General features: G+C 73.9%; 58 protein-coding genes and 1 pseudogene (2 of these 59 running past the window's edge). 31 read left to right on the top strand and 28 right to left on the bottom strand.

Translation table 11 applies throughout. The features are described 5' to 3' along the window. Positions 1 to 67, bottom strand: the start of a protein-coding gene (gene sigJ, locus DEJ48_RS00545; RefSeq protein ID WP_150213402.1) for an RNA polymerase sigma factor SigJ. 863 nt of this gene lie to the left of the window's left edge; 67 of the gene's 930 nt are visible here — the first part of the coding sequence; its start codon is at positions 65 to 67; its stop codon lies beyond the left edge, outside the window. Positions 68 to 216: 149 nt separating this feature from the next. Between sigJ and wrbA the strand changes: the two genes are divergently transcribed. From wrbA to DEJ48_RS00525, 4 genes are all read left to right on the top strand, one after another. Further along, entirely contained in the window at positions 217 to 840 is a 624-nt protein-coding gene (gene wrbA, locus DEJ48_RS00540) for an NAD(P)H:quinone oxidoreductase (RefSeq protein ID WP_150213400.1), read from the top strand. Positions 841 to 1,069: 229 nt separating this feature from the next. Further along, positions 1,070 to 1,585: an AraC family ligand binding domain-containing protein gene (locus DEJ48_RS00535; protein ID WP_150213398.1), complete on the top strand. Its 516-nt coding sequence runs from the start codon at positions 1,070 to 1,072 to the stop codon at positions 1,583 to 1,585. A gap of 124 nt (positions 1,586 to 1,709) precedes the next feature. Next, positions 1,710 to 2,420, top strand: a complete 711-nt coding sequence (locus tag DEJ48_RS00530; protein WP_150220862.1) for a lipase family alpha/beta hydrolase — start codon at positions 1,710 to 1,712, stop codon at positions 2,418 to 2,420. Between the two features lie 165 nt (positions 2,421 to 2,585). Next, positions 2,586 to 3,131, top strand: a complete 546-nt coding sequence (locus DEJ48_RS00525; protein WP_150213396.1) for a bacterioferritin — start codon at positions 2,586 to 2,588, stop codon at positions 3,129 to 3,131. 91 nt (positions 3,132 to 3,222) lie between these two features. On the opposite strand, the gene DEJ48_RS00520 is transcribed toward DEJ48_RS00525, so the two are convergent. Both DEJ48_RS00520 and DEJ48_RS00515 read right to left on the bottom strand, forming a co-directional pair. After that, a complete protein-coding gene (locus DEJ48_RS00520; protein WP_150213395.1) occupies positions 3,223 to 3,588 on the bottom strand; it encodes a hypothetical protein in 366 nt (121 codons plus the stop codon). 46 nt (positions 3,589 to 3,634) lie between these two features. After that, complete coding sequence (locus tag DEJ48_RS00515) at positions 3,635 to 3,889, bottom strand: hypothetical protein (RefSeq protein WP_190537107.1); 255 nt, start codon at positions 3,887 to 3,889, stop codon at positions 3,635 to 3,637. 222 nt (positions 3,890 to 4,111) lie between these two features. On the opposite strand from DEJ48_RS00515, the gene DEJ48_RS00510 reads away from it, so the two are divergent. Continuing rightward, positions 4,112 to 5,311, top strand: a complete 1,200-nt coding sequence (locus tag DEJ48_RS00510) for a PP2C family protein-serine/threonine phosphatase (RefSeq protein ID WP_150213393.1) — start codon at positions 4,112 to 4,114, stop codon at positions 5,309 to 5,311. A 9-nt stretch (positions 5,312 to 5,320) separates the two neighbouring features. Here the strand turns inward: DEJ48_RS00510 and DEJ48_RS00505 are convergent, their stop codons facing one another. Together DEJ48_RS00505 and DEJ48_RS00500 are read right to left on the bottom strand one after the other, a co-directional pair. Then, the gene (locus DEJ48_RS00505) at positions 5,321 to 5,542 is read right to left on the bottom strand and encodes a hypothetical protein (RefSeq protein WP_150213392.1); all 222 of its coding nucleotides are present in this window, start codon (positions 5,540 to 5,542) and stop codon (positions 5,321 to 5,323) included. A gap of 53 nt (positions 5,543 to 5,595) precedes the next feature. Next, positions 5,596 to 6,492, bottom strand: coding sequence for an SDR family oxidoreductase (locus tag DEJ48_RS00500; protein WP_150213390.1), 897 nt, complete (start codon positions 6,490 to 6,492; stop codon positions 5,596 to 5,598). Here DEJ48_RS00500 and DEJ48_RS00495 point away from each other — a divergent pair. Further along, positions 6,491 to 6,826 carry a hypothetical protein gene (locus tag DEJ48_RS00495; RefSeq protein ID WP_150213388.1) on the top strand — a complete coding sequence of 112 codons (336 nt, stop codon included), beginning with the start codon at positions 6,491 to 6,493 and terminating at the stop codon, positions 6,824 to 6,826. The genes DEJ48_RS00500 and DEJ48_RS00495 overlap by 2 nt on opposite strands. Before the next feature lies 1 nt (position 6,827). On the opposite strand, the gene DEJ48_RS00490 is transcribed toward DEJ48_RS00495, so the two are convergent. After that, a complete protein-coding gene (locus tag DEJ48_RS00490) occupies positions 6,828 to 7,757 on the bottom strand; it encodes a LysR family transcriptional regulator (RefSeq protein ID WP_223832408.1) in 930 nt (309 codons plus the stop codon). 90 nt (positions 7,758 to 7,847) lie between these two features. On the opposite strand from DEJ48_RS00490, the gene DEJ48_RS00485 reads away from it, so the two are divergent. Beyond that, complete coding sequence (locus DEJ48_RS00485) at positions 7,848 to 9,179, top strand: aspartate aminotransferase family protein (RefSeq protein WP_150213384.1); 1,332 nt, start codon at positions 7,848 to 7,850, stop codon at positions 9,177 to 9,179. A gap of 19 nt (positions 9,180 to 9,198) precedes the next feature. Here the strand turns inward: DEJ48_RS00485 and DEJ48_RS00480 are convergent, their stop codons facing one another. After that, complete coding sequence (locus DEJ48_RS00480; protein WP_150213382.1) at positions 9,199 to 10,707, bottom strand: SDR family oxidoreductase; 1,509 nt, start codon at positions 10,705 to 10,707, stop codon at positions 9,199 to 9,201. Between the two features lie 214 nt (positions 10,708 to 10,921). Here DEJ48_RS00480 and DEJ48_RS00475 point away from each other — a divergent pair, with 214 nt between their 5' ends. From DEJ48_RS00475 to DEJ48_RS00460, 4 genes and pseudogenes are all read left to right on the top strand, one after another. Continuing rightward, complete coding sequence (locus tag DEJ48_RS00475; protein WP_150213381.1) at positions 10,922 to 11,386, top strand: SRPBCC family protein; 465 nt, start codon at positions 10,922 to 10,924, stop codon at positions 11,384 to 11,386. After that, the gene (locus DEJ48_RS00470; RefSeq protein ID WP_150213379.1) at positions 11,379 to 13,004 is read left to right on the top strand and encodes a phytoene desaturase family protein; all 1,626 of its coding nucleotides are present in this window, start codon (positions 11,379 to 11,381) and stop codon (positions 13,002 to 13,004) included. Before DEJ48_RS00475 ends, DEJ48_RS00470 begins: the two co-directional genes overlap by 8 nt. Beyond that, positions 13,001 to 13,327 (top strand): annotated as a pseudogene (locus DEJ48_RS00465) (SDR family NAD(P)-dependent oxidoreductase); the annotation flags it as partial. The gene DEJ48_RS00470 and the pseudogene DEJ48_RS00465, both read left to right, overlap by 4 nt. Before the next feature lie 125 nt (positions 13,328 to 13,452). Beyond that, on the top strand, positions 13,453 to 14,484 hold the full coding sequence (locus DEJ48_RS00460; RefSeq protein ID WP_150213375.1) for a PHP domain-containing protein: 1,032 nt from the start codon (positions 13,453 to 13,455) through the stop codon (positions 14,482 to 14,484). Between the two features lie 33 nt (positions 14,485 to 14,517). Here the strand turns inward: DEJ48_RS00460 and DEJ48_RS00455 are convergent, their stop codons facing one another. From DEJ48_RS00455 to DEJ48_RS00435, 5 genes are all read right to left on the bottom strand, one after another. Further along, complete coding sequence (locus tag DEJ48_RS00455) at positions 14,518 to 16,614, bottom strand: xanthine dehydrogenase family protein molybdopterin-binding subunit (protein ID WP_150213373.1); 2,097 nt, start codon at positions 16,612 to 16,614, stop codon at positions 14,518 to 14,520. An 85-nt stretch (positions 16,615 to 16,699) separates the two neighbouring features. After that, complete coding sequence (locus tag DEJ48_RS00450) at positions 16,700 to 17,728, bottom strand: FAD binding domain-containing protein (RefSeq protein ID WP_150213372.1); 1,029 nt, start codon at positions 17,726 to 17,728, stop codon at positions 16,700 to 16,702. Next, positions 17,725 to 18,303, bottom strand: a complete 579-nt coding sequence (locus DEJ48_RS00445) for a (2Fe-2S)-binding protein (RefSeq protein ID WP_150213370.1) — start codon at positions 18,301 to 18,303, stop codon at positions 17,725 to 17,727. Before DEJ48_RS00445 ends, DEJ48_RS00450 begins: the two co-directional genes overlap by 4 nt. Positions 18,304 to 18,474: 171 nt before the next feature. Beyond that, complete coding sequence (locus DEJ48_RS00440; RefSeq protein WP_150213368.1) at positions 18,475 to 18,729, bottom strand: DUF6332 family protein; 255 nt, start codon at positions 18,727 to 18,729, stop codon at positions 18,475 to 18,477. A gap of 536 nt (positions 18,730 to 19,265) precedes the next feature. Then, positions 19,266 to 20,165, bottom strand: coding sequence for a LysR substrate-binding domain-containing protein (locus tag DEJ48_RS00435; RefSeq protein ID WP_150213366.1), 900 nt, complete (start codon positions 20,163 to 20,165; stop codon positions 19,266 to 19,268). An 80-nt stretch (positions 20,166 to 20,245) separates the two neighbouring features. On the opposite strand from DEJ48_RS00435, the gene DEJ48_RS00430 reads away from it, so the two are divergent. Then, a complete protein-coding gene (locus tag DEJ48_RS00430) occupies positions 20,246 to 20,758 on the top strand; it encodes a cupin domain-containing protein (protein ID WP_150213364.1) in 513 nt (170 codons plus the stop codon). A 42-nt stretch (positions 20,759 to 20,800) separates the two neighbouring features. On the opposite strand, the gene DEJ48_RS00425 is transcribed toward DEJ48_RS00430, so the two are convergent. After that, positions 20,801 to 21,778: an ANTAR domain-containing protein gene (locus tag DEJ48_RS00425; RefSeq protein ID WP_223831815.1), complete on the bottom strand. Its 978-nt coding sequence runs from the start codon at positions 21,776 to 21,778 to the stop codon at positions 20,801 to 20,803. A gap of 358 nt (positions 21,779 to 22,136) precedes the next feature. On the opposite strand from DEJ48_RS00425, the gene DEJ48_RS00420 reads away from it, so the two are divergent. Then, the gene (locus DEJ48_RS00420) at positions 22,137 to 22,883 is read left to right on the top strand and encodes a class I SAM-dependent methyltransferase (protein WP_150213362.1); all 747 of its coding nucleotides are present in this window, start codon (positions 22,137 to 22,139) and stop codon (positions 22,881 to 22,883) included. Between the two features lie 76 nt (positions 22,884 to 22,959). Here the strand turns inward: DEJ48_RS00420 and DEJ48_RS00415 are convergent, their stop codons facing one another. The 5 genes from DEJ48_RS00415 to DEJ48_RS00400 form a co-directional block, all read right to left on the bottom strand. Beyond that, complete coding sequence (locus DEJ48_RS00415) at positions 22,960 to 23,601, bottom strand: disulfide bond formation protein B (protein WP_150213360.1); 642 nt, start codon at positions 23,599 to 23,601, stop codon at positions 22,960 to 22,962. After that, positions 23,601 to 23,765 carry a DUF5993 family protein gene (locus DEJ48_RS39545; protein ID WP_190537105.1) on the bottom strand — a complete coding sequence of 55 codons (165 nt, stop codon included), beginning with the start codon at positions 23,763 to 23,765 and terminating at the stop codon, positions 23,601 to 23,603. The genes DEJ48_RS00415 and DEJ48_RS39545 overlap by 1 nt, the downstream gene beginning before the upstream one ends. Before the next feature lie 115 nt (positions 23,766 to 23,880). Next, a complete protein-coding gene (locus DEJ48_RS00410) occupies positions 23,881 to 24,519 on the bottom strand; it encodes a DUF6629 family protein (protein ID WP_150213358.1) in 639 nt (212 codons plus the stop codon). A 152-nt stretch (positions 24,520 to 24,671) separates the two neighbouring features. Next, positions 24,672 to 24,923, bottom strand: a complete 252-nt coding sequence (locus DEJ48_RS00405; RefSeq protein ID WP_150220859.1) for a DUF5133 domain-containing protein — start codon at positions 24,921 to 24,923, stop codon at positions 24,672 to 24,674. A gap of 95 nt (positions 24,924 to 25,018) precedes the next feature. Next, positions 25,019 to 25,768 carry a helix-turn-helix domain-containing protein gene (locus tag DEJ48_RS00400; RefSeq protein ID WP_150213356.1) on the bottom strand — a complete coding sequence of 250 codons (750 nt, stop codon included), beginning with the start codon at positions 25,766 to 25,768 and terminating at the stop codon, positions 25,019 to 25,021. A gap of 282 nt (positions 25,769 to 26,050) precedes the next feature. On the opposite strand from DEJ48_RS00400, the gene DEJ48_RS00395 reads away from it, so the two are divergent. From DEJ48_RS00395 to DEJ48_RS00385, 3 genes are all read left to right on the top strand, one after another. Continuing rightward, on the top strand, positions 26,051 to 26,716 hold the full coding sequence (locus tag DEJ48_RS00395; RefSeq protein WP_150213354.1) for a DUF4097 family beta strand repeat-containing protein: 666 nt from the start codon (positions 26,051 to 26,053) through the stop codon (positions 26,714 to 26,716). A gap of 61 nt (positions 26,717 to 26,777) precedes the next feature. Continuing rightward, entirely contained in the window at positions 26,778 to 27,746 is a 969-nt protein-coding gene (locus DEJ48_RS00390) for an ABC transporter ATP-binding protein (protein WP_150213352.1), read from the top strand. Continuing rightward, positions 27,743 to 28,519: an ABC transporter permease gene (locus DEJ48_RS00385; protein ID WP_150213350.1), complete on the top strand. Its 777-nt coding sequence runs from the start codon at positions 27,743 to 27,745 to the stop codon at positions 28,517 to 28,519. The genes DEJ48_RS00390 and DEJ48_RS00385 overlap by 4 nt, the downstream gene beginning before the upstream one ends. 158 nt (positions 28,520 to 28,677) lie before the next feature. Here DEJ48_RS00385 and DEJ48_RS00380 read toward each other — a convergent pair whose 3' ends face one another. The 4 genes from DEJ48_RS00380 to hemG form a co-directional block, all read right to left on the bottom strand. Then, entirely contained in the window at positions 28,678 to 29,835 is a 1,158-nt protein-coding gene (locus tag DEJ48_RS00380; protein ID WP_150213348.1) for an FAD-dependent oxidoreductase, read from the bottom strand. A gap of 441 nt (positions 29,836 to 30,276) precedes the next feature. Beyond that, positions 30,277 to 30,723: a YdeI/OmpD-associated family protein gene (locus DEJ48_RS00375; RefSeq protein ID WP_150213346.1), complete on the bottom strand. Its 447-nt coding sequence runs from the start codon at positions 30,721 to 30,723 to the stop codon at positions 30,277 to 30,279. Positions 30,724 to 30,844: 121 nt separating this feature from the next. Continuing rightward, positions 30,845 to 31,453 (bottom strand): DsbA family protein, encoded by a 609-nt coding sequence (locus tag DEJ48_RS00370; RefSeq protein WP_150213344.1) that lies wholly within the window; start codon positions 31,451 to 31,453, stop codon positions 30,845 to 30,847. Between the two features lie 41 nt (positions 31,454 to 31,494). Further along, positions 31,495 to 32,958, bottom strand: coding sequence for a protoporphyrinogen oxidase (hemG, locus tag DEJ48_RS00365; RefSeq protein WP_150213342.1), 1,464 nt, complete (start codon positions 32,956 to 32,958; stop codon positions 31,495 to 31,497). A 242-nt stretch (positions 32,959 to 33,200) separates the two neighbouring features. Between hemG and DEJ48_RS00360 the strand changes: the two genes are divergently transcribed. Beyond that, positions 33,201 to 33,977, top strand: coding sequence for an alpha/beta fold hydrolase (locus DEJ48_RS00360; protein ID WP_150213340.1), 777 nt, complete (start codon positions 33,201 to 33,203; stop codon positions 33,975 to 33,977). A 301-nt stretch (positions 33,978 to 34,278) separates the two neighbouring features. On the opposite strand, the gene DEJ48_RS00355 is transcribed toward DEJ48_RS00360, so the two are convergent. The 5 genes from DEJ48_RS00355 to DEJ48_RS00335 all read right to left on the bottom strand — a co-directional run bounded on the left by DEJ48_RS00355 (position 34,279) and on the right by DEJ48_RS00335 (position 39,347). Next, positions 34,279 to 35,145, bottom strand: coding sequence for an NmrA/HSCARG family protein (locus DEJ48_RS00355; protein WP_150213338.1), 867 nt, complete (start codon positions 35,143 to 35,145; stop codon positions 34,279 to 34,281). Between the two features lie 166 nt (positions 35,146 to 35,311). Further along, entirely contained in the window at positions 35,312 to 37,090 is a 1,779-nt protein-coding gene (locus DEJ48_RS00350) for an FAD-dependent monooxygenase (RefSeq protein ID WP_150213336.1), read from the bottom strand. Positions 37,091 to 37,320: 230 nt separating this feature from the next. Next, positions 37,321 to 38,034: a gamma-glutamyl-gamma-aminobutyrate hydrolase family protein gene (locus DEJ48_RS00345; RefSeq protein ID WP_150213334.1), complete on the bottom strand. Its 714-nt coding sequence runs from the start codon at positions 38,032 to 38,034 to the stop codon at positions 37,321 to 37,323. Between the two features lie 115 nt (positions 38,035 to 38,149). After that, positions 38,150 to 38,467: a Rieske (2Fe-2S) protein gene (locus DEJ48_RS00340; protein ID WP_150213332.1), complete on the bottom strand. Its 318-nt coding sequence runs from the start codon at positions 38,465 to 38,467 to the stop codon at positions 38,150 to 38,152. A gap of 151 nt (positions 38,468 to 38,618) precedes the next feature. Further along, on the bottom strand, positions 38,619 to 39,347 hold the full coding sequence (locus DEJ48_RS00335; RefSeq protein ID WP_150213330.1) for an SDR family oxidoreductase: 729 nt from the start codon (positions 39,345 to 39,347) through the stop codon (positions 38,619 to 38,621). 319 nt (positions 39,348 to 39,666) lie between these two features. Here DEJ48_RS00335 and DEJ48_RS00330 point away from each other — a divergent pair, with 319 nt between their 5' ends. The 12 genes from DEJ48_RS00330 to DEJ48_RS00275 all read left to right on the top strand — a co-directional run bounded on the left by DEJ48_RS00330 (position 39,667) and on the right by DEJ48_RS00275 (position 53,054). Further along, entirely contained in the window at positions 39,667 to 40,113 is a 447-nt protein-coding gene (locus DEJ48_RS00330; RefSeq protein ID WP_150181796.1) for a carboxymuconolactone decarboxylase family protein, read from the top strand. 146 nt (positions 40,114 to 40,259) lie between these two features. Then, positions 40,260 to 40,967 (top strand): sulfotransferase family protein, encoded by a 708-nt coding sequence (locus tag DEJ48_RS00325; RefSeq protein ID WP_150213329.1) that lies wholly within the window; start codon positions 40,260 to 40,262, stop codon positions 40,965 to 40,967. Positions 40,968 to 41,264: 297 nt separating this feature from the next. Beyond that, a complete protein-coding gene (locus DEJ48_RS00320) occupies positions 41,265 to 42,803 on the top strand; it encodes an alpha/beta hydrolase (protein WP_150213327.1) in 1,539 nt (512 codons plus the stop codon). Positions 42,804 to 43,025: 222 nt separating this feature from the next. Further along, positions 43,026 to 44,591 carry an FAD-dependent monooxygenase gene (locus tag DEJ48_RS00315; RefSeq protein ID WP_150213325.1) on the top strand — a complete coding sequence of 522 codons (1,566 nt, stop codon included), beginning with the start codon at positions 43,026 to 43,028 and terminating at the stop codon, positions 44,589 to 44,591. Between the two features lie 2 nt (positions 44,592 to 44,593). Continuing rightward, on the top strand, positions 44,594 to 46,096 hold the full coding sequence (locus DEJ48_RS00310) for an FAD-dependent monooxygenase (RefSeq protein WP_150213323.1): 1,503 nt from the start codon (positions 44,594 to 44,596) through the stop codon (positions 46,094 to 46,096). 50 nt (positions 46,097 to 46,146) lie between these two features. Continuing rightward, on the top strand, positions 46,147 to 46,683 hold the full coding sequence (gene cysC / locus DEJ48_RS00305) for an adenylyl-sulfate kinase (RefSeq protein WP_150213321.1): 537 nt from the start codon (positions 46,147 to 46,149) through the stop codon (positions 46,681 to 46,683). Next, positions 46,680 to 47,615 (top strand): sulfate adenylyltransferase subunit CysD, encoded by a 936-nt coding sequence (gene cysD, locus DEJ48_RS00300; RefSeq protein ID WP_150213319.1) that lies wholly within the window; start codon positions 46,680 to 46,682, stop codon positions 47,613 to 47,615. Before cysC ends, cysD begins: the two co-directional genes overlap by 4 nt. After that, a complete protein-coding gene (locus tag DEJ48_RS00295) occupies positions 47,615 to 48,940 on the top strand; it encodes a sulfate adenylyltransferase subunit 1 (RefSeq protein WP_150213317.1) in 1,326 nt (441 codons plus the stop codon). The genes cysD and DEJ48_RS00295 overlap by 1 nt, the downstream gene beginning before the upstream one ends. Then, positions 48,928 to 50,040 (top strand): ABC transporter substrate-binding protein, encoded by a 1,113-nt coding sequence (locus DEJ48_RS00290; protein WP_150213315.1) that lies wholly within the window; start codon positions 48,928 to 48,930, stop codon positions 50,038 to 50,040. Before DEJ48_RS00295 ends, DEJ48_RS00290 begins: the two co-directional genes overlap by 13 nt. A gap of 19 nt (positions 50,041 to 50,059) precedes the next feature. Further along, a complete protein-coding gene (locus tag DEJ48_RS00285) occupies positions 50,060 to 50,848 on the top strand; it encodes an ABC transporter ATP-binding protein (RefSeq protein ID WP_150213314.1) in 789 nt (262 codons plus the stop codon). After that, positions 50,835 to 51,716, top strand: a complete 882-nt coding sequence (locus tag DEJ48_RS00280) for an ABC transporter permease (RefSeq protein ID WP_150213312.1) — start codon at positions 50,835 to 50,837, stop codon at positions 51,714 to 51,716. The genes DEJ48_RS00285 and DEJ48_RS00280 overlap by 14 nt, the downstream gene beginning before the upstream one ends. Before the next feature lie 231 nt (positions 51,717 to 51,947). Further along, positions 51,948 to 53,054 carry a ParB/RepB/Spo0J family partition protein gene (locus DEJ48_RS00275; RefSeq protein ID WP_223831814.1) on the top strand — a complete coding sequence of 369 codons (1,107 nt, stop codon included), beginning with the start codon at positions 51,948 to 51,950 and terminating at the stop codon, positions 53,052 to 53,054. A gap of 10 nt (positions 53,055 to 53,064) precedes the next feature. Here DEJ48_RS00275 and DEJ48_RS00270 read toward each other — a convergent pair whose 3' ends face one another. Then, entirely contained in the window at positions 53,065 to 53,304 is a 240-nt protein-coding gene (locus DEJ48_RS00270; RefSeq protein ID WP_150213308.1) for a DUF6059 family protein, read from the bottom strand. A gap of 273 nt (positions 53,305 to 53,577) precedes the next feature. Here DEJ48_RS00270 and DEJ48_RS40715 point away from each other — a divergent pair, with 273 nt between their 5' ends. Both DEJ48_RS40715 and DEJ48_RS00265 read left to right on the top strand, forming a co-directional pair. Next, positions 53,578 to 53,706: a hypothetical protein gene (locus DEJ48_RS40715; RefSeq protein ID WP_263399426.1), complete on the top strand. Its 129-nt coding sequence runs from the start codon at positions 53,578 to 53,580 to the stop codon at positions 53,704 to 53,706. A gap of 51 nt (positions 53,707 to 53,757) precedes the next feature. Continuing rightward, on the top strand, positions 53,758 to 53,873 hold the beginning of the coding sequence (locus DEJ48_RS00265) for a pyridoxamine 5'-phosphate oxidase family protein (protein ID WP_411757408.1). 301 nt of this gene lie beyond the right edge of the window; 116 of the gene's 417 nt are visible here — the first part of the coding sequence; its start codon is at positions 53,758 to 53,760; its stop codon lies off the right edge, out of view.

Genomic DNA, 53,873 nt, shown 5'->3' with positions numbered 1-53,873 from the left:
GCTCCCGCAGCACGGCGCCCGGCTCCGCGGGAAAGAGGGCGCCCCCTGCATCAGGCTGCATGCTCATGGTGTCGCCAACTCCCTTGGTTTTCGCGTCCGCCCTGCTTGTCACCTCACATTACAAGGGCCTGCGTCGTCGTACCGGAGGAGATCAAGCCCGCCCCGGCCGCCGCCAGTTGGCCCCGGCCGGGCGCCGCATGAGCAAGGGGAACAGTCATGACAACCGTGAACGTGGCGATCGTTTATTACAGTGCGATGGGCAATGTGCATGCGTTGGCGCATGCGGCGGCGGAGGGGGCGGAGAAGGCCGGGGCGCGGGTGCGGGTGCGTCGGGTGGCCGAGACGGCGCCGGCGGCGGCGGTGGCGGCCAATGCGGCCTGGGAGCGCTACCGGGCCGAGCATGCGGAGGTTCCTGAGCCGGTGCATGAGGATCTGGTGTGGGCGGATGCGGTGTTGTGGGGGACGCCGACGCGGTTCGGTAATCCGTCCAGTCAGTTGCGGGCGTTCATCGAGACGACGGGTCCGCTGTGGGCGCAGGGGAAGTTGGCGGGGAAGGTGTATTCGGCGTTCACGTCGAGCAATACGCTGCACGGGGGTCAGGAGTCGACGATTTTGGCGCTGGCCAACACGTTCTATCACTGGGGCGGGGTGATCGTGCCGCCCGGCTACACCGATCCGGTGCAGTTCCAGACCGGCAATCCGTATGGCACCTCGCACGTGGCGGGGGCGCCGGGCAATCAGGTGGCGCCCAGTGAGGTGACGTTGCAGGCCGCCGCCTACCAGGCCCGGCGGGTGGTCGACGTCGCCGCGGCCTTGAAGGCCGGCCGCACCGACACCTGACCCCACCAGCCCCCGGCCCGCCTCACAGACAATCCCTCCGGGGACCTGCTCGTGATATTTCCCCTCGCGTCGAGCGCCCCCGGAGGGATTGCCGCGCCCGCCGCACCCCGCTCGCGGCGGGCACCGGTGCGCACGGCGCCCCGGCTGCGGCACACTGCGCCTGACCCGCACCGGCGCCCGGCCGCGCCGGACAGCGGCCGCACCCGGACGAGTAAAGGCACAGCAACCCATGAGCGAACCCGGCGCGCCCACCCCGCTCTTCCTGAGCCCCCGGCAGACCGGCGCCCCCGGCCGCGGACCCGTCAGCCTGGTGTGGTCGCTGCACGAGCGCGACCGCGACCTGGACGCCGCCGTGGTGCGCCTGGCCCCCGGCACGGACCTGGGCGAGGACGCCGGGGCCGGGCACGGACTCCTGCTCACCGTGCTGGCCGGCGACGGCGAACTGCGCCTGGCGGACACCCGCTTCCCACTCGCCCCCGGCGCCCTGGCCTGGCTGCCCGCCCGCACCGCGCACGCCCTGCGGGCCGGCGCACAGGGCCTGACCTACACCACCGCCCACCGCCGCCCCGCCCCCGCCGGCCCCGGCACGGGCGCGGGGGAGCCGGTCTGCCTGCTGGATTGGGTCTGCCCGCAGTGCGGACGCCTGGCCGCCGGCCGCGAGGACCGCTTCTGCGCCCGCTGCGGGCAGCCGCTGACCGGCACCGGAGACACGGCCGGGACGGGGGAGACGGCCGGCCGCGGGTGAGAGCACGCCGGACTCTTCTCATCTGCCGCGCCCGCCCCCACAATCACCACCGCGTCCGCGCGGTGCGGACGCGGCGCGGGCCCCCTCCCCGTGCCCGGCGCCCGGTGAGGAGACCCCCGTGCCGATGGACCCCAGCGCCCGCCGCGCGGCACGCCTGCTGCTCGGCTGGCTGTGCGCGCTCGCCCTGACGCCGGCCGCGGCGCCCGCCGCCGCGGCCCGCACCCCCGCACCCGCCCCCCGCCCCGTCGTCTTCGTGCACGGCTACAACGCCGACCCCGGCGTATGGGGCGCCCTGCGCGAGGACTTCAAGACCGCCGGATACGGCGAGGACGACCTGTACTCCTTTGGCTACGACACCAGCCGCTCGGTCAACGAGGACCTCGCCGGCCGCCTGGCCGCCTACGTCGCCCAGGTGCGCGCCCGCACCGGCGCCGACCGCGTGGACCTGGTGGCCCACTCCTTCGGCAGCCTGGTCACGCGCTGGTATGTGAAATTCGGCGGCGGCGCGCCCGCCGTCGCCCACTGGGTCTCGCTGGGCGGCCCCAACCACGGCACCACCACCGCCTGGGCGTGCGCCCTGTGGTCGCAGGCCTGCCGCGACATGACCCCCGGCTCCTACGTCACCGACCGACTCGCCCAGGGCGACGAGACCCCCGGCCCGGTGGCGTACGCGACCTGGGCCTCCTCCTGCGACGAGGTCATCAACCCCGACGCCAGCGTCCCGCTGGCCGGGGCGGCCAACCACGCGGCCGGCTGCCTGGCCCACAACGACCTGCTGGGCGACGACACGGTCTCCCAAGGGGTACGGAACTTCCTCACCGCCCCCGGAACCTGAACCCCGCCCCGGAACCCCGCCCCGGTTCCGGAGCCGCACCCCGCAACCGCACCCCGGCCCCGGCCAGCAGGGGATGAATGCGGACAAATGGGTACGGTCAGGGGGTGGCGGGTCACCGGACGCCCTCCGCCCGCCGCCCCGACCACCCAGCAGAGAGCAGCAGCCATGGCCGAGTTCCTGACCGACATCCAGACCATCCGCGAGCGGGCCCGCCGGCAGATCGAGAAGGGCCCGGTCACCGACGCCTACGGCGCGGACCTGCAGCGCGTACTCCTCGTGCTCAACGAGGCCCTCGCCACCGAGATCGTCTGCACCCTGCGCTACAAGCGGCACTACTACACGGTCTCGGGCCTGTACTCCGAGCCGGTGGCCGCGGAGTTCCTGGAACACGCCCAGGAGGAGCAGGAGCACGCCGACAAACTGGCCCAGCGCATCGTCCAGCTGGGCGGCGAACCGGACTTCAACCCCGACACGCTCACCTCCCGCTCCCACGCGGAGTACCACGAGGGCACCGACCTGATCGAAATGATCAAGGAGGACCTGGTCGCCGAACGCGTCGCCGTCGCCGCCTACACCGAGATCGCCCAGTGGCTGGGCGAGGGCGACCCCACCACCCGCCGCGTCTTCGAGGAGCTGCTGGCCCAGGAGGAGGAGCACGCCGACGACCTGCGCGGCCTGCTGGAGCGCATCCCGGGCGACCACCGGGCCTGAGCCCCGCCCGCCCGGGCCCGGGCTCCCGCGGTGTCACCGCACGGGAGCCCGGGCGCGCCGGCCACGCGGGCCGGGGCGGCCCGAGCGCTTGTCAGCGGCTCTCCAGCCGCAGCGACACGTCCTTCTCCTGATCGCCCGAGGCCGAGCCCTGCTCGGTGACGGTGAAGGCCGCCTCGAGGACCGTGACGAGCTGGTCGACGGCCACATAGCCGCCCTGCACACCGGCGGTCACCGCGCCGCGCAGCGACGGCGCGCCGCCGGGCCCGCCGCCCGCCGGCCGGGCGGTGTCGAAAACACCGCTCCACACCGTCGGCCCGCTCGCGTCCGAGGCCGTGGGCCCGCCGTCGCGGTCCGAGGCGTAGACCGCCTTCAGGACGTCGAAGACGCTCCCGGCGTCCTCGGCCGTCCCGCTCAGTTCCACCGTGACCTGCGCCGGCTCTTCTCCCGCACCGCTCACCGTCAATCCCTTTCCCTTGCTGTGCTCACCTGGCCGGACCGGGCCCTCACCCGGAGGGCTCCTGCGGCACCGGCTCCTCGCTCTGGGCGCCGGTCGCCCCGCCGTTGCCGCGCCGGCCGGTGCCGGCCTCGTCGGTCTCGGGCACGTCCTCGCCGCTTTCGGAGTCCTTGCTGTCGGTCCCGGCCGTCTCCTGCGCCGCCTCCCAGGGGTCCTGGCCGCCGTCGGCCTGCTGGTCGGGCGGGTCCCTGGGCACGGGCGCACTGCCGTCCGCACCGGGGGAGGGCGGTATCTGCTCGCTCACGGTGTCTCCCTTCCTTCGCCGGGCCCCGGGCCGCGGGCCGGGTGGGCCCGCTTCCGGAGCTGGGGTGCAGGTACCCGCGCAGGGCAGGACAACTCGTACTGATCACCGTGGACCACCCGCGGCCGATCGGCGACACGGCGGCCGGGCAGGCACGCCGGTGCGGTGTGAGACTGCTCGTGTCACCCAGCCAGTCCGCGCAGCCCCGGGGCGAAGGGAGAGGACGTGCCGACATCGGAGCCGCCCAGCGGACTCGAGGAGTTCCTCGCCGACCCCGACAACGCCGTACTGGACCTGGCCACCGCCGTCGCCCGGTGCGCCACCGCCCTGGGCGTGCCCCAGGCCGTGGTCTACCTCGCCGACCTCCAGCAGCGCCGGCTGATCCCGCTCCACGACGACGCGGCCGCCGCCGACGTGGACGGCTCCCTGGCCGGCTGGGCCTACCGCACACTGGCCCTGCGGGTGGAGGAATCCCCGGCCGGCGGCATGACCGCCTGGCTGCCCCTGCTGGACGGCGCCGAGCGCCTGGGCGTGGTCGCCGTCCACACTCCCTTCCTGGACCCCGCGCTGCTGCGCCGCAGCCGGGCCCTGGCCGCCCTCCTCGCGATGATGATCACCTCCAAGCGGGCCTACAAGGACAACGTCATCCAGCGCACCCGCTCCGAGCCCATGCAGCTGCCCGCCGAGATGCTGCGCGCCTTCCTCCCGCCGCGCACCATCGGCAACACCCACGTGGTCTCCACCGCCGTGCTGGAGCCCGCCTACGAGATCGGCGGCGACGCCTTCGACCACTGCCTCACCCCAACGGCCCTGCACGCCACGATCCTCGACGCGATGGGCCACGACCTGCTCTCCGGCCTGACCACCGCCGTGGCCCTGGCCGCCTGCCGCAACGGCCGGCGCACCGGCGCGGAGCTGCCCGAACTCCTGGAGGCCGTCGACGCGGCCATCGGCCTGTGGCTGCCCGACCAGTTCTGCACCGGCGTCCTGATGCGCCTGGACCTGGCCGGCGGCGTGCTGCGCTGGAGCAACTGCGGACACCCCCCGCCGCTGCTCATCCGCGACAACCGGCTGGTGGAGGGCGCCCTGGAACGCGAGGCCGACCCGCCCATGGGCTTCTCCGCCTTCCTGCGCAGCACCGACCGCCAGGTCCACGAGACCACCCTGGAACCCGGCGACCGCGTGCTGCTCTACACCGACGGCATGACCGAGGCACGGCTGGCCGACGGCACCGAGTTCGGCCTCGAGCGGTTCGCCGACTCCGTCATCCGCGCCTCCACCGGCGGCGAGGTCGCCGCCGAGACGCTGCGCCGGCTCATCCACTCCGTCCTGGACGCGCAGACCGAACGGCTCCGCGACGACGCCACCATCTTGCTGATCGAGTGGCATCCGCCCGGCCGGGAGCCGCACACCGCGTACCGCTGAACAAGACGCTCAGCGCCCGCCCGTACCGTCCTTGCCGCCCTTGCCGTCCCGGCCGTCCGCATCCTCGTGGATGTCCTGCTGGGCGGTGGGGCTGGGCGTGAGGGTGTCGCCGGCCTCGCCGTCCTTGGCGTGCTCGCGCCGCTCGTCGGGCACGGGCCGCTCCTCGGCGGCCTCGGCCTCCTCCAGTACTTCCTCGGCCGCGGTCTGGGCGGGGTCGTGGCGGTGCTGCACGGTGATGTCCTTTCGTCGAGAGGGTCGAGAGGGTCGAGAGTGCGTGCCCGGGGTCAGGGCAGCGGGGTGCCGCCGGTGGCGTTCATGATCTCGGCGGTGATGAAACTCGCGTGCTCCGAGGCGAGGAAGACGTAGGCCGGCGCCATCTCCGCGGGCTGCGCGGGCCGGCCCAGCGGCGCCTGCTTGCCGAACTCCGTGGTGTCCGGCAGCGTCGCGGGGATCAGCGGCGTCCACACCGGCCCCGGCGCCACCGCGTTGACGCGGATCCCGTCCTCGACCAGCATCTGCGCGAGCCCCTGGGTGAACGTCACGATGGCGCCCTTGGTCATGGCGTAGTCCAGCAGGTGCGCACTGGGCTTGTAGGCCTGCACCGAGGTGGTGTTGATGATCGAGGCGCCGCGCGGCATGTGCGGCACGGCCATCTTGCACAGCCAGAACATGCCGTACAGGTTGGTGCGCAGCACCCGGTCGAACTGCTCGGTGGGGATGTCCGTGATGCCCTTGGGCCGCGACATCTGGTAGGCGGCGTTGTTGACCAGTACGTCGATCCGCCCGAACTCGGTGACCGCGCGCTCCACCAGGCGCCGGCACTGTTCCTCCTCGCGGATGTCGCAGGGCACCGGGACGGCCCGGCGCCCTGCCTCCTCGATCCAGCGGGCGGTCTCCTGCGCCTCGCCGGCCTCGGAGGGCAGATGAGTGAAGACGACGTCGGCCTCCTCGCGGGCCATCGCGATGGCCACCGCCCGCCCGATCCCCGAATCGCCCCCGGTGATCAGCGCGATGCGGCCGCGCAGCAGCCCCGAGCCGCGGTAGGAGTCCTCCCCGTGGTCGGGCGGCGGGTCCATCGGACCGGTCCAGCCCGGCACCTCCTGCTCCTGCTGGGGGAAGTTCGGGCGCGGCCCCTTGGCGGTGGGGTCCTGCGGGCCGGACCGGCCGGGGGTGTCGGTCATGGTGCTCGCCTTTCTGTGGGGGCGTACGGGCCGGGCGCGGACCGCTCCGGGCCCCGAGGGGCGCCCCTTCCACCTTCGGCAGAACGCGAGCACCCCACCACCGGAGCGCCGGGGGCCGGCCGCGGCCCGGCGCACCGGCCGCATCCGGCGCGGCCGCGGCCACCGGGTGCCCTGGCCGCCGACCGGCAAAACGCGCCCCCGGCCGGCCCCGGCGATCACCGGCAGGCATGTCCCGCGCGATCGGGGACAACCGGGGACCATGAAGATCCTGCTTGTTCTCCTCGTCCTCGCCGTCGCCGCCGCCTGGTACTTCAAGTCGCACAAGCGCCGCTGACTCAGCCCGCACCGCCGCCCGCGCCGCCCTCGCCGTCCGGGGCGTCCGGGGCGGCGACGCGGCGCAGCGCGTCCAGCACGGCGCGCACCGCCGCCCCGGGCGGCGCGCCGCGGCGGGTGGCCGCGGTGATGGTGCGGGTCAGGGGCGCGGCCAGCTCGCGGGTGGCCACCCGGTAGCGGGCGTCGACGGCCAGGCCGGGCAGCAGCGCGATCGACAGGCCCGCCTCGACGTGCTGCAGCGTCATCAGGTAGTTGCCGAACCGGGCCACCACCCGCGGCTCGAAACGGGCCTGCCGGCACAGCCGCAGCGCCAGCCCGGCCATGTAGGTGTGCGGCATGTCCAGCGTCCACGGATCCTGCGCACAGGCCGCCAGGTCCACCGGCCCGCGCCCGGCGGCCGGATGCCAGGGCGGCAGCACCAGCAGCACCGGGTCCTGGGCCAGCGCCACCAGATCCAGGTCCTCGCCCAGCGCCAGCTCCCCGAAGTCGGTGGTGGTGATGGCCAGGTCCACGTCCCCGCCGCGCAGCGCGGGCAGGCTCTCGTGCGGCTCCAGCTGCACCACCTCCACCCGCAGGTGCGGATGCGCGTGCGCCAGCCGGCGCACCGCCGGCACCGCCATCGTGTGGATCGCGCTCTGGAAGGTGCCAAGGCGCACCAGCCCGGCCGGCTCCTGACCGAAACCGCGCAACTCCGCCTCGATGCCGTCCATCTGCTCCAGCAGCGCCCGCGAGCGCCGCGCCAGGATCAGGCCCGCCGAGGTCAGCCGCACCCGCCGCCCGGTGCGCTCGAGCAGCCGGGTGCCCGTCTCGCTCTCCAGCACGGCCAGTTGCTGGGACACGCTGGACGGGCTCATGTGGACGGCCTGGGCCACCGCCCGCACCGTGCCCAGCGCCTCCAGACGGCACAGCAGCCGCAGCCTCCAGGGATTCATCACACCCCCAGTGTTGTGCGGACCGGCCGAACAGCACAGTCACAAATGTGCGATGGACGCGTCACTCGGGGCCCCATTACCGTCGGCGCCATGGCAGCCACGACCCCCGAAGCGCCGTTGGACCCCACCGCCTTCTGGACCCGGGCCGAGGAGCATCTCGTGCGCTACGGCGGCGAGTTCACCCGCGAGATCATCGACCGGGCCGCCGGGAGCCACCTGTTCACCGCCGACGGCCGCACCATCCTCGACTTCACCTCCGGCCAGATGAGCGCCATCCTGGGCCACTCCCACCCGCGCATCGTCACCACCGTCCAGCAGCAGATCGCCCGCCTGGACCACCTCTACAGCGGCATGCTCAGCCGCCCCGTCCTGGACCTGGCCACCCGCCTGGCCGCCACCCTGCCCGCCCCGCTGACCAAGACCCTGCTGCTGACCACCGGCGCCGAGTCCAACGAGGCCGCGCTGCGGATGGCCAAACTCGTCACCGGCAAACACGAGATCGTCTCCTTCGCCCGCTCCTGGCACGGCATGACCCAGGGCGCCTCCGCGGCCACCTACAGCGCGGGCCGCAAGGGGTACGGGCCCGCCGCGCCCGGCAACTTCGCCATCCCGGTGCCCAACTCCTACCGGCCCGACATCACCGCCGCGGACGGCACACTGGACTGGCGCCGCCAGCTGGATCTGGCCTTCGACCTGATCGACGCGCAGTCCACCGGCAGCCTGGCCGCCTGCCTCATCGAGCCGATCCTCAGCTCCGGCGGCATCATCGAGCCGCCGCCCGGCTACCTCGCCGCGCTGCACGCCAAGTGCCGCGAGCGCGGCATGCTGCTGATCCTGGACGAGGCGCAGACCGGGCTGTGCCGCACCGGCACCTGGTACGCCTTCGAACGCGAGGGCGTCGTCCCCGACATCCTCACGCTGTCCAAGACGCTCGGCGCGGGCCTGCCGCTGGCGGCGGTGGTCACCAGCGCGCACATCGAGCAGGAGGCGTACGAGCGCGGCTTCTTGTTCTTCACCACGCACGTCGCCGACCCGCTGGTGGCCGCGGTCGGCAACACCGTCCTGGACGTGCTCGCCGAGGACCGCCTGGAGGCACGCGCCCGCGAGCTGGGCCGGTTCCTGCGCGCGGGCCTGGAGGAGCTGGCCGCCCGCCACCCCGTCGTCGGCGACATCCGCGGCCGCGGCCTGCTGGCCGGCCTCGAACTCGTCGTGGACCGCGCCACCAAGCAGACCTCGCACACGCTGGGCGCCCAGGTCACCCGGCGCTGCCTGGAACTGGGCCTGCACATGAACATCGTGCAGCTGCCGGGCATGGGCGGCGTCCTGCGCATCGCGCCCCCGCTGACCGCCACCCGCGACGACCTCGCCCAGGGCCTGGACATCCTGGACCAGGCCCTGACCGAGGCCTGCGCCGCCCGCTGAGCAGGCCGGCGGCCCGCCCTCAGCCCGGTTCGGGTTCCTTGCCCGCCGCCTTGGTGATGTTGCGGGCCATGCCGCCGAAGACCACCGCGTGGAAGGGCGCCACCGCCCACCAGTAGGCGTGCCCGGCAAGACCGCGCGGGTGGAACAGGGCGCGCTGGCTGTAGCGGGTGCGGCCCGAGCCGTCGTGCTCCACCCGCATCTCCAGCCAGGCCAGGCCCGGCAGCCGCATTTCGGCGCGCAGCCGCAGCAGCCGGCCCGGCTCGATCTCCTCCACCCGCCAGAAATCCAGCGAGTCGCCCACCCGCAGCCGGTGCGCATCACGCCGCCCCCGGCGCAGCCCCACCCCGCCCACCAGCCGGTCCAGCCAGCCCCGCACCGCCCACGCCAGCGGGAAGGAGTACCAGCCGTTGTCGCCGCCGATGCCCTCGATGACCCGCCACAAAGCCGCCGTCGAGGCGTCCACGACCAGCGTGCGGTGGTCGGTGTAGAGGCTGCCGCCGGCCCAGTCGGGGTCGGTGGGCAGCGGGTCGCTGGGCGCGCCGGGCAGCGCGGCCGAGGACCAGCGGGTGCTGACCTGCGCCTCCTGGATGCGCCGCAGGGCCAGCCGCAGCGCCTGGGTGAAGGGCAGCGGCCGGCCGGGACCGTCGGGAACGTGGGCGGCGATGTCGTGCTCCTGGCAGACGACCTCGTGGCGCAGCGACTCCGCCAGCGGCCGGGCGATGCCGCGCGGCACCGGCGTGATCAGGCCGACCCAGTGGCTGGAGAGCGTCGGGGTCAGCAGCGGCACCGGCACGATCAGCCGGTGGCGCAGCCCGGCCACCCGGGCGTAGGCGCGCATCATGTCGCGGTAGGTCATCACGTCCGGGCCGCCGATGTCGAAGCCGCGGTCGACGTCGGCGGGCAGCTCGGCGCAGGCCACCAGATAGCGCAGCACGTCGCGGACCGCGATGGGCTGGATGCGGGTGCGCACCCAGCTGGGGGTGACCATCACCGGCAGGCGTTCGGTCAGATAGCGCAGCATCTCGAAGGACGCCGAGCCCGACCCGATGATGACCGCCGCCCGCAGCACCGCACTGGGCACCGGGCAGTCCAGGAAGATGCGGCCCACCTCGGCCCGCGAACGCAGATGCGGCGACAGCTCCCGCTCGCTCACCCCGGCCGGGGTGAGCCCGCCCAGATACACGAGGCGCCCCACCCCGGCCGCCTCGGCCCGCTCGGCGAAGGCGCGGGCCGAACGCCGGTCGGTGTCCTCGAACCCCGCCCCGGTGCCCAGCGCGTGCACCAGGTAGTAGGCCACCTCCACCCCCTCGAACGCGCCGGCCAGCGACGACGCGTCGGTCACATCGCCGCGCACCACCTCCACCCGGCCGGCCCAGGGATGATCGCGCAGCTTCTGCGGGGTGCGGGCCAGGCACCGCACCCGGTAGCCCGCCGCCAGCAGTTCGGGCACCAGCCGGCCCCCGATGTAGCCGGTCGCCCCGGTCACCAGGACCAGCCGCCCGGGGGAGGAGTCGTTGCCGTCGCTCACGTGCGCTGCCGCCTCCTGGAAAAGGGTCTGAGGGCCGGGGCCGCACCCGGCCGCCCCGCAAAGTCTCACCCGCCGCGGCCCGGGCCGCGACACGCCGCACCCCGCCCCCGCATGCCCCGCCTGCCCCAAGGCGCGAAGTCGACGCATGTCCCGCACGATGTTCAGGACGGCGGATCGGGGCACCCGGCGATGACGGCGAGTCAGGGAGGCACGGATGGCACGGCGTCATCGACTGATCACGGTGAGCCCGGCGACGGTGTGGAGCGTGCTGGCCGACGGCAGCCGCTACGCCCAATGGGTGGTGGGCACCGCCTCCTCGAAGCCGGTGCGCGGCCACTGGCCGCAGGTCGGCGCGGCCCTTCAGTACGAGATACGGCTGGGCCCGCTGCACGCCACCAACGAAACCGTCGTACGCCGCTGCGAGGAAGGCACCGTCCTGGAACTGGAGGCCAAGGCCGGCCCCCTGGGCACCGCCCGGATCGCCCTGGAGGTACGGCCCTGGGGCGAGCACAGCCTGGTCACCGTCGACGAACACCCCCTGCGCGGCGCGGCCGGCACCCTGCACAACACCCTGGTCGAAGGCCTCATCCAGGTCCGCCACCGCGCGATGCTGGCCCGCCTGGCCCGGGTCTGCCAGGCCGAAGCGGGCCGCGCCACCAGCGGAGCGGGCCATGCCTGACGCCGTGGTCATCGGGGCCGGCCCCAACGGCCTGGTCGCCGCCAACCTCCTGGCCGACGCCGGCTGGAGCGTCACCGTCCTGGAGGAACAGGCCGAGCCGGGCGGCGCGGTCCGCCACGACCGGGGCGTGCACCCCGACTTCGTCAACGACCTGTGCAGCTCCTTCTACCCGCTGGCGGCCGCCTCCCCCGTCCTTGACCGGCTGCGCCTGCACGAGCACGGACTGCGCTGGAGCCACGCCCCGCACGTGGTGGCCCACCCCTTGAGCGACGGCCGCTGCGCCGTCCTGGACCGCAGCCCGCAGGCCACCGCCGCCTCCCTGGACGCCTTCGCCGCGGGCGACGGCGCAGCCTGGCAGCGCCTGCACGCGCTGTGGGACGACATCCGCCCCGCCCTCCTCGACGCCCTGTTCACCCCCTTCCCGCCGGTGAAGGCCACCGCCAAACTGGCCTACCGGCTCAAGAGCGCCGGCGCGCTGCGCATGGCCCGCACCCTGCTGCTGCCGGTGCGCCGCCTGGGCGAGGAGGAGTTCACCGGCGAGGGCGGCCGGCTCCTGCTGGCCGGCAACGCCCTGCACGCCGACCTCGCCCCCGAGGCGGCCGGCAGCGGCGGCTTCGGCTGGCTGATGGCGATGCTCGGCCAGAGCTACGGCTTTCCCGTCCCGGTGGGCGGCGCGGGCGAACTCACCGCGGCCCTGATCCGGCGCCTTGCGGCACGCGGCGTGCAAGTGCACTGCGGCCGCCGCGCCGCACAGATCCTCGTCGAAGGCGGCCGCGCCGTCGCCGTGCGCACCGCCGACGGCGAGCGGGTGCCCGCCACCCGCGCCGTCCTGGCCGACGTGGCGCTGCCCGCCCTGTACGGCGACCTCATCGCCCCCCAGCACCTGCCCGACCGGCTCCTGGCGGACCTGCGCCGCTTCCAGTGGGACTTCGCCACCTTCAAGGTCGACTGGGCGCTGGAGGGGCCGGTGCCCTGGCAGGCCAAGGAGGCCGCCGGCGCGGGCACCGTCCACCTGGCCGACGGCGTCGACGAACTCACCCGCTTCGCCGCCCAGCTCGCCATGCACCAGGTCCCCGACCGGCCCTTCCTCCTCTTCGGCCAGATGACGACCGCGGACGCCACCCGCTCACCCGCCGGCACCGAGTCCGCCTGGGCCTACACCCACGTCCCCCAGGAGATCCGCGCCGACGCCGACGAGGACGACATCACCGGCGCCTGGCGGGCCGCGGAGCAGGAACGGATGGCCGACCGCATCGAGCAGCAGGTCGAACGCTTCGCCCCCGGCTTCCGCACCCTGATCCGGGCCCGCCGCGTGCTGGCCCCGCCCACCCTGCAGGCCCTGGACCGCAACCTGCACGCCGGCGCCCTCAACGGCGGCACCACCTCCCTGCACCAGCAGCTGTTCCTCCGCCCCGTGCCGGGCACCGGCCGCCCCGAAACCCCCCTGCCCGGCCTCTACCTGGCCTCGGCCGCCGCCCACCCCGGCGGCGGCGTGCACGGCGCCCCCGGCGCCAACGCCGCCCGCGCCGCCCTGCGCCGCCGCCTCCCGCTCCCGCTCACCCGCACCCAGCGCCACCTCACCCACCGCGACCGCACCGGCACCCCGCCCCGCCCATGAGGGGCCCCGGCACCCGCCCCGGCCCTCTGAGCGGCCGCACCGTCGTGGTGACCGGCGCCGCCCGCGGACTGGGCGCCGCCCTCGCCCGCGAGCTGGCCGCACGCCACGCCCGCATCGCCCTGCTGGGCCTGGAACGGGCCGCGCTGGAACAGCTGGCGGCCACCCTGCCCACCCCCGCCCTGGCCCTGCCCGTCGACGTCACCGACCCCGCCGCCCTGCACGCCGCCGCTCGCACCGTGCGCGAGCGGCTGGGACCGACCTCCGTCGTCATCGCCAACGCGGGCAGCGCCCAGGCCAGCCCGCTGGGCGCCGGCGGCCGCGCCGCCCACCGCCCGCACTGACCCGCCCCCCCCGGGGGGCATCCCGCTCGCCGTGCCGCCGCCCGCCACCTGCGCGAGGCTGGAACCCACCCGCCCACCTTGCTGCGTACCGTCCGGCCGGAGGTGTCATGGAACCCGTGGAGGCCCTGGAGCGCATCGCCTTCCTCCTGGAGCGGGGCCGCGCCCCCACCTACCGTGTCCGCGCCTTCCGCACCGCCGCCGAGGTCGCCGGGAACCTGCCGGGCCCGGAGCTGGAACGCCGCGCCGGCGACGGCTCCCTGGAGTCCCTCAAGGGCATCGGGCCCAAGACCGCCGCCGTGATCCGCGAAGCGCTGGCCGGCACCATGCCCGGCTACCTGCAGCGCCTGGAGGAGGAGGCCCGCGCGCCGCTGGCCCAGGGCGCCGGCAGCGGGCTGCGGGCGCTGCTGCGCGGCGACTGCCATCTGCACTCCGACTGGTCCGACGGCGGCAGCCCCATCGAGGCGATGGGCCGCGCCGCGGCGGAGCTCGGCCACCAATGGGCCGTGCTCACCGACCACTCGCCGCGCCTGACGATCGCCCGCGGCCTGTCGCCCGACCGGCTGCGCGACCAGCTGGAGGCGGTGGCCGCCCTCAACGAGCAGTGGGCGCCCTTCCGGCTGCTGACCGGCATCGAGTGCGACATCCTCGACGACGGCTCCCTGGACCAGGAACCCGACCTGCTGGACCGCCTGGACGTCGTGGTCGTCTCGGTGCACTCCAAACTGCGCATGGACGCCGCCGCGATGACGCGCCGCCTGGTCGCCGCGGTGAGCAACCCTCGCGCCGACGTGCTGGGCCACTGCACCGGCCGCCTGGTCACCGGCCGCGGCCGGCCCGAGTCACAGTTCGACGCGGCGGAGGTCTTCGCCGCCTGCGCGGCCGCCCGCACCGCCGTGGAGATCAACAGCCGCCCCGAACGTCTCGACCCGCCCCGCCGCCTGCTGCGCCAGGCGGTGGCGGCCGGCACGCTGTTCGCCGTCGACACCGACGCCCACGCGCCCGGCCAGCTCGACTGGCAGATCATCGGCTGCGCACGGGCCGAGGAGTGCAAGGTCCCCGCCGACCGCGTGGTGACCACCTGGACAGCCCCCGAAGTCCTGTCCTGGACCCGGGAATCCCGCGCCCGCGCCGCCGTGTGACCTTCGGGCGCCTACCGGTTGACCTTCGGGCGCCTACCGGGCGGCGTTCAGCACCCGGTCCGGGGTGAGGGGCAGTTCCCGCAGGCGCACCCCCGTCGCGTGGTGCACCGCGTTGCCGATCGCCGCGGCCGTTCCCACGATCCCGATCTCGCCGATGCCCTTGCTGCCCATCGGGTTGAGATGCGGGTCGTCCTCCTCGATCCAGTGCGCCTGGATGTCGGGCACATCGGCGTGCGCCGGCACGTGATACGAGGCCAGGTCGCTCTCCGTGAAGTCCCCGAAGGCGGCATCCATCGTGCTGCCCTCCATCAGTGCCATCCCCAGCCCCATCGTCATCGCCCCGACGAACTGCGAACGGGCGGTACGGGAGTTGAGGATGCGTCCGGCGGCGTAGACGCCGAGCAGCCGGCGCACCCGTACCTCACCGGAGACCGTGTCCACCGCGGCCTCGGCGAAGTGCGCGCCGAACGCGTGCCGGGCGTAGGAGCTGTCCGCGTCGGCCTGCCCCGCCGTGTCGGCCGTGGCACTGACCCCCTCCGGCGGCAGCTGCTGCCCCCGCTGCTCGGCCAGGCGCCCGGCCAGCGCCGTGCACGCCTCGTGCACCGCCCACCCCCACGAGGCGGTGCCCGAGGAGCCGCCGGCCAGCGGCGCCGCGGGCAGGTCACTGCTGCCGATCTCGGTACGCACCCGCTCCGCCGCCACCCCCAGCGCGTCCGCGGCGACCTGTGCGAGCACGGTCCGCGCGCCGGTCCCGATGTCGGTGGCGTTGATCCGCACCACGAACGTGCCGTCCGGGCAGGCCCGCACGCCCGCCCGGGACGGCGCGACCACGACCGGATACGTGGCCGCCGCCACCCCGCTGCCCACCAGCCACGCCCCCTCCCGGCGGGTGCGCGGCCGCGGATCGCGCCCGGCCCAGCCGAACCGGCGCGCCCCCTCGGTCAGGCACTCCGCCAGATGCCGGCTGCTGAAGGGCTTGCCGCTGTCCGGCTCGTGCCCGGTGTCGTTGCGCAGCCGCAGCTCCACGGGGTCGACGCCCAGCGCCTGGGCGAGCTCGTCCATCGCCGACTCCAGCGCGTACATGCCCGGCGCCTCACCCGGCGCCCGCATCCAGGACGGGCTGGGCACATCCAGCGGCACCGCCCGGTGCGTGGTGCGCCCGTGCGGCGAGGCGTACATGATCCGGGTGGCGGCCGCCCCGGTCTCCATGAACTCCTTGATGCGGGAGGTGTGCGCGGTCACCTCGTGGATCACCGAGGTGAGCGTGCCGTCCGTGTCCGCGCCCAGCCGCACCCGGTGCAGGGTCGGCGCCCGGTGGCCCACCACGGCCGGCAACTGCCGCCGGGGCAGGGCGAGTTTGACCGGGCGGCCGGTGGCGCGGGCGGCCATGGCGGCCAGCACCACGTGCGGGCGGGGCGTGCCCTTGGACCCGAAGCCGCCGCCCACGTGCTCGGAGACGACCCGCACCTGCTCCTTGCGCACCCCGAACAGGCCGGCCAGCACCTCGCGCACGGTGGTGGCGCCCTGGCTGGAGTCGTACACGCTCAGGTGCCCGTCCTGCCAGTGGGCGGTGGCCGCGTGCGGCTCCATGGGGTGGTTGTGCAGCGGCGGCACCCGGTAGCCGGTGTCCACCCGCACCGGCGCGGCCGCGAACGCCGCCTCCGCGTCGCCGCGCACGTGCTCGCCCGAGGTCCCGTCGGAGTCCTCGGGCACGTACGCGTCGGGGTGCCCGGCGCGCAGGGTGACGTCGTGCGGCTCCTCGGCGTAGGTGACGCGGACGGCCGCGGCGCCCTCGCGGGCCGCCTCCAGGGTGTCGGCGACCACCAGCGCCACGTACCAGCCGCGGTGCGGCACCCGGGCGTCCTGCAGCACGGCCAGGGTGGCGTCGTCCGGCTCGGCCAGCCGCGGCGCGTTGCCGTGGTGCAGTACCGTCACCACGCCGGGCAGCGCCAGCGCCGCCTGATCGTCGACGGCCCGCACCTCGCCGCGCGCCACGGTGGCCGGGACCGGCCACGCGTAGGCGCAGCCCTTGGGGGTGTGCTCGGCGGCGTAGCGGGCACGGCCGAGCACCTTGTCGGTGCCCTCCCGGCGCTCGAGGCCGGCCCCCAGCGCGTCGGCGGTCTGCGGCATGGTGTGTCTCCCTGCAGGCGGATACGTAGGTACGAAAAGGGGGGGGCGGGGGAACGGGGGAGGGGCGCCTGGGCTGCCGGCCGGGTCAGGGACCGGTGGCCCGGTCCGGGTGCTCCGGGTGCTCGGGGTGGTCCGGGCGGGTCAGGCGGCGCAGGACGTCGCAGGCCAGGTTGCGGGCCAGGGGCACCTTGAAGGCGTTGTCGCGCAGCGGCTCGGCCGCGGCCAGCTCCGCGTCCAGCGCCCGTTCGAACGCCTCGTCGCCCGGCACGGCCCCTTGCAGCGCCTCCTCGGCGCGCCGGGCCCGCCAGGGCCGGTGGGCCAGCCCGCCGAAGGCGATGCGCACCTCGGCCACGGTCTCCTCCCGCACGGCCAGGACCACGGCCACCGAGGCGAGCGCGAAGGCGTAGGAGGCGCGGTCGCGTGCCTTGCGGTAGGCCGAGACGGTGCCCGGCGCCGGCGGCGGCAGCAGCACCGCGGTGATGAGTTCGCCGTGGGCCAGCTCGGTGTCCGTCTGCGGGCGGTCGCCCGGCAGCCGGTGGAAGTCGGCGGCCGCCACCGTGCGTGTCCCGCGCACCCCCTGCAGTTCGACCTGCGCGTCCAGCGCGGCCAGCGCGACGGCCATGTCGGAGGGGTGGGTGGCGATGCACTGCGCGGAGTGCCCCAGCACCGCGTGGTCGCGGTGGACGCCCTCGCGCGCCCCGCAGCCCGAGCCCGGCTCGCGCTTGTTGCACGGCTTGGCCGGGTCCTGGAAGTAGGGGCAGCGGGTGCGCTGGAGCAGGTTGCCGCCGGTGGTGGCCATGTTGCGCAGCTGGCCCGAGGCGCCGGCCAGCAGTGCCTGGGACAGCACAGGGTGGCGGGCGCGGACCAGGGGGTGGGAGGCCAGGTCGCTGTTGCGCACCGTCGCCCCCACGCGCAGGGATCCGTCGGCCAGTTCCGCCACGCCGTCCAGCGGCAGCCGGCTGACGTCGATCAGCGTCTCGGGCCGCTCCACGCCCAGCTTCATCAGGTCGACGAGGTTGGTTCCGCCGCCCAGGTAGCGGGAGGTGGCCCGGCCGGCGTGCGCCGCGGTGGCCTCGTCCACGCTGTGGGCGCGCACATACCTGAAGGACTTCACCGCACCCCACCCCCCGAGCCGTCCGTCGTGTCGTCGGCGGCTGCCGCGTCCTGGACGGCCTCGACGATGCGCGGATAGGCGCCGCACCGGCACAGGTTGCCGCTGAGCCGCTCCTGGATCTCCTGCCGGCTCAGCCGCACCGGCTCACCGCCCTCCACCGCCGGGTCCGTCACGTGCGAGGCGTGGCCCGCCCGGGCCTCGGCCAGCATGCCGAGGGCCGAACACAGCTGCCCCGGCGTGCAGTACCCGCACTGGAAGGCGTCACGCTCCACGAAGGCCCGTTGCAGGGGGTGCGGGCGGTCGCCGTCGGCGGCGTGCCCGTGCAGCCCTTCGACCGTGGTGATGTCGCATCCCTCGACGGCGACCGCCAGCAGCAGACAGCTGTTGGCCCGGCGCCCGTCCACCAGGACGGTGCAGGCGCCGCACTGGCCGTGGTCGCAGCCCTTCTTGGCGCCGGTGAGGTCCAGCTGCTCGCGCAGGACGTCCAGCAGCGTCGCCCGGTGATCCACGACAGGGCTGTGCGGCCTGCCGTTCACCCGCAGGGGTACTTCCGAATGGAACACATCGGTCCCCATGGCGCTCTGCTCCCTCGTCCCGGAGGCGGATCCGTGCCGGTCTGTGCCGGTGTCAGCCCCTCCAGCCTGGGACAGGACACACGTTCCGGCATGCCGAACGGCTCCGCGGCGCCCGGAGCGAGGGGCCCGGGCAGGGCTGGGGGAGTGGCGGGAGCGGAGGGGGTGGCGGGATCAGTCGGTGGGGCGGGGCGTCCCGGCGTACCGCCACAGCACGTGCACCACCCGCAGCACCCCGAGCACCGTGCCGGCCACGGCGCCCGCGACCACCAGCAGCCTTTCGGCGCCGGAGGGGAACTGCCAGACGGCGGCCGGACCGGCGATCGCCCCGAACACGACGGCACCCAGGAAACACGCGCTGAGCAGCGCGTAACCGATCTCCACGGTCATCGCGTCCCGCTCGGCCTGACTACGACGGCTTGCCCCCATGACCACAGAGCTTACCCACCCCCACACGGCCCCTCCCCGCCCAAGTCCGCCCGGCGCGACGGGTGCGGGGAGCGACCGGGCGGACGGCCCCGGGCGGGCGCCTGCAAGGACGACCTCGCGCGGCTGGTCGCCGCCGTCCGGTGCGCCCTTGCCAGGTCCGCCTGGTGCGAGGGGGTGCCGGGGGGCGGGAGGGTGGCTCCGCGCGGGTGACCGCGACGACGGTCCGTGCGGCTGGTTGCCGTCGTGCGGTGCGTCCTCGTCAGGTCCGCCTGGCGCGACGGTTGCCGGGGGGGCGGAGAGTGGCCCGGCGCGGGTGGCTGTGAGAACGGTCCGCGCGGTTGGTTGCCGCCGTGCGGTGTGTCCTTGCCAAGTCCGCTTGGTGCGAGGGGTGTCGGGGGTGGGAGAGCGAGCCCGCGCGGGCGATCGCGATACGACGGTCCGCGCGGCTGCCCGCCACCCCCGCCCGCGCGTCCCCGCCAAGTCCCCCTGGCGCGACCGGCGCCCGGACGGGCCGCGTGGACGGGCCGCGGGTGCGGCTACCCGTCGCCGTGCCGCGCCTCCACCACCCCCCGCGCCCGCCGTCCGCGCTCCCGGTGGAGGTCGGTCGCGGCCCGTACGAAGGACCGGACCAGCACATCGGTGTTGCCCGCGCTCCACGCGGCGACCAGCGGGCTGGGAGGCATGTCGTGCAGGGGCACCACGGCCAGCCCGGGGGCGGGCGGGTGGTCCAAAAGGGTCATGCCGATGGTGCCGTTCCACAGCACCGCCTGTCGGCACTCCACGACCGCCCGCACCACCGGCCCCTCGCGCGGCATCCCGCCGCTCCAGTAGGACTGCCACAGCGGGTCGGTGCCCGGCGGGAAGCGGAACCAGCGCCGTGGTGCGAGGTCGGCCAGGTGCAGGCGCACGCTGCGGGCCAGCGGGTCGTCGGCGCGCAGCAGGACTCCCACGGGGTCGGTGCGCAGCGTGCGTACCGAAAGGCCGGTCTCCTGGAAGGGCCCGCGCGTCAGCGCGACATCGACGCGGCCGGCGTGCAGCCCGCAGGTGGGGTCGCTCAGATCGGCCTCCCGGACGCGTACCTCCACGCCCGGGTGCCGGTCGCGGAAGGCGGCGGCCAGCCGGCTCAGGCCCGCGTCGCCGCCGTCGCCCAGGACCCCGACGGTGATGGCGCCGGGCCCGGCCGCGGCGGCCACCCGCTCCCGTGCCAGGGCGGCCCGCTCGAGCAGGGCGCGCGCCTCCTCCAGCAGCACCGCGCCGGCCGCGGTGAGCGTGACACCGGCCGGCGAACGGACCAGCAGCACCGCGCCGACGTCGGCCTCCAGCTGTTTGACCGCCCGGCTCAGCGGCGGCTGGCTGATGTGCAGCCGCACCGCCGCCCGGCCGAAGTGGAGTTCCTCGGCGACCGCCACGAAGTACCGCAACGTCCGCAGCTCCATCACGCCACGATACCCATCCGGTATCGGCCCCCCGGAACAGGTCTTGGACGCCCGCCGCCCCCGCGCGGTCCCATCGAGTCATGACCGACGAGACACAGCCCGCCCCTACCCCCGCCCCTGCCGGCGCCGACGACGTGCCCGCCGTGGTGGTGGTCCGCCCCGGCGAGGGGGAGACGCTCACCCTGGGCACCACGCGCATGCGCGTCCTGGAGGACGGCAGCCACACCGAACACCGCCTGGGCCTGACCGAGTCCGTCCTGGCCCCGCACACCCCCGGCCCCCCGCAGCACCGCCACGCCCGGCACGACGAGGGTTTCTACGTCCTGGCCGGCACGGTGCGCTTCACCGTGGGAGCGCAGGAGCACGAGGCCGGGCCCGGCACCTTCGTGATGGTGCCGGCCGGGGCACCCCACACCTTCGCCAACCCCGGCGCCCAACCGGCCCGCATGCTCAGCGTCTTCACCCCGGACCTGTACGTGCAGTACTTCCGCGACCTGCGCGACACCCTCGCCGGCGGCCGGCCCCCGACCCCCTCCGACACCCTGGCCACCATGAGCCGCTACGCCACCCGGCCCGCCGCGCCCATCTCCTAGCAACAGCCGGGGCCCAGCGGCCAGGGCCCCGCGCCCCAGGGCCTAGGCCGGTCCGGCCAGGGCGAGTTGGTGCAGGTCCTCCAGCGCGTCCAGGAGCACGGTCTCCTGGTGCCACCTGATCCACTCGCCCATGGTGCGGCCGGTGGCGTGCAGCTCCTGCAGCTGGGCCTGGGTGAAACCGATCAGGGGCCGGGCGTGGTGGGAGGAGATCACGCCGTGCACGGTCCGGCGTTCGTCGACGAGCGGGATGCTGTGGCAGGCGCGGCTGCCGGAGGTGAGGATCACCCGGCGGTCCTCGTCGCCGAACCCGGCCGAGGAGGCCACCTCCTTGACGGTGACCTGGCTGCTGGCCTCGGCGGCCCGGGAGCAGGAGGTGTGCCCGTCGACGAACGCGAAGTGGTCGGTGAAGTGCCGGGGCAGGCCCGCGTGCTTGGCCATGCGCAGCACGTCGTCCTCGAGCAGCTGCACGTTGCCCATGTCCGTGCCGGTGACGCTCAGCACGCGCTGCAGCGCGGCGCCGAGCACCTCGCCCTGGTTGCGCGCGTCCAGCGTGCCGGCCGCCAGCGCGTCCAGGCTGGGCAGGGCGGCGTGCCGGGTCCGCTCGGGCAGCCACCGCTCGGCGCCCGGCGCGGGGCCGGGGGTGCGCACCACCGCGGAGGCCAGCTGGTGCAGCTTGATGTTGGCGTGCTGGGAGGCCTGGCGCAGCAGCAGGAACGCCTCCTGGGCGTGGGCCAGCCGGTAGCGCTCGACCAGGATGCCCTCGGCCAGTGCGATCCGGGGCCGCGCCCGCGCCCGCACCTCCAGCTCGGCCACCTGCTCGCGCAGCCGCCCGGCGGTGGCGCGCAGCTGCTCCGTCTCCTGCCGGAGCGCGGCAAGCCGCTCGGACTCCTGCTGGCGCGGGAGCGCGGGAAGCCGCTCGGGCTGCTGCCGGTCCGCGGGGAGCCGCTCGGGCGAGGAGCCCTGCCCGGCCAGGGACGGCCGGTCCTCCGGTGAGGGGGACGCGGTCGGAATGCTGGTCAAACTCTCTCCCTTGGCCGCACCTGCTCCGGCCCTCTCGTGGCCGCACCTGCTCCGGCCCTCTCGCCGATCGAGTCGAGGAGCGGCGGACCCGCGCTGCCGGTCCCGGCCTGCCCGGTTCCTCCCGGCACGCCCCGCTCCTCACCCGCTCCGGCGACCGTACCCCCGCCCGGCCGACGGTGTCATGGCCGCCCGGAGTCGGGCGCCGGGTGACAGCCCGGCCCCGGGCGGCCGGCTGTAGGGGAGACCGGGGCCCGGCCCCGATCTTCGTGGCTTCTGCCAGTACGGATGCCGCCCGGCGCCCGTAGAGACTGCCGGCCGACGGAGCACGGGCAGGCCCAGACGCGGGGAGCACACCACGATGAGCGACGCACGGCAGCAGTACGACGAGATCGGTGAGGCATACGAGGGGTTCAAGGCCCTGCCCCTGGAGCAGTACGCGGCGGTGCCCAGCTTCCTGGCGATGGTCGGCGACGTGCACGGCAAGACGGTCCTCGACCTGGCCTGCGGCACCGGCTTCTACAGCCGTGAGCTGCGCCGGCGCGGCGCCGCGGACGTGCTCGGCATCGACGTCTCCGCACAGATGGCCGCCGTGGCGCAGGAGTTGGAGCACCGCCGGCCGCTGGGGGTGCGCTACCGGGTCGGCGACGTGGCCGAACTGGCGCCCCTGGAGCAGCCCTTCGACCTCGCCCTCGCCGTGCAGCTGCTCAGCTACGCGCCGGACATCGCCACCACGGAGCGGATGTGCCGCGTCGCACACGCGAACCTGCGCCCCGGCGGCGAGCTGTTCGTGCTCAACCAGTCGCCCGACTTCGACTTCGAGGGCCCGGCCCCGGACAAGTACGGCTTTCGCAGCGAACTGACCGGCGGGCAGGCCGAGACCGGCCCGCAGGTGCGCATCACGGCGCTGCTGGATGCGCCGGTCTCCTTCGTCGCCAACCGTCCCCGCCGTGAGGTGTACGAGAAGTGCCTGCACGCGGCCGGGTTCAGCGAGGTGACCTGGGTGGCGCTGACGGTGTCGCCGGCCGGCCTGCGCGCGTTCGGCGCGGACCACTGGGCGGACTTCCACGCCAACCCGCCGCTGGAGATGCTGCGCTGCCGCGCCTGACAGAGCTGTACGGCGCGCGCGGCGGGTACGGCGGGTGTGCCTCGTCCTTTCGGGCAGGGCGGCCCGGCCGGGGGGGCTACTTCTTCAGGATGTTGAGATCGTAGAAGAAGCGGTAGCGGTCGGGGTCGTCGGGCAGGAACCAGTGGAAGCCCTCCAGCAGGAACACCGCGACCAGGTTCACCGCCGTCACCAGCGCCACGAAGGCGAACACCAGCTGTCCCGCGCGCCGGCACACCGGCGCCGGCAGGTCCGCCGCGGCCGTCCAGGGCGCGAAGGCCAGCAGGATGCCGATGGCCGCCACCGCCGCCATGAACAGGATCCACGCCCACACATACAGGTGCAGGCCCAGCACCGGGGCGCCGTAGCCCGCGTCGCCCGGCATGATGTGCAGCATCGTCTGCCGCCAGGACGTGAACCCGCCGGCCATGCAGGCCACCAGGGCAAGGCCCCAGCCCGTCATGTAGTCGCGGGCCTCGACGGTCCCGCGCATGCCCGCGCGCACGATGTGCAGTGCGCCCAGGGCGGCCAGCAGCATGAACATCCGCTGCACCATGCACAGCGGGCAGGGGTAGTCCCAGGAGCCGAACTGCACGGCCAGGCCGCCGCAGACCACGCCCGTCCAGCCGGCCGCGAACAGACACGCGAACCAGAACTGCGCCTGCCCCAGCCGGGCCGCGCCGCCCCGGCGGGCCGGCCGCGCCGGGTGCACGGTGGCCATCAGTAGCTCAGCCCGAGCGAGAGGCCGCTGGTGATGTGGTGCGCGAGCAGCACCGCCGTGGCGGCCAGGACCACCCACCACACCCCGAGCACCACCGCGGGGGAACGCTCCCGGTACAGGGCGGCCAGGGCGGCGAGCAGCCCGGCGAAGATCAGGGTGTCCATGGCGCGCATCGTAAGAAGGGCCGCCGTCCGCACGGCCGGCCGCCACGCGCACGGCCCGGGCCCGTGCTCCCAACGGACCAGCCCCGGGCGCACCGCACCCGGGGCTGACGGGCTCTCAGGCGGCGGCGGGGGCGGGGCGGGCCGGGCGGCGCCGGGCGGCCCACCGGGCCAGCAGCAGCGAACACACCGCGGCGAACGCGCACCAGGTGGAGACGTACTCCTGGCGCCACAGCACGAAGCACACCGCCGCGCCCGCGGCGACCAGCACCCCGAACAGGACAAGACCCCGATCGCCGGACAGGAGCAGGGAGCCGACGGTGGCCAGCAGGTAGCCGGCCACCAACAGCCCGGTCTGCGGCAGCCCCAGGGAGTAGCCGACGGTGTGCCCGCGGATCTCGGCACCGACCGGGCGCGTCGCCAGCGTGTACGCGAGGACCGCGGCCGTCGCCGCCCCCGCGGCCAGCGGGACCAGCAGGCGGCGCCGGGCGGCGGGGGGCGCCGCGCACAGGACGGCCGCCGGCACCCACAGGGCCAGCAGCGGCAGTGCGATGACGGCCCAGGCCACAGTGGCGGGCCCGGTGCCGCCGCCGTTGCGCCAGACCGCGGCCTCGACGATCTGGTGGGCGCCCAGCAGCAGCGGCAGCGCGGCCAGCGGCAGGTCGCGGGGGCGGCGGGCGGCCAGGCTCACCGAGACGACGCCCACCGCCGTGATGCCCGTTCCCGCCGCGAGATCGGCCGTGGCGCTCCAGCACATGACGGCAACGCTACGACGTGCGCGGCGCGGGAGCGCGCCGCGCATACCGCGAGCAGGGCCGGGTGGGCCGGGCGCACCGCACGGCGCCGGCGCGGTGCGGCCCCAATCCGTGCGCGCCCGCCGGTCCGGCTCCGCGGCGGGCGCCCGCCGGCTCAGCTCGCCAGCGCCTGGGCGTGCTTGGCGCGGGCGTGGCGTGCGTGGTGTCCGGGGTCGGTGGCGGCGAGCCGGTGGCGGGCGGCGGCCAGGGCCGCGTCGATGTCGCGGGTGCCGGTGGACACGCACAGGGTGTAGGAGACGTCCTCCAGGCGCCGCAGGCTCTCCCCGGAGCCGTGTGCGGCGTGCCGGGCGCTCAGCGTCTCGTACTGCTCGAGCAGGTTCTTCAGGACCGGACGGGCCATCAGCAGCATCAAAGGCCTCCCTTACAGACGGTTTTTGCCGGGTTTGTCGTACGTGATGCGCCGTGTGCCCCCCGCGGCCGGCCCTCATGCGCGGCCGGGTGTCATTTCCGGGCGGGCGGCGGCGCGGCCCCGGCGTCGGGGGAGGGCTTGGCGTGGAGGATGTCGCGGGCCTGTTCGGCGGCGCGGGCGGTGCTCTCGGAGACGAAGTCTAGGAAGCGGGCGATGTTCTCCAGGCGGGTGGCGGCGGGGGTGCCGGGGCGCAGCACGGGGACGCCCTGGCGGGCGGTGGCCACGACCTGGGCGGTGGCGCGGGCGGTGGCCATCATGGACTGGTAGTAGACGTCGTCGTCGACGACGTAGCGCTCGCGGCGGCCCTCGGCGCGCTCCCGGCGCACGAAGCCCTGGCTCTCCAGGAAGGCGATCGCCTTGGAGACGGCGGCCGGGCTGACCTGGAGGTGCTGGACGAGCTCGGCCGCGGTGAGGCTGCCGGAGTCGGTGAGGACGAGGGCGGCCACCACCCGGGCCATCATCGTGGGCATGCCCGAGGCGATCATGACGGTGGTGAACACCTCCTCGTACGCGCGCACTTCGCCCGCGTCGCGCCCGTGCGGCTGCGGGGGAGTGCCGCCGTTGCGCGGCGCGCTCTGCTTGCGGCGGTGGGCGCGGTGCTCGGTGGCGCGGTGGGCGGCGTCGGCGCGGTAGCCGGCCGGGCCGCCGTTGCGCGTCACCTCGCGGGTGACCGTCGAGGTCGGCCGCTCCAGGCGCCGGGCGATCTCGGCGTAGGCGAGGTTGTCGGCGAGACCCAGGGCGATCTGCCGGCGTTCCTGCTGGGTGAGCCTGCCTCCCGGCATCGGGCATCTCCTTCGCGGCCGTGGCCGGGGCCGGTGCGGGCCCGCGGCGGTGGGGGTGGACGCCGCCGACTATAGCGTTCACGCCCAATCCATTGCAACGCAACATGAGGGGAGTTGTTGCGTTAAGCGTGAGCTCATTGCTTCAACTTCCCCATATCTACCTGCGATTATGAGGTTGCAACGCAACAAGTTTGTTGTCAGATCTGTGAATGCAACGTAGCGTTTCTGTCATCGGAAAACGCGGGCCGCAAGGGCACGCGACACCGGATCAAGGAGCCCACGATGCAGAAGTTCGACACCCCCGCCGCCGTCCGCACCGTCCTGGACATCCCCGCCGGGCGCATCCAGTTCATCGCCGCCGACCGCGCCGACACCACCGTCGAGGTCCGCCCCGCCGACCCCGCCCGCGGCCGCGACGTCAAGGCCGCCGAGCAGACCGAAGTCGCCTACGCCGACGGCGTCCTGCGCATCCAGGCCCCCGAGGCCGCCAACCGCCTCCTGGGCAGCACCGGCGCCGTCGAGGTCACCGTCCAGCTGCCCGCGGGCTCCGCGGTACGGGCCACCGCCTCCGCCGCCGAGTTCCGCGGCGTGGGACGCCTGGGCGAGGTCGCCTTCGACGGCGGCCACGGCTCGGTCAAGCTCGACGAGGCCACCAGCGCCCGCCTGACCGGCCTCGACGCGGACATCTGGGTCGGCCGCCTGACCGGCGACGGCGAGATCCGCACCCTGCGCGGCACCGTGCACATCGCCGAGGCCGTGCGCGGCGCGCTCGCCCTGAGCACCGAGCAGGGCGACATCACCGTCACCGCCGCCCGCGGAGTCAGCGCCACCCTGGACGCCGGCACCGCCTACGGCCGGATCGACAACGCCCTGCACCACACCGGCGCGCCCGCCCTGACCATCAAGGCCACCGTCGCCCAGGGCGACATCACCGCCCGCAGCCTCTGACCCCCGACCCCCGAGACCCCCGGCCTCCCCCCGCGGCCCCCTCACACAAGGAGCTCACCCCATGACCGGCTTGGCCATCGCGGCACACGGGCTGCGCAAGTCCTACGGCGACAAGACCGTCCTGGACGGCATCGACCTGAGCGTCCCCGAAGGCACGGTCTTCTCCCTGCTGGGACCCAACGGCGCCGGCAAGACCACCGCCGTGAAGATCCTCTCCACCCTCGTCCGCGCCGACGCCGGCGACCTGCACGTCGCCGGCCACGACCTCGCCCGCCAAGCCCAGGCCGCCCGCGCGAAGATCGGCGTCACCGGCCAGTTCTCCGCCGTCGACGGCCTGATCACCGGCGAGGAGAACATGCTCCTCATGGCGGACCTGCACCACCTGCCCAAGCGCGAGGGACGCCGGGTGGCCGCCGAAATCCTGGAACGCTTCGACCTCGTGGCGGCCGCGAAGAAACCCGCCGCCACCTACTCCGGCGGCATGAAGCGCCGCCTGGACATCGCCATGACCCTGGTCGGCAGCCCCCGCGTCATCTTCCTGGACGAACCCACCACCGGCCTGGACCCCCGCTCCCGCCACACCATGTGGGGCATCATCCGCGAACTGGTCACCGGCGGGGTGAGCGTCTTCCTCACCACCCAGTACCTGGAAGAGGCCGACGAACTCGCCGACCGCATCGCCGTCCTCCACGACGGGAAGATCGCCGCCGAGGGCACCGCCCAGGAACTGAAACGGCTCGTCCCCGGCGGGCACGTACGCCTGCGCTTCACCGACCCCGCCGCCCACCGCGCCGCCGCCGCATCCCTGCCCCGGGCCGCCTGCGACCAGGAGGCCCTCACCCTCCAACTCCCCAGCGACGGCAGCCAGCGCGACCTGCGCGCCCTCCTGGACCGCCTGGACCTGGCCGGCATCGAGGCCGACGAACTGACCGTGCACACCCCCGACCTGGACGACGTCTTCTTCGCCCTCACCGCCCGCGCCACCGCCCCCTCCGACCGGCCCGCCCCCTCCAAGGAGACCGTCCGATGAGCACCCTCTCCCTCGCCGTGCGCGACTCCTCCACGATGCTGCGCCGCAACCTCCTGCACGCCCGCCGCTACCCCTCGCTCACCCTCAACCTGCTGATGACCCCGGTCATGCTGTTGCTGCTGTTCGTCTACATCTTCGGCGACACCATGAGCGCCGGCGCCGGCCGCTCCGCCTACATCGCCTACCTCGTGCCCGGCATCCTGCTGATGACCATCGGCTCCACCGCCATCGGCACCGCCGTGTCCATCTCCACCGACATGAACGAGGGCATCATCGCCCGCTTCCGCACCATGGCCATCCACCGCGGCTCCATCCTCTTCGGCCACGTCGTCGGCAGCGTCCTGCAGATCCTCATCAGCCTCGTCCTGGTCGGCGCCGTCGGCGTGGCGATGGGTTTTCGCTCCACCGACGCCACCGTCCTGGAATGGCTCGCCGCGTTCGGCCTGCTCGCCCTGGTCGCGCTGGCCTTCACCTGGATCGCGGTCGGCATGGGCCTGGGCAGCCCCAACGCCGAGGCGGCCGGCAACAACGCCATGCCGCTGATCCTGCTGCCGCTCATCTCCAGCGCCTTCGTCCCGCTCCACTCGATGCCCGGCTGGTTCCAGCCGATCGCCGAGTACCAGCCCTTCACGCCCGCCATCGAGACCCTGCGCGGCCTGCTCCTGGGCACCGGGATCGGCAACAACGGCTGGCTCGCGCTGGGCTGGTGCCTGGCCCTGACCGCGCTGGGCTACGCCTGGTCCACCGCCCAGTTCAACCGCGACCCCAAGTAGTGCCCTGCGCAAGTGCTCTGCCGACGCGGACCCCCCGCCCCGCCCCGAGGCCTCACCTCGGGTGGGGCCCGGTCGCGTTCCTGTGCCCGGCGGTCTCAGAAACCCCAGAAGCCCTAGAAGCCGCAGAAGCCCTAGAACCCCCAGGAGCCCCAGGAGCTTCAGGAGGAGGACGGCTCGGGCCGGGTGAGCGCGGAGATCAGAGCGAACAGGTCGTGCTCACCGGACCCCTCCTCCGGACCCGCGCCCTCGTGCATCTCCTCTCCCGCGAACAGGGCGGCCTCGGCGCTGCGCGGGAACATGGCCTGCTCGTAGACGGCCAGGGCGGCTTCGAGGTCGCCGGGGTGCGCGGCAAGGGCCCGGCCCAGGTCGGCCCCGTCGAGCATGGCGAGGTTGGCGCCCTCGCCGTTGGGCGGCGTGAGGTGGGCGGCGTCGCCGAGCAGGGTCACCCCGGGCACCCGCTCCCACCGCTGGCCCCGGGGCAGCGAGTGCAGCAGGCGCAGGACCGGCGGCGTGTCGCTCCGGGTGATCAGCGCGGTGATCTCCGGCGCCCAGCCCTCGAACTCCCCGGCGATCCGCGCCGCGGCCGCCCGCGCGTCACCGAAGTCGATCGCGGTGAACCACTCCATGGGCCCGTTGATCCCCACATAGGCGTGCAGGGTGCCGGCCCGCTCCCGGTGGGCGACGATCTCCCGGTCCGGCGCGGGCGCGATCATCATCCCGCCGCCGACCGCCTCGGCGGTGGCCGGGTGGCGGCGGTCGCTGTCGAACAGGTAGGTCTCCACCACCGCTTTGCCGGCGTACGCGGGAGTGGCCCCGGTGACCAGCGGCCGCACGCGTGACCACGCGCCGTCCGCGCCCACCAGCAGCCCGGTGACCAGGATCGTGGCACCGTCGGCGAAGGCCACCTCGTGCCGGCCCCCGCCCAGCGCCCGCACGCCGCTGACCTTGTGCCCCCAGCGCACGGTGCCGGCCGGCAGCGAGTCGAGCAGCAGTTGCCGCAGCTCGCCGCGCTGCACCTCGGGGCGGCCGCCCGTGCCGTCGTCGGGCTGGTCCAGCAGGACGCGCCCCTGGGGTTCGAGGATCCGCAGCGCCTGGCGGCCCTCCAGGACGAGACCGCCGAACTCCTCCATCAGACCGGCCGCCTCCAGGGCGAGCTGGCCGTTGTAGTCGTGGATGTCGAGCAGTCCGCCCTGCGCGCGGGCGGCGGGGGAGGACTCGGCCTCGTAGACGGTGGCGGGTATGCCGTGGACGTGCAGGACCCGGGCCAGGGTCAGCCCGCCGAGTCCGGCGCCGATGATCGTGATGTCCGTGGTCATGGTGGCTTCCTTCCGAGCGTGGAGCACGGGCGGCCGCCCCGGCCAGAACCTGGCGGGACGCCGTTGCCGTGGGCCGGGGACGCGCGGGTGCGCACGGCCGCCGCCTGGGACGGCCGGGCCCGGCCACCCCAATGTCCGCCCGCCCGTCGACAGACGACCGACACCCCACCGACCCCCACCGACAGCCCCCCGACACGGCCCCCCGCGCCCCGTCCGCCGCGACGTCCGGGTCACCACCCTGGCCTCACACTGACCCGCCACGACCGGCCCCTTACGACAGGCTCCCCGCAGCAGGCCCGCCACAACGGCCCGTCACGGTCGGCTCACCCAACGGCCCGCCAGGACCGGCCCGTCACCACGGGCCGTCACGGTCGGCTCGCCACGGCCGGCCCGCCCCGACCGGCCCCCGGGCCGGCCGCCGCGGCGTGCTGCCTCGCGGGGCTACGTGAACGCCTCGTCGCGCAGCGTCGACACGGCCTTTTCGATGCGGCGCGCGCGCGTCTCGGGCTTCTTCGCGCTCTCGATGGCGTGCACGTGTGCCCGCTTGCGGCTCGGTGACAACCGGTCGTACACCTTGCGGGCGATCGGGTCGGCGTCCAGTGCCGCGACGAAGTCCTCCGGCTCGACCAGGACGCGGGGCTCGGTGTCCAGGGCGAGTTCGACCTCGACCTCCTCGCCGGTCTCCACCCCGGCGGCCTCCCGGTTGGCCTTGCTGAAGCCGATCAGGTGGCGGCCGCGCATGATGGCCAGCCGGCTGTTCCAGGAGTGCCCGTTGACGGTGATGGTCACGGCCGGCCGCTTGCCTCCGTCGAGCTTCTCCACGACCTCCGGAGGAACTTCCAGGCCCCGCATGGGCTCGGGAGGCTCGACGTAGGTTCGGAACTTCATCATCTGCTCCTGTCGGTGTGAGTGACCGTGCTGCCACACATCCTGACCGGGGCGGGGCCTTGGGGGGTGAGGATCGGCGCCATCCGTGTGGCGCAACGCAACGCAATGGGGCGGGGCGGCCTCAGGTGAAGTCCGGCTTGCGGTCCCGGGTGCGCTTGAGCTCGAAGAACCCGTCCGTCGAGGTGACCAGCAGCACCCCGTCCCACAGCCGGGCCGCGGCCTCGCCGCGCGGCACCGGGGTGACCACCGGCCCGAAGAACGCGTTGCCGTCCACGGCGATCACCGGGGTGCCCACGTCGTAGCCGACCTGGTCCATGCCGGCGTGGTGCGAGGCGCGCAGCGCCGTGTCGTACTCGGTGGAGTCCATCGCCGCGGCCAGGCCCGGGTCCAGGCCGGCCGCGGTGAGCGCCGCCTCCAGGGTGGCCCGGTCCTTGGGCGCCTTCTCGTGGTGGTAGCGCACGCCCAGCTCGGTGTAGAGGCGGCCCAGCACCTCGGGGCCGTACTTCTGCTCGGCGGCGACGCACACCCGCACCGGCCCGAAGCCCAGCCCCACCCGGTACTTGTGCGGCACATCGCGTCCCTCGTTCAGGACGGCCAGGCTCATCACGTGCCAGCGCACACCGATCGGCCGCAGCTGCTGCACCTCGGTGATCCATCGCGAGGCGATCCACGCCCACGGGCACTGCGGGTCGAACCAGAAGTCGACGGCGCTCACGGTGTCCTTGGCCATGCCGGGCTCCCTTCCCTGGTCGTCGTGGACGTCCTGGCCCGTCATGCGGGACCGGCCGAGGTGTCCGCGCGCAGCCCGCCGAGCACTTCCTCGGCGGCCTTGAGCGCGCTGGCCACGCACTGGCCCACCCCCACCCCGTCGTAGGCGGCGCCGCACACCGCGAGGCCGGGCCGGTCGGCGATCGCGGCCCGGACGCGCGCCACCCGGTCCAGGTGCCCCACCGTGTACTGCGGCACCGCCCGCTCCCACCGGCTGACCCGGGAGGCCAGCGGCGCACCGCGCACCCCGGTGACCTCGGCGAGTTCGGCGGCGGCGAGCGCGACGAGGTCGGCGTCCTCGCGGCGCAGCAGGTCCTCGTCGCCGCTGCCGCCGCCCTGGCAGCGCACGATGTCCACCTCGCCGGCCAGGTGCGGCCACTTCATGGTGGAGAACGTGACGACCTTCATCGCCCGCCCGTCCACGGCCGGCACCCGGTAGCCGCTGTGCCCCAGGGCGCGTACCGCATCAAGTGCCCTGCGGGGGAAGGCGAGCGTGACGATGACGGAGCCGGCGTGCGGGATCTCGGCGAGCGCCGCGGCGGCCGGGCCGGTCCCGGGAAGCCCGGCGAGCAGCGGGCCCGCCTGCGCCGCGGGCACGGCGACGATGACGGCGTCCGCGTCCAGGTGCTCGGGCCCGGCGGCGCCGTGCACGCTCACCCGCCAGCCGTGCGCGCGGCGTTCGAGGCCGCGCACCCGCGCCCCGGTGCGCACCGCCGCGTCCGGCGCGGCGGCGAGCAGGCCGTCCGCCAGGACCTGCGGCAGCGAGCCCAGCCCGCCGGCCAGCGTGGAGATGCCGGTGGTGGGCTGCTGTCCCGGCGGCAGCGGCGCCGGCAGCAGCGCGCCCGCGGCCTCGGCCAGCGAGGCGCGCCGCCGGGCGGCGGTGACCAGCGGGGTGAGGGTGGCCTCGAAGGACAGCTCGTCGGCGCGGCCGAAGTAGGCATCCGACAAGAAGGGGTCCACCAGCCGGTCCACGACCTCGCGGCCCAGACGCCCGCCGACGACGTCCGCCACCGACCGGTCGCCCTCCCGCCCCACCTGCGGCAGCGTCAGGTCCTCGCGGGCCCGGGCCACGCCCTGCTCGGAGAGGATGCCGGACTTGGCGAGCTCGTCCATGTCGCAGGGCACGCCCATGAACTGACGCTCCAGCGGCGGCCGCAGCTGCCCCCCGCTCCACACCGCCATCGACTTGGTGCCCGCCGCCACGACCCGCTCCTGCAGGCCCGCGGCCGTCAGCAGCCGGGCGGTCTTGGGACGCCGGGCGTACGTCGACTCCGCGCCCTCGTCGATGACGACGCCCGCCAGCTCCGAGACGGCCAGCTGACCGCCCAGCCGCTCGGCGCCCTCCAGGACGGTCACCCGCACCGGCTCCTCGCGCAGGAAGAACGCCGCCGCCAGCCCGGCTACGCCGCCCCCGACGACGACGACATGCGGAGCCGTGCCCGACCGAGCCATTCCGTTGTCCGCCATACGACCTGCTCCTTCGTGGATACGGTGTCGCATCAGTTTTGAAGGGGTGCCGATAGTCCCGGTCGAGCGGGAGTGGATCCGGAATCGTCTGGCAACCCGCTTGATTTCAGGGCGACTTGGGCCCCCGGTGCGGCGTCCGGGGCGGTGCCCGCGCGCGATTCATCCTCCACCCGCCATCGACCGGAGCGCTGGACATTACCGCTGCGCACAACACACCCCGTGGACCTGAGGAGAGTGGTGGCATGCGGAAGGTCGTTTCCCAGGACGGCACAACGATCGCCTGTCGCAGCACCGGCGACGGCCCGCCGATCGTGCTGATGAACGGCGCGTTCCGCGACCACACCATCTTCGACGCCCTGGTCCCGGAACTGGCGCCGCACTGCACCGTCCACGTCTACGACCGCCGGGGCCGGGGGCAGAGCGGCGACGCCCCGCAGTACGCCGTCGAGCGCGAGATCGAGGACCTCGCCGCCGTCATCGAGGACGCGGGCGGACAGGCGGTCGTCTTCGCCGGCTCCACCGGCGCGAACCTCGCCCTCGAAGCGGCCCTGGCCGGCGTGCCGATCACCAAACTCGCCCTGCACGAGCCGTACTTCCGCATCGCCCCCCACCCCAAGCCGCCCGCCGACTGCATGGACACCCTCAAGACGCTGCTCGCCCAGGACCGGCGCGGGGAGACCGCGGAGTACTGGCTGCGCGAACTGCTGGGCCTGAGCGCCGAGACCGTCGCCGACTGGCGCAAGGCACCCCTGTGGGCCACGAACGAGGCCAACGCCCACACCCTGCTCTACGACACGACCATCCTCGGCGACTTCGAGGTGCCCGCCGCCCGCCTGGCGACCCTGCGCACCCCGACCCTGGTCGTCAACAGCGACGCGACCGGCGACTGGCTGCGCGACGCGGCCCGCGCGACCGCGCGCGTCCTGCCCAACGGCTGGGGCATGCAGCTGCCCGGCTCCTGGCACCGCATCGACACCGACATCCTGGGCCGCGTCCTCGCCGGCTTCACCACCACCTGAACCCACCCGCCCGAGCCCGCCACCGGGCAGCAGCGCCCGAGAAGCCAGGTCCGCCGCGGCGGACCTGGCTTCTCGCGGCAGCCGGGAGCCTAGGGCCTGTGCCGGAAGTCCCGTCGTCCGCCCGGAGGGCGGGCCCCGCGGCGTCCGGTGCGTGCGATCGCAAGGCGGAGGGTCGCCCCGATACTGGTTGTATCGGGGCGACCCGACAACGCGGCTGGGGGTCCCCCCCCGCGCCCTTCAGGCGTGGGGGAGTGCGTGCCGGGCGTCGCGGGGCAGGCGGGACTTCCGGCACAGGCCCTACCTAGGCCACCGGCACCGTCCAGTTCTCGCGCAGCCACCCCTCCAGGCCGACCAGGCCGGGGCGCACGCGGCGCAGCTCGGCCATGTCCGCGCTGTAGCCCTCCGTATCGAGCCAGTCGAACATCGCGGCCAGGTCCGGGCGGGCGGTGCGCAGCGGTTCGAAGGAGCGCTGCTCGTAGCGGGCCGGCAGGCCGGCCACCCGGCCGAACGCGGCGGCGATCTGCGGGCCGGTCAGCTCGGCACTGGCGATCTCCACCCGCCGGCCCAGCCACGCCCCCGGATCGCCGAAGGCGTCCGCGGCGAACGCCCCGATGTCGCCGGTCGCGATCACCTGGACGGCGACCTCGGGCCGCAGCCACAGGCCAAGGACCAGCTCGCCGCCCACCGGCCGGGGTCCGAGGTCCAGGAGGATGTCGTAGAACATGGTCGGCCGCAGCACCGTCGCCGGCAGGCCGAGCTTGTCGATGTGCTGCTCGATGTTGAACTTGCTGCGGAAGTGCGGGATGACCTCGCAGCGGTCCGCGCCGCCCACCGAGCTGTACACGAAATGCTCCACGCCCGCCTCGGCGGCCGCGTCCGCGACCGCCTTGCCCTGCCGCTCCTCGGCCTCCACCCCGCCCGGGCCGCGGAACGTCTGGACGCTGAACACGCCCTGGACCCCGCGCATCGCCGCGCGCAGCGAGTCGGTGTCCTCCAGGTCCCCGCGCACGAGCACCGCGCCCGCCTCGGCCAGCGCGCGCGCCGCGGGAGCCTGCGGATCACGCACCAGCGCGTGCACGACGCGTTGCCGGCGCAGCAGGGCGCGGGCCGTCGCACCTCCCTGGCGGCCGGTTCCGCCCAGCACCAGGACCGTTCCGTCTACCGTCACCGTATTCCTCCGTCGTGAAAGTCGTGCCGCGATTCGTGCCGCCAGTCGTGCCGCGAAAGGTGCCGTGCAAGGGGGCCGTGAAATGCGGCCGTTGAAAGGGGTGTGTGGGGGCGGCCGCTGCCGGTCCTGCTGCCGCGGCCGCCCTTTTTTCGCCGGGTACGGGAAATCAGGAAGCGGAACCGTCGCTGACACGGTGGTCGAGAATGCGGGAGAACGCGTTCGCCAGCAGCTCCGCCGGCTGGTCGGCGGCGCCCGTGCTGCGCCAGGCCACATGGTTGTCGGGGCGCACCAGGACGGCGCCGTCCCCGGCGACCTCGCGGACCTGCGCCCAGCCGCCGTCGACGTCGGTGAACTCCGCGCCCGCGCCGATCCGGACCGCGCGGATGGGCAGGGACAGCTTCTCCGCGACCTGCGCGGCCGCCTCCGTCCACGCGGTGCCCTCCGCCCCGGTGATCAGGACGAACCCGGCCGGGGAGCCGGTCAGGTCGTGGGTGGACAGGCGCCGTCCGTCCTGCTCCAGCCAGGCGTGCGGCAGCCGGTGCCCGGGCCGGGTCGTGGGCCGGTACACATCGCGCATCGGTACCCGCGCGGGCGGGTTGCTGCCGTCGGGGACCAGTGCGCCCTGCTCGTAGTGGAAGCCGATCTCGAAGTCGTGCGCCTGGCAGCCGGCCCGGTGGGTGTCCAGGATCTCCGCGGTCCTGGCCCGCACCACCTCGCCGATGGGGGACTGCTCGAAGTACGAGGCGAACATCCGCTGCCGGCGTTGCGCGGGGGCGTGCGGGCCCAGGCCCACCGTGTCCAGCACCGCCTGGTGGTGGGAGGCCGCCGAGACCGCCCAGTCGACGTTGAGCCGGCACACCGGGCGCCGCTCCGACTCGTAGGTGTCGAGCAGGGTGTCGTCGGCACGGCCGTCGAGGACCGCGGCCAGCTTCCACGCCAGGTTGTGGGCGTCCTGGATGCCGGAGTTCAGGCCCAGGCCGACGGTGGGCGGCTGACGGTGCGCGGAGTCGCCGGCCAGCAGCACCCGCCCCTTGCGGTAGCGCTCGGCGACCAGCGCCTGCACCGTCCAGTTCGTCACGTGGTGCAGGGTCAGCTCCAGCTCGGGCAGGCCCAGCAGCTCCCGGACCCGGGCCACCACCGACTCCTCGTCCAGGCGGTCGGCGTCCATCGGCGGGAAGTGCAGCACCCACTCCTCGCACGCCTTGCCCCAACTGGGCCCCATCTCGATGAGGTTGCTGCACAGGTCCGGGTCGTGGGCGTTGAGGAAGTGCGTCAGCAGGGTGCCCTCCTGCCACCACTGCGACAGGTCGGCGGTGAAGTACGCGGTCGTCACGTCGAGCAGTGCGGGCACGCCGCGCATCTCGATGCCCAGGGCGGCGCCGACCGTGCGGCCGCCGTCGGCGCCGATCATGTAGCGGGCGGTGACCGTGGTCGTCTCGCCGGTGGACCGCTCGCGGATCTCGGCGACCACCCGGTCGCCCTCGTCGCGGAAGCCGGTCATCTCGTGGCCGAACAGGATGCGTCCGGGGCGGCGCTGTTCGGCGGTGGCGCGCAGGAGCGGCTCCAGGCGCACCTGCGGCAGCTTGACCGGCAGGACGGGCCCGGCCGCCTCGTACCGCTCGCGCAGCGAGCCGCCGCCGAAGGCGTCGATCTCGTGGATGTGCTGCGCGTCCATCGGCCCGTCACCGGCCAGCGAGGTCAGCCAGCGCAGCTTGCCGAACAGTTCCAGGGGCGCGCCCTGCTCCACCATCGGCCCGTCCAGGCCGTGCTGGCGGAAGATCTCCATCGTGCGCTGGTTGAGGTAGTGCGCCTTGGGCACGTGCGCGGTGTCCGCGTGCCGTTCGACGAGCAGGTGGTCCACACCGTGATCGGACAGGAAGTTGGAGGCGGAAAGACCGCATCCGCCACCGCCCACGATAAGAACCGGAACCTCGACTGTTCCCATTTTCGTCCTTCCGGAAGGTGACAGTCCCACGCTCACGGAAACTGCCGAATGTGCCGGGGAATGTGCCGGGAATGAGAGCGGCACGAAATAGGTCGTGCGTCGGCTGTGCTGTCTTTACCGAGCTGCTGTCGCGAGCTGCTGTGGCGAGCTGCTGTCGAAGGATGGCCAGGGGGTCTGTAGTCCGGGTCAACGACGGGTGGATCCCGCCGGGCCGGCTCCCGCCGGGTGGCTCAACGGCGCCGGGCGGCGTCCGCCAGGGCGCGGTGCAGCCGGTCGTCCTCGGTCTGGCCGGCCTCCCACTGCACGCCGACCGCGAAGGGGTGGCCCGCCGCCTCGACCACCTCGACGACGCCGTCGGAGGTGCGGGCGGTGGCGGTCAGGCCCTCGCCGACCCGGTCCACGGCCTGGTGGTGGTGGCAGGCGGTCTTGGGGGTGTCCTCGCCGAAGACCCGCGCGATACGGCTGGCGGGCTCCAGGTCCAGCACGTGCCGGCCGAACTCGAAGCCGGCGCCCTGCGGGCGGTGGCCGTCGTCGCCGGTGACCTCCGGCAGATGCTGGTGCAAGGTGCCCCCGCAGCGCACGTTGAGCAGCTGCATGCCGCGGCAGATCGCCAGCAGCGGCAACCCGTCCGTCAACGCCGCCCCGATCAGGGCGAGTTCGGCACGGTCAAGATCGGTGCTCGCGACCCGGGTCAGCGGGTGCCGCTCCTGCCCGTACAGCGCCGGATCGAGGTCCGGGCCGCCCGGGACGAGCAGCCCCTGCACCTGGCCGAGCAGTTGCTCGACGCCGGGCCGCACCGGCAGCACCACCGGCACGCAGCCCGCCGCGGCCAGAAAGTCCACGTGCGACTGGAGCGAGAGGCTGACCACCATGTCGGTGCCCTGCAGGGTGACCGGGACCGTGCGTGCGGTGATCCCGACCACCGGCGGTTTCGCTGAGTTCATGTCCACCTGTCCCTGGTTCTCGGTAAGCCCTGGTCCTGGCTGTCGGTAAGCCCGTGTCCTGGTTGTCGGCCGTCCCTTGGTCAGTGCCTGGTCCGTCGGTGCCCGGTCCCGGCTCTCAGTCCGCGGCGTCCGGCGAGACGTAGACGTAGCCGTCCTCGACCTTCACCCGGTAGGTGGCGATCGGCCGGGTCGCCGGCGGATTGACGGGCTCTCCGGTGCGCAGGTCGAAGCAGGAGCCGTGCAGCCAGCACTCGATGGTGGTGCCGTAGACCTCCCCCTCGGCGAGGGAGACCTCCGCGTGCGAGCACAGGTCGCTGACCGCGTACACGGCATCGTCCCTGCGCACCAGCGCGACCGGGGCGTCCTCGACCTCCACCGCGAGCGCGCCGCCGGCCGGGATCTTGTCCACCGGACAAACCTTGATGAAGCTCATCGCTCCCGCTCTCCTCCACACGTCGGGGCATCCGGTGTCCGCCGGATCTCCATGGGCCGGGCCACACGTTCCGCCGGGGCTCTTGAGGATGAGCCGAGCTCAGGACGAGGTTCATCGGAGCCCGCGCCCGCCGCCGCCCCCGGCCGGGCCGCTACCAGGGCACCGGGCCCTCCTCCGACAGCGAGGCCCCCGTGGGCCCCGCCGCGTCGAGCAGCGCGAGCCGCACCGCGATCACGGCGCCCTGGGCGGGCGTGCGCTGCCCGCGGTGGCCGTTGATGTCGGTGGCCACCACGCCGGGATGGGCCGCGTTCACCTTGATCGGCGTGTCCCGCAGCTCCTTGGCGTAGGCGAGGGTGAGCGCGTTCAGCGCGGTCTTGGAGGACTGGTAGGCGAGCATGTTGACGTGCGCCATGGGGGAGGCCGGATCGGCGTTGAGGGCCAGCGACCCCAGGTGGCTGGACATGTTGACGATGCGTCCGGCCGGCGAGCGGCGCAGCAGCGGCAGCATCGCGTTGGTGACCGTGACCACGCCGAAGACGTTGGTCTCGTACACCTCACGCAGGTCGTCCGCGGCCGCCTGGCTGGGCGCGGACGTGAACCGGCCGGCGATGCCCGCGTTGTTGACCAGGATGTCCAGGCGCCCGTAGCGCTGCTCGATGACGGCGGCGGCCTCGGCCACGCACGCCGGATCGCGTACGTCCAGGCGCAGCGCCGCCGCCGTGACGCCGCTCTCCGCCAGCGCGGCGGCCGCCTGCTTGCCGCGCACCTCGTCCCTGGCGCCGACCAGGACGAGGACGCCCCGTTCGCCCAGCTGCCGTGCGGTCTCCTGTCCGATGCCCTTGTTGGCGCCGGTGACGAGCGCGATCTTCTCGAGGGGCACGTCGGTGGTCCCTTCTGTCCGTCGAAAAAAAGGGGGGTGGTCACGGGCGGTGAGCCCACCGAAGCGTCACACAGTTCGCCCGGCGCGCCCGGGGGCGTCGTGAACGTGGGGGATGTTCAACTGCGGCAACCACGCGGTCGAACACCAGCTGCCAGGCGCCCTGTTCGCGCGGCACTTGCACCAACGCACGAGGCGGCGGCAGCCTGGTGGACCGGCACTCGCCGCTGCCCGCCCCGCCCTGCCCGTCCGCCCCCGTGCGTCTGCCGCCGGGCGGCGCGTCGGCGCGTCGGCGCGGGCCCGACTCACAGGAGACGCCCCGATGCCACCGCGGATGAACAACCCTTCGCTGGTCGTGCCCGACGCCCTGCAGCCCCTGCTCGACCTGACCAAGGTCATCGGCAGGGTCGGCGTGCCGCAGCGGACCCTGGATCTCATCCGGCTGCGGGTGAGCCAGATCAACGGCCGCATCTACACCATCCCCGACGACCTGGGGCAGGCCGCCGAGGCCGACGCCCGCCTGCCCCAGGTCGCCGAGTGGCGCGAGGCGACCTGCTTCACCCCCGCCGAGCGCGCGGCGCTGGCGCTGGCCGAGGACGCCACCGAGCTCAGCGGCCGGGAGGACGCGGTGCCCGACGAGGTCTGGCAGGACGCGGCCGGCCACTACACCGAGGAGGAACTGGCCTCCCTGGTCATCCACATCGGCCTGGTCAACTGCTGGAACCGCATCAACGTCGCCACCCGGCAGGTGCCCGCGGCCTGGCGCTGACCCGAGCCCGCCCCGTCCCCCGCGGGCCCCGGCCCGTGCGGTGACGAGGGGCTGTCACATCGGTGCGCCGCCGGGCGTCATAACAGTGACGGCCGGCCCCTCACGCACCCCACTCGACCACCCAGCAGCAGGGAAGGAACCGCACCGTGTTGAAGCTCATCAACGCCGGTCTCGGCAGGACCGGGACCACCTCACTCCAGGTGGCGCTGGAACAGCTCGGTTACGGCCCCTGCTACCACATGTTCGACATCGTCGGCGACGAGAAGCGCCTGGAACAGTGGGAGCGCATCATCTGCGAGGGCCAACAGCCCGACTGGGACGCGGTGTTCGAGGGCTACACCTCCGCGGTGGACGGCCCGCCCTCCTTCTACTACGACCAGATCATCAAGGCCTTCCCCGAGGCCAAGGTCGTCCTGACGGTGCGCGACGCGGACGGCTGGTACGAGAGCACGTACAACACGCTGTACCAGTTCGTCCTGAAGAACAAGGAGACCCCGCCCGAGCAGGGCACCCGCCAGGCCCGGGTCTTCCGCATGACCAACGTCATGACCTGGGAGGGGCTGTTCCAGGGCCGGTTCTCCGACAAGGACCACGCCATCGAGGTCTACCACCGCCGCAACCAGGAGATCATCGACGCGGTCCCCGCGGACAACCTCCTGGTCTACGACGTCACCGGGGGCTGGGAGCCGCTGTGCGCGTTCCTGGGCACCGACGTGCCCGCCACCCGGTTCCCGCACGCCAACACCACCGCGAACATGCGTGAGCGGATGCAGCAGATGGCCGCCGGCGGCCCGCCCGCCCCCGGCAGCGCGCCCGCACCCGGCGGGGCAGCAGCCCCCGGCGGGGCGCGGTAGGCACCACCCCCGCACACCACCCGCTGCATTTCTTTCCCTTTCCCCGCGGACAGCCCATTACCGGCTGGCCGCGGGGATTTTTGCATTTACGGAACGAGTCCCGCTGTTCCGGCCCGATACCGCCGTTCCAGTACCGCTCGACCGCCGGTCATTGTTCAACCGCGGTTGTTTTCGCGCCACTTCCCGCACCCGATAGTCTCGCGCCGCCCCCTGGACCCGCCCGAGAAAATCGGCTTCGCCGGCCTGCCCGCATATCGGCCCGGCCCGGCGGCGTATCTGCCTCAAGAAGGGGATTACGTGAGGAAGTTACTGGCAATTACGGCGGCGGCCGCCACCGCCCTGGCGGGAGCGGTCACCGCGGCCCCGGCGAAAGCCTCGCCGGAGCGGGTGGCGTCCACCGTCTCCTGGTCGCCCTGCCCGGACGAGGACCCCGTCGTCGGAGGCCTGCTCAAGGGCCTGGAGTGCGGCACGCTCGCCGTCCCGCTCGACCACGACAAGCCGCGGGGCCGCACCATCGACCTGGCGCTGACCCGCGCCCGGCACACCGCACCCGAGGACCGCTACCAGGGCATCGTGCTGCTCAACCGCGGCCAGTGGCCCGGCCAGTTCGGCCGCGACCTGCCCACCCGCTTCGCCAAGGGCACCTCGGGCCTGTCCCCGGCCGTCGGCGCCACCTACGACTGGATCGGCTTCGACCCGCGCGGCACCGGCGCCAGCCAACCGCGGATCACCTGCGCACCCGAGTACGTCTGGCCCGGCAAGGCCCGCGCCGACCTGGTGCCCCGCACCCACGCCGAGGAACGCGCCTGGCGCACCCGGGCCCGCGTCTTCGCCGACAGCTGCGGCCGCGCCCACGGCGACACCCTGAACTTCCTGAGCACCAAGGACACCGCCCGCGACCTGGACCTGATCCGCGCGGCCCTGGGCCAGGAGCAACTGACCTACTTCGGCTGGGACTACGGCACCTACCTCGGCTCGGTCTACGCCTCGATGTACCCCCACCGGGTGCGCCGGATGGTCCTGGACACCGTGATGCTGCCCGCCAAGGGCTGGTACAAGAACGTCCTCGCCCAGAACGCGACCTTCGAGAAGAGCGCCGAGAACTACTTCTCCTGGATCGCCCGCAACGACGCCACCTACCACCTGGGCACCACCCGCGCCGCGGTCGAGGCGAAGTACTACCAAGGCATGCAACGGCTGCGCACGGCCCCCGTCGACGGCAAGATAGGCCCGGCCGAGTACACCGAGATGTTCCTCGTCGACCTCTACCGCCGCTCCGCCTGGACGGGCCACACCAAGGCCCTGGCCGACTGGGTGCTGCGCGGGGACGCCACCGGCCTGAAGGCCGCCTTCAACGAGCCGGGCTACCCCACGCAGAACAAGCAGGCCATGTACAACGCGGTGCAGTGCACCGACTCGCCCTGGCCGCGCGACTGGCAGCGCTGGCACCGCGACTACACGCGCGACTACCGCTCCGGCAACACCTTCCTGACCTGGTTCAACGCCTGGTACAACGCGCCGTGCGCGTTCTGGCCCGTGCCCGCGGGCACCCCGCACAAGGTCGGCGCCAAGGGCGTGAACGTCCTGGTGGTGCAGGGCGAGCACGTCGCCGGGTCCCCGCTGGCCGGCGCCCGCGACCTGCACCGCCGCTTCCCCGACTCCCGGCTGCTGGTGGAGCAGAACGGCTACGAGCACGAGACGTCCCTGTCCCGCAACGCCAACGCCTGCGTCAACACGGTCGTCGACGCCTACCTGAAGGACGGCGGCCGCCCGCCCGCCGCCAGGGGCGCGGACGCCACCTGCCAGGCCGGCCCGCAGCCCGACCCCGTCCCGTAAAAACCCGGGCAGCCCGTGCACCCCGGGTAAGTCGCAGAAGTCACCGAAGTTGACCGAAGTCGGGGAAAGAGTCCGCCCGCCGCGTTCAACCGCGGGAAATCAGCGGTTGAACGCGGGGGCGGGCGGGCCGACTTATGAATTCAGCACCGTCATTGCAGCCGAACATGCTGATGTGTAGTTTGACATCGACGATTCCTCAGCCGCCCGCGTGGAAGGTCAACAATGGAAACTGGCGTAATAATTGTCGGTGCCGGTCCGGTCGGATTGATGCTGGCCGGCGAACTCCACCTGGGCGGTGTGAATGTCACCGTCTTCGACAAGCTTCCCGCACCCTCCGGGGAATCCCGCGCGCTCGGCTTCAACCGGCGCGCGGCCGAAACCCTGGACCAGCGCGGCCTGCTGGCCGGGCTGGGCGCCTTCCGGTGGGGGCCGATGGGCCACTTCGGCGGCGTCCGGTTCGACCTCGGCATGCTGGAGGAGGACCACAGCGGCGTGCTCGGCCTGTCCCAGGCCCGCACCGAGGAGATGCTGGCCGCCCGGCTCGCCGAACTCGGGGTGCCGGTGCGCCGCGGCGTCGAGGTCACCGCGGTGCGCGAGGAGAGCGACGGCGTCGTCGTCACCTGCCGGGGGCCCGAGGGCCCCGGCGAACACCGGGCCCGCTACGTGGTGGGCTGCGACGGCCCGCACAGCACCGTCCGCGAGGCCGCCGGCATCACCGCCCGCCAGTGGGAGGCCACCCGCGGCATGTACACCGCGGAGCTGACAGGGATCACGCTGCGCCCGCGGCCCATCGGGGAACGCCTGCCCGGCGGGCACATGGTGGTGTGCACCCCGCTGGGCGAGGGCCGCTGCCGCATCGTCGTCCACGACAAGGGCCTGTCCCCGCACCAGGACCCCGCCACGCTGACGTTCCCTCAGATCGCGGACGCCTGGCAGCGGTTGACCGGCGAGTCCATCCACCACGCCACCGCGCAGTGGATGTGGTCGTGCAACAACGCGGCCGCCCTGGCCACCGAGTACCGGCGCGGCCGGGTGCTGCTGGCGGGCGACGCCGCGCACGCCATGCCGCCGCTGGCCGCCTGGAGCCTGAGCGCCGGGCTGCAGGACGCGGCGAACCTGGGCTGGAAACTGGCCGCGCACCTGGCCGGCCGGGCGCCCGCGCACCTGCTGGACACCTACCACGGCGAACGCCACCCGGTGGGCGAGCAGTTGATCCGCAACGCGCAGGCCGCCTCGATGCTCTACCTCGGCGACGCCGACATGGATCCGCTGCGCGGCGTGCTGGGCGAACTGGTGGCGCACAAGGAGGCCGCCGGGCAGCTGGCCGGCATCGTCAGCGGCCTGGGCATCGGCTACGACCTGGGCCCGGGCGAACACCCCCTGCTGGGCCGGCGCATGCCGCCCCAGCACGAGCTGACCCGCCCCGACGGCACCCGCACCCGCATCGCGCAGCTGCTGCACGCGGCCCGCGGCGTCCTGGTCACCACCGAGGGCGCGGACGGGACGGGCGGCAAGGCGGCCCAGCTCGCCCAGGACTGGTCCGACCGCATCGACATCGTCACCGGCACCTGGACCACCGACCCGGCCGACCCGGCCGACCCGGCCGATACGGCCGGTGCGGCCCCGCAGGCCGTCCTCATCCGCCCCGACGGCTACGTCGCCTGGACCGCGCCCGGCACCGACAGCGACCTCACCGACGTCCTGACCCGCTGGTTCGGCGCCCCCAGCACCCCCGGCACTCCCGGCACCCCCGCCGCATCCGGCGCCCCCCAGCGAACAGGAGCGTGAGCATGACCAGGGACGTGATAGTCGTCGGCGCGGGCCCGGTCGGGCTGATGATGGCCGGCGAACTGCGCCTGGCGGGCGCCGACGTCGTCGTCTACGAGAAGCTGCCCGCCCCGGCCCGCGAATCGCGCGGCGCCAGCCTCACCCGCCGCGCCGTCGAAAGCTTCGACCAGCGCGGACTGCTCGACCGGCTGGGCGACACGGAGCCGGCCGACGCCCACTTCGGCGGGGTCCCCATCGACCTGGGCATCCTGGAGGAGGACCACAGCGGCGCCCGGGGCGTCTCGCAGTTCCGCACCGAGCGGATGCTGGAGGACTGGGCGGGCGAACTCGGCGTGCCCATCCGCCGCGGATACGAGGTCACCCACCTGGACCAAGGGCCCGACGGCGTCGCCGTGGACTTCGAGGGACCGGAAGGGGCCGGCCGGGACCGGGCCCGCTACCTGATCGGCTGCGACGGCGGCCGCAGCACCGTCCGCAAGCTGACCGGCATCGACTTCCCCGGCCCCGAACCCACCCGCGGCTTCTACACCGCCGATGTCACCGGCATCGAGACCCGCCGCCGGCGCATCGGCGAGAACCTCCCCGACGGCAGCATGATCATGGCGATGGACCTGGAGAACGGCGTCACCCGCATCGTCGCCTACGAGCGGGGCATGCGCCCCAAGGACCGCGAGGCCCTCACGTACACCGAACTGGCCGACGCCTGGCAGCGGTTGACCGGCGAGTCCATCCACCACGGGCAGTGCCGCTGGATCAGCTGCTTCACCGACGCCTCCCGGGTGGCCGCCGACTACCGGCGCGGCCGGATCTTCCTGGCGGGCGACGCCACCCACGTCCAGCCCCCGGCGATGGCCCAGGGCCTGAGCGTGGGCGTGCAGGACGCGGTGAACCTGGGCTGGAAACTGGCATCGGTGCTGGCCGGCCGCGCCCCCGAAGCCCTCCTGGACACCTACCACGCCGAGCGCCACCCCATCGGGGAGCAACTGGCGCGCAACGCCCGCGCCGCCATCGAACTGCGCCTGACCGGGCAGGAGATGGCCCCGCTGCGCGAGGTCCTCGGCGAGGTGCTCACCCACAAGGACGCGGCCGCACACCTGGCCGGCGTCCTCAGCGGCCTGGGCATCCGCTACGACCTGGGCCCGGGCGAACACCCCCTGCTGGGCCGGCGCATGCCCCCCGCCCGGGAACTGACCCGCCCGGACGGCACCCGCACCCGCATCGCGCAGTTGCTGCACGCCGCCCGCGGCGTCCTGATCGCCACCGACGGCGCGGACGGGACGGGCGGCAAGGCGGCCCAGCTCGCCCAGGACTGGTCCGACCGCATCGACATCGTCACCGGCACCTGGACCACCGACCCGGCCGATACGGCCGGTGCGGCCCCGCAGGCGGTCCTCATCCGTCCCGACGGCTACGTCGCCTGGACCGCGCCCGGCACCGACAGCGACCTCACCGACGTCCTGACCCGCTGGTTCGGCGCCCCGCACCCGCCCGCCCGGACGCTCTGAGACCCGCACGCCGCACCGGCAACACCCCCCGACCCCCCCAGGAGATGCCCGTGACGACCGGAGTCACCGTGTGGCTCACCGGCCTGCCCAGCGCCGGCAAGACCACCATCGCCTACGAGCTGGCCGCCCGGCTCCGCGCGGACGGGCACCGCGTGGAGGTCCTGGACGGCGACGAGATCCGCGAGGCCCTCTCGGCCGGCCTCGGCTTCTCCCGCGCCGACCGCGACACCAACGTGCAGCGCATCGGCTACGTCGCCGAACTCCTGGCCCGCAACGGCATCCTGGCACTGGCCCCGGTGATCGCCCCGTACACCGACAGCCGCGAGGCGGTCCGCAAACGCCACGACAGCAACCGCACCCCCTACCTCGAAGTGCACGTCGCCACCCCCCTGGAGGTGTGCAGCGCACGCGATGTCAAGGGCCTGTACGCCAAGCAGGCCGCCGGCCAGCTCCGGGGCCTGACCGGCGTGGACGACCCCTACGAGGAGCCCGCCGCACCGGACCTGCGCCTGCCCGCCCAGCACCAGAGCGTCAAGGAGTCCGCCGCCGCGGTGCACGCCCTGCTCACCGAAAGGGGACTGTTATGACACCGCCCCTCGACACGGTGCAGGCCGGCGAGAGCCCCTACGCCCTCTCCCACCCCGACGCCCTGGAATCCGAGGCGGTGCACATCTTCCGCGAGGTGGCGGGCGAGTTCGACAACCCGGTGCTCCTCTTCTCCGGCGGCAAGGACTCCATCGTCATGCTGCACCTGGCGCTCAAGGCGTTCACGCCCGCGCCGGTGCCCTTCGCGCTGCTGCACGTGGACACCGGCCACAACTTCCCCGAGGTGCTTGAGTACCGCGACCGCGTGGTCGCCGCGCACGGGCTGCGCCTGCACGTCGCCCACGTGCAGGACTACATCGACCGCGGCGTGCTCAAAGAGCGCCCCGACGGCACCCGCAACCCGCTGCAGACCCGCCCGCTGACCGACACCATCCAGCAGCAGCGCTTCGACGCCGTCTTCGGCGGCGGACGCCGCGACGAGGAGAAGGCCCGCGCCAAGGAGCGCGTGTTCTCCCTGCGCGATGAGTTCTCCCAGTGGGACCCGCGCCGCCAGCGCCCCGAACTGTGGCAGCTCTACAACGGCCGGCACCTGCCCCGCGAGCACGTCCGCGTCTTCCCGCTGTCCAACTGGACCGAGCTGGACGTGTGGCAGTACATCGCCCGCGAACACATCGACCTGCCCGCCATCTACTTCGCCCACGAACGCGAGGTGTTCGCACGCAACCACATGTGGCTGACCGCCGGCGCGTGGGGCGGCCCCAAGGATAGCGAGCGGGCCGAGAAACGCCGGGTGCGCTACCGCACGGTCGGCGACATGTCCTGCACCGGCGCGGTGGACTCCGACGCCGACACCATCGACAAGGTCATCACGGAGATCGCCGCGTCCCGCCTCACCGAACGCGGCGCCACCCGCGCCGACGACAAGCTCTCCGAGGCCGCGATGGAAGACCGCAAGCGCGAGGGGTACTTCTGATGAGCGTTCTGAGCGACACCGCCGCCGACACACTGCGCTTCGCCACCGCCGGCTCCGTCGACGACGGCAAGTCCACCCTGGTCGGCCGGCTCCTGCACGACTCCAAGTCGGTCCTGGCCGACCAGCTGGAAGCCGTCGCCCACGCCTCCCGCAACCGCGGCCAGGCCGCCCCCGACCTGGCGCTGCTCACCGACGGCCTGCGCGCCGAACGCGAGCAGGGCATCACCATCGACGTCGCCTACCGCTACTTCGCCACCCCCAGACGCCGCTTCATCCTCGCCGACACCCCCGGCCACGTGCAGTACACCCGCAACATGGTCACCGGCGCCTCCACCGCGGAACTGACGATCATCCTGGTCGACGCCCGCAACGGCGTCGTCGAACAGACCCGCCGCCACACCGCCATCGCCGCCCTGCTGCGCGTCCCGCACATCGTCCTCGCGGTCAACAAGATGGACCTCGTCGGCTACGAGGAGGCCGCCTTCGCGGCGATCGCCGAGGAGTACACCGCCTACGTCAAGGAACTGGGCGGCCCCGAGGTCACCGTCATCCCGATCTCCGCCCTGGCCGGCGACAACGTCGTGGACACCTCCGCGCACATGGACTGGTACGGCGGCCCCACCGTCCTGGAACACCTGGAGACCGTGCCCGTCGACCACCACCTGGCGCCCTGCGCCGCCCGGCTGCCCGTGCAGTACGTCATCCGCCCCCAGAGCCCCGCCCACCCCGACTACCGCGGCTACGCCGGCCGCATCGCGGAGGGCACCTTCCGCACCGGCCAGCAGGTGCGCGTACTGCCCTCGGGCCGCACCACCACCATCACCGCCATCGAACGCCTGGGCCGGCCCGTCGAAACCGCCCGGGCCCTGCAGTCGGTGACCGTGCTCCTCAAGGACGACCTCGACGTCTCCCGCGGCGATCTGATCGTGCCGGCCGCCGACGCGCCGGCCACCACCCGCGAGGTGACCGCGACCGTGTGCCACGTCGCCGACCAGCCGCTGGGCGTGGGCCACCGGGTGCTCCTCAAACACGGCACCCGCACGGTCAAGGCCCTGGTCACCGACATCCCCTCCCGCCTCACCCTGGAGGACCTCTCGCCCTACCCGCACCCCGGCCGGCTCCTGGCCAACGACATCGGCCAGGTGCGGCTGCGCACCGCCGAACCGCTGCCCCTGGACACCTACGCCCACTCCCGGCGCACCGGCTCGTTCATCCTCATCGACCCGGCCGACGGCACCACCCTGACCGCGGGCATGGTCGGCGAGTCCTTCGCCGGCCCGGACCCGGCCACCGACCGTGCCAAGGACGAGGAATGGGACTTCTGACCCGGCGCACCGCACCGGCCCTGCTGGCCGCCCTGCTGCTGCTCGCGCCCGCCGGCTGCGGCTACGGCTCGCAGGCCAAGGAGAAGGACACCGTGCGCATCGCCGCCGGCGCACAGAAGATCGACGGCCTGGACTCGGTACGGATCGGCTACTTCGCCAACCTCACCCACGCCACCGCGCTGGTCGCCAACCGGCAGGGCTTCTTCCAAAAGGCGCTGGGCGCCACCCGCGCGAGGTACGCCACCTTCAACGCCGGCCCCTCCGCGATCGAGGCCCTCAACTCCGGGTCCCTGGACATCGCCTGGATCGGGCCGTCCCCGGCGATCAACGGGTTCACCAAGTCCGGCGGCACGAACCTGCGCATCATCGGCGGCGCCGCCTCGGGCGGGGTGAAACTCGTCGTGAACCCCAAGAAGATCACCTCCCTGGACGACGTCCGCGGCAAGAAGATCGCCACCCCGCAGCTGGGCAACACCCAGGACGTCGCCTTCCTCAACTGGATCGCCGAACAAGGCTGGCAGGTCGACGCGCAGCGCGGCACGGGCGAGGTGACCGTGGTGCGCAGCGACAACAAGGTCACCCCCGACGCCTACAACTCCGGCTCCATCGACGGCGCGTGGGTGCCCGAGCCGACCGCCGCCAAACTCGTCGCCCAGGGCGGCAAGGTCCTGCTGGACGAGAAGAGGCTGTGGCCCGGCGGCACCTTCGTCATCACCAACATCGTCGTCTCGCAGCGGTTCCTCGCCCGCCACCCCCGCGTCGTCCGGGCGGTGCTGAAGGCGTCGGTGGACACCAACCGGTGGATCCACCAACACCCCGGCCCCGCCAAGCGGGCCGCCAACCGCCAGCTGGCCGCCGACGCCGGCAAGGCCCTGCCCCGCCAGGTCCTGGACCCGGCCTGGCAGTCGATCGACTTCACCGACGACCCGCTGGCCGCCACCTTGCGCACCGAGGCCGCCCACGCCGTCAGGGCCGGCCTGCTCCAGCGCCCCGACCTGTCCGGCATCTACGACCTCACCCTGCTCAACCAGGTCCTCAAGGCCGCCGGGCAGCGCCCGGTGGACGACGCCAACCTGGGCGTGCGCCAACCCCCTCGATGACTTCCCGGAGGTGACGACCATGACCACGACCCTCGCCAAGACCGCGGACGGCACCGCGACGGCCCGCCACGCCGCCCGCCTCGAGCACGTCTCCAAGTCCTTCGCGGGCCCCGCAGGGCCCCAGCTCGTCCTGGACGACATCAGCCTCACCGTCGCACCCGGCGAGTTCGTCACCCTCCTGGGGGCCTCCGGCTGCGGCAAGTCCACCCTGCTCAACCTGGTGGCCGGCCTCGACGGGCCCACCACCGGCGAGATCACCACCGACGGCCGGCCCGCCCTGATGTTCCAGGAACACGCCCTGTTCCCCTGGCTGAGCGCCGGCAAGAACATCGAACTCGCCCTGCGGCTGCGCGGCATCGCCCCCAAACGGCGCCGCGCACGCGCCGAGGAACTCCTGGAACTGGTCCGCCTCAAGGGCGCCCACGGCAAACGCGTGCACGAACTGTCCGGCGGCATGCGCCAGCGGGTCGCCCTGGCCCGCTCCCTGGCCCAGGAGAGCCGCCTGCTGCTCATGGACGAACCCTTCGCCGCCCTGGACGCCATCACCCGCGACGTGCTGCACGACGAACTGACCCGCATCTGGAGCGAGACCCAGCTCTCCGTCCTGTTCGTCACCCACAACGTGCGCGAGGCCGCCCGCCTGGCCCAGCGCGTGATCCTGCTGTCCTCCCGCCCCGGGCGCATCGCCCGCGAATGGGCCGTGGACATCCCCCAGCCGCGCCGCATCGAGGACACCGCCGTCGCCGAGCTCTCCATCGAGATCACCGAACAGCTGCGGGGGGAGATCCGCCGACATGGCCAGTACTGACACCAGCGCCCCCAAGGACGGCAACGACCTCGCCGGCCTGGACGCCCTGGAAACCCCCCAGACCGTGCGCAGGCCCTTCACCCTCACCCTCAAGGAGAAGGTCCTGCCGCCCCTGACCGCCATCGCGCTGGTCCTCGCGGTGTGGCAGGGCCTGGTCTCCTTCTCCATCGTCGACGACCCCGGCAAACTGCCCGCCCCCGGCGCCGTGTGGGAGGTGGCCCACCAGGCCTGGCTGGAGGGCGAACTGCTGGGCTACATCTGGACGTCCGTCTCGCGCGGCCTGTTCGGCTTCGGCCTGGCCCTGCTCATCGGCACCCCGCTGGGCCTGCTGGTGGCCCGGCTGAAGTTCCTGCGCGCGGCGATCGGCCCGATCCTGTCCGGCCTGCAGTCCCTGCCCTCGGTGGCCTGGGTGCCGCCCGCGGTGATCTGGCTGGGCCTGAACAACTCGATGATGTACGCGGTGATCCTGCTCGGCGCGGTCCCCTCCATCGCCAACGGCCTGGTCTCCGGCGTCGACCAGGTGCCGCCGCTGTTCCTGCGGGCCGGGCGCACCATGGGCGCCACCGGCCTCAAGGGCACCTGGCACGTGGTGCTGCCCGCCGCCCTGCCCGGCTATGTCGCCGGCCTCAAACAGGGCTGGGCCTTCGCCTGGCGCTCCCTGATGGCCGCCGAGATCATCGCGTCCTTCCCCGACCTCGGCCTGGGCCTGGGCCAGCTCCTGGAGAACGGCCGCAACGCCAGCGACATGGCCATGGTCTTCGAGGCCATCCTGCTCATCCTGCTGGTCGGCATCGCCATCGACCTGCTCGTCTTCAGCCCCCTGGAACGCTGGGTCCTGCGCAGCCGCGGCCTGCTCGTACGGCGCTGAAACCTGCCCCCGCCCGTAATCCGACGACCGTCGACCCACCCTCTACTGGGGCTAGAGAAACCGCTGCGACGCTCATCCGGAATGGCAGCAGAAAGGGCACACCGGATGGCTTTCAAAGACGGGCGGGCTACGGTGATCGCAGACGGTTTGAGTTCCGCCGCACATTCCACTGCACATTCCACGGCGCATTCCACCGCGCATTCCGCGGTGCCTTCTCCGGCGCATTCTCCGGTGCAGCCCCCGGCCCCGCGGTACGGCGCACCGGAGAGCGGCGAGGGAACCGGCCCCGCAATCGGCGGGCAGCACATCGAGAAGACACCGGCGCAGGAACTCCCGGTGCACGCGCTGTCGCCCGGACTGCACCTGCGCCAGGGCGGCATCAACGCCGCCTATCTCCATTTGCTCGTCGAAGCGTCCAGCCGTTCGCCCCTGCCGCCCGTACTCGTCCAGAAAGACGGCTGGCGCATCATCGACGGCCTGCACCGGCTGGAGGCCGCGAAACTCCGCGGCGACCACAGCATTCAGGCGCGGCTCGTCGACTGCACCGACGCCGAAGCGCTCGTCCTTGCCATGAAGGCCAACAGTTCCCACGGGCTTCCGCTGTCGCGGGCCGACCGGGTGGGCGGAGCCGAACGCGTCCTTACGGCCCACCCCGAGTGGTCCGACCGCGCCATCGCCAGCGTCACCGGGCTGAGCGCCAAGACGATCGCCGTCCTGCGCGAACGCTCCGCCTGCGCCACCCCGCCCGGCGGCCAACGCCTGGGCCTGGACGGCAAACTGCGCTCGGTCGGCGCCGGCGAGGGCCGCCGCCGCGCCGCCGCCTACATCCACGCCCACCCCGAGGCCACGCTGCGCGAGGTGGCCCGGGAGACCGAGGTGTCCCTGGGCACCGTCCACGACGTCAGCGCCCGCCTGCGCCGCGGGGTGAGCCCCGAACGCAACGGACTGCGCGGCCCCGGCGCCCGCCTGACCCTGCACCCCGCCGACCGGCCCGAGGACGCCCCGCAGGCCCCGCACCCCCCGGCCCGGCCCGGCCCGCCCCCGGCAGCTGACGAGCCCGCGCCGCGCCGCGCGGTCCCCGCCCCGGCCGAAACACCCCCCGCCTGGGAGACGGTCGCCGCCAAGGTCGCGGGCGACCCGTGCGTGCGCTACACCGCGGGCGGCAAGGAGTTCCTGCAGTGGATGGCGCTGCACGCCGGCGACCCGGACGGCTGGCGCGAGCTCGTCAACGCCGTCCCCGCGCACTGGGTCGGCGTCATCGCGCCCATCGCGGAGAACGTCGGCAGGGAGTGGAGCCTGTTCGCCGAGCGGCTGCGAAGCCGCCAGGAAGCCGTCTGACCCCCGCCGTTCAGGGCCCGTTCTCCAGCTGCCGGTTCAGGGCGCGCTCCACCGGGGTCAGGGCGACCTCCGGGCACAGCCGCTCCGGATGGCCCGCGGGCGGCCCGCCCGGCCGCGCGGCGGGCGGCGGGGGAGGGGCGGGCGGCGGGGGAGGGGCGGCGGCAGGATGTGCCGCCGAGATGTAGAAGGCGCCGTACGCCCGCAAGGACGCGTACACCTCGCGCCACAGACGCCTGATGAAGCTGGCCATGGGGGTCCCTCCAACGGGGCGTGGCCGCGGGGCGGCGATGGGCCGGGCGCGCGCCGGGAGCCGCCAGCGTGGAGGCCGCCGGTCGCACCGGATTCGAAGCCGACTCGACCGCCGCGGCCCCCCGTGCACCCCGCGCGCCCCGCGCGCCCCGCGCGATGCGGCATCGAGGCGGACTCGAGCCGCCCCTCCGCCCGGCCTCAAGAGGGCCTTGCCAACGTGGGCGGGTGGAGCAAGCCGGCTCCGCACGGTGCACGGTCGCGGAAGGACAGGCCCATGGACGAGGCCGAACGTGAGCGGCAGACACGCGGCGTCGAGGGGATCGCGCCGGTGCTCCGGCTGGCCGGGGTGGACGAGGAGGAGGACGATCCCGCGGAGTGGAACGTGATCCGCGGGATCGACTGACCGGGTGCCGGGGCGCGTTGCGCCGGTGAGACCACAGAGGAGTCCAAGACGATGACGCTCTCCCCGCAGCGCGCCGGCGCGACGGCGATGTCCCCCGCGGCCCGCCGGTTCCTCACCGCGCCGCACACCGGTGTGCTGAGCACGCTGCGGCCCGACGGCTCGCCCCA

The sequence above is a fragment of the Streptomyces venezuelae genome, from assembly GCF_008642315.1.
In the GTDB taxonomy this organism is placed as follows: Bacteria; Actinomycetota; Actinomycetes; order Streptomycetales; family Streptomycetaceae; genus Streptomyces; species Streptomyces venezuelae_D.
Note: the sequence above shows the minus strand (reverse complement) of the source record. Positions and strands in the feature narration are given on the sequence as shown.

Excerpts from the sequence above, each read along its gene's own strand:
- wrbA (WP_150213400.1), top strand. The coding sequence starts at position 217 with ATGACAACCGTGAACGTGGCGATCGTTTATTACAGTGCGATGGGCAAT.
- DEJ48_RS00535 (WP_150213398.1), top strand. The coding sequence starts at position 1,070 with ATGAGCGAACCCGGCGCGCCCACCCCGCTCTTCCTGAGCCCCCGGCAG.
- DEJ48_RS00530 (WP_150220862.1), top strand. The coding sequence starts at position 1,710 with ATGGACCCCAGCGCCCGCCGCGCGGCACGCCTGCTGCTCGGCTGGCTG.
- DEJ48_RS00525 (WP_150213396.1), top strand. The coding sequence starts at position 2,586 with ATGGCCGAGTTCCTGACCGACATCCAGACCATCCGCGAGCGGGCCCGC.
- DEJ48_RS00495 (WP_150213388.1), top strand. The coding sequence starts at position 6,491 with ATGGTGCTCGCCTTTCTGTGGGGGCGTACGGGCCGGGCGCGGACCGCT.
- DEJ48_RS00500 (WP_150213390.1), bottom strand. The coding sequence starts at position 6,492 with ATGACCGACACCCCCGGCCGGTCCGGCCCGCAGGACCCCACCGCCAAG.
- DEJ48_RS00490 (WP_223832408.1), bottom strand. The coding sequence starts at position 7,757 with ATGAATCCCTGGAGGCTGCGGCTGCTGTGCCGTCTGGAGGCGCTGGGC.
- DEJ48_RS00485 (WP_150213384.1), top strand. The coding sequence starts at position 7,848 with ATGGCAGCCACGACCCCCGAAGCGCCGTTGGACCCCACCGCCTTCTGG.
- DEJ48_RS00475 (WP_150213381.1), top strand. The coding sequence starts at position 10,922 with ATGGCACGGCGTCATCGACTGATCACGGTGAGCCCGGCGACGGTGTGG.
- DEJ48_RS00470 (WP_150213379.1), top strand. The coding sequence starts at position 11,379 with ATGCCTGACGCCGTGGTCATCGGGGCCGGCCCCAACGGCCTGGTCGCC.
- DEJ48_RS00460 (WP_150213375.1), top strand. The coding sequence starts at position 13,453 with ATGGAACCCGTGGAGGCCCTGGAGCGCATCGCCTTCCTCCTGGAGCGG.
- DEJ48_RS00455 (WP_150213373.1), bottom strand. The coding sequence starts at position 16,614 with ATGCCGCAGACCGCCGACGCGCTGGGGGCCGGCCTCGAGCGCCGGGAG.
- DEJ48_RS00445 (WP_150213370.1), bottom strand. The coding sequence starts at position 18,303 with ATGGGGACCGATGTGTTCCATTCGGAAGTACCCCTGCGGGTGAACGGC.
- DEJ48_RS00440 (WP_150213368.1), bottom strand. The coding sequence starts at position 18,729 with ATGGGGGCAAGCCGTCGTAGTCAGGCCGAGCGGGACGCGATGACCGTG.
- DEJ48_RS00435 (WP_150213366.1), bottom strand. The coding sequence starts at position 20,165 with ATGGAGCTGCGGACGTTGCGGTACTTCGTGGCGGTCGCCGAGGAACTC.
- DEJ48_RS00430 (WP_150213364.1), top strand. The coding sequence starts at position 20,246 with ATGACCGACGAGACACAGCCCGCCCCTACCCCCGCCCCTGCCGGCGCC.
- DEJ48_RS00420 (WP_150213362.1), top strand. The coding sequence starts at position 22,137 with ATGAGCGACGCACGGCAGCAGTACGACGAGATCGGTGAGGCATACGAG.
- DEJ48_RS00415 (WP_150213360.1), bottom strand. The coding sequence starts at position 23,601 with ATGGCCACCGTGCACCCGGCGCGGCCGGCCCGCCGGGGCGGCGCGGCC.
- DEJ48_RS39545 (WP_190537105.1), bottom strand. The coding sequence starts at position 23,765 with ATGGACACCCTGATCTTCGCCGGGCTGCTCGCCGCCCTGGCCGCCCTG.
- DEJ48_RS00410 (WP_150213358.1), bottom strand. The coding sequence starts at position 24,519 with ATGTGCTGGAGCGCCACGGCCGATCTCGCGGCGGGAACGGGCATCACG.
- DEJ48_RS00400 (WP_150213356.1), bottom strand. The coding sequence starts at position 25,768 with ATGCCGGGAGGCAGGCTCACCCAGCAGGAACGCCGGCAGATCGCCCTG.
- DEJ48_RS00395 (WP_150213354.1), top strand. The coding sequence starts at position 26,051 with ATGCAGAAGTTCGACACCCCCGCCGCCGTCCGCACCGTCCTGGACATC.
- DEJ48_RS00390 (WP_150213352.1), top strand. The coding sequence starts at position 26,778 with ATGACCGGCTTGGCCATCGCGGCACACGGGCTGCGCAAGTCCTACGGC.
- DEJ48_RS00385 (WP_150213350.1), top strand. The coding sequence starts at position 27,743 with ATGAGCACCCTCTCCCTCGCCGTGCGCGACTCCTCCACGATGCTGCGC.
- DEJ48_RS00380 (WP_150213348.1), bottom strand. The coding sequence starts at position 29,835 with ATGACCACGGACATCACGATCATCGGCGCCGGACTCGGCGGGCTGACC.
- DEJ48_RS00375 (WP_150213346.1), bottom strand. The coding sequence starts at position 30,723 with ATGAAGTTCCGAACCTACGTCGAGCCTCCCGAGCCCATGCGGGGCCTG.
- DEJ48_RS00370 (WP_150213344.1), bottom strand. The coding sequence starts at position 31,453 with ATGGCCAAGGACACCGTGAGCGCCGTCGACTTCTGGTTCGACCCGCAG.
- hemG (WP_150213342.1), bottom strand. The coding sequence starts at position 32,958 with ATGGCGGACAACGGAATGGCTCGGTCGGGCACGGCTCCGCATGTCGTC.
- DEJ48_RS00360 (WP_150213340.1), top strand. The coding sequence starts at position 33,201 with ATGCGGAAGGTCGTTTCCCAGGACGGCACAACGATCGCCTGTCGCAGC.
- DEJ48_RS00350 (WP_150213336.1), bottom strand. The coding sequence starts at position 37,090 with ATGGGAACAGTCGAGGTTCCGGTTCTTATCGTGGGCGGTGGCGGATGC.
- DEJ48_RS00345 (WP_150213334.1), bottom strand. The coding sequence starts at position 38,034 with ATGAACTCAGCGAAACCGCCGGTGGTCGGGATCACCGCACGCACGGTC.
- DEJ48_RS00340 (WP_150213332.1), bottom strand. The coding sequence starts at position 38,467 with ATGAGCTTCATCAAGGTTTGTCCGGTGGACAAGATCCCGGCCGGCGGC.
- DEJ48_RS00330 (WP_150181796.1), top strand. The coding sequence starts at position 39,667 with ATGCCACCGCGGATGAACAACCCTTCGCTGGTCGTGCCCGACGCCCTG.
- DEJ48_RS00315 (WP_150213325.1), top strand. The coding sequence starts at position 43,026 with ATGGAAACTGGCGTAATAATTGTCGGTGCCGGTCCGGTCGGATTGATG.
- DEJ48_RS00310 (WP_150213323.1), top strand. The coding sequence starts at position 44,594 with ATGACCAGGGACGTGATAGTCGTCGGCGCGGGCCCGGTCGGGCTGATG.
- cysD (WP_150213319.1), top strand. The coding sequence starts at position 46,680 with ATGACACCGCCCCTCGACACGGTGCAGGCCGGCGAGAGCCCCTACGCC.
- DEJ48_RS00295 (WP_150213317.1), top strand. The coding sequence starts at position 47,615 with ATGAGCGTTCTGAGCGACACCGCCGCCGACACACTGCGCTTCGCCACC.
- DEJ48_RS00290 (WP_150213315.1), top strand. The coding sequence starts at position 48,928 with ATGGGACTTCTGACCCGGCGCACCGCACCGGCCCTGCTGGCCGCCCTG.
- DEJ48_RS00285 (WP_150213314.1), top strand. The coding sequence starts at position 50,060 with ATGACCACGACCCTCGCCAAGACCGCGGACGGCACCGCGACGGCCCGC.
- DEJ48_RS00280 (WP_150213312.1), top strand. The coding sequence starts at position 50,835 with ATGGCCAGTACTGACACCAGCGCCCCCAAGGACGGCAACGACCTCGCC.
- DEJ48_RS00270 (WP_150213308.1), bottom strand. The coding sequence starts at position 53,304 with ATGGCCAGCTTCATCAGGCGTCTGTGGCGCGAGGTGTACGCGTCCTTG.
- DEJ48_RS40715 (WP_263399426.1), top strand. The coding sequence starts at position 53,578 with ATGGACGAGGCCGAACGTGAGCGGCAGACACGCGGCGTCGAGGGGATC.